We start from the raw sequence: 57,316 nt of genomic DNA, 5'->3' as shown, positions 1-57,316 counted from the left end.
AGACGAAACCGATGCGTTCGCGGCGCAGTTTGGTGAGCTTGGTGTCGCTCAGTTTTCCAAGATCCGTCTTTCCGATGAACACGTGCCCGGAGGTTGGGGTGTCTAGTCCTGCCAGCAGGTGCATGAGGGTGGACTTGCCGGAGCCGGAGGCCCCCATGATTGCAGTGAACTCCCCGGAGCGGATCTCAAAGTCCACACCGGCTAGGGCCTCGACGAGGGTGTCGCCGCTGCCGTAGTTCTTTCTCAAGGCGACCGCCCGAGCTGCAATCGTCACGGTACAACCCTACCCACGTTGTCCAGCAGTTTTCCCGCTGCCTTCGTTGACTGGTCGAAGATGTGTGTTTAATCAGTAGTGGTAGTAGGGACTGTGGAAACTGTGGAAAACCTGTTTCTGCCCTTGTCAGCATGAGAGAGCGGCCTGTGGACACTCTGGTGGGAAACTGCAAATTACAAGGATGTCAGCTGTGGAGATCCTGGTTATGAAAGTTGTCCACAGCTCTTTCCACAGAGTTGAAAGCCGGGTTGTCCACAGCCCTGTGGAAGAGCGGGCTCAGGCCTGTTTGATCTTGTTGGTCAGTTCGGTGACCTGGGTGTAGAGCGCCCGGTCCTCGCCTATTCGATCCGAGATGCGGCGCACGGAGTTCAGCACCGTGGAGTGGTCGCGCCCGCCGAAGGCGGAGCCAATCTTAGGCAGTGACAGATCGGTCAGTTCGCGGCAGAGGTAGATGGCGATGTGGCGGGGCATGGCGATGCTGGCCACGCGGCTGGGTCCGGTCAACTCGTCGATGGCGATGCCGAAGTAGTCGCTGGTGGCTTTGATGATCGTTACGACGTCGACCCGTACCTCGCCTTCGGGAATCAGATCCTCCATCACCTGGTTGGCGAGTTCGAGCGTGATCTCCTCACGGTTGAGGCTGGCGAGCGCGGCCACGCGGGTCAGCGCGCCTTCCAGCTCACGGATGTTCGACGTGATACGGGCCGCGATCATTTCGAGCACCTGAGTGCCTGCGGTGAGCCGCTGCGAAGCTACTTTCTTGCGCAGGATCGCGATGCGGGTTTCCAGGTCAGGGGGCTGGATGTCGGTCAGCAATCCCCACTCGAATCGGGACCTCAGCCTGGGCTCCAGCGCTTCCAGCAGCTTCGGCGGACGATCGGAAGTCATCACGATCTGCTTCTGGGCGTTGTGGAGGGTGTTGAAAGTGTGGAAGAATTCCTCCTGCGTCTGGATCTTCGACGCCAGGAACTGGATGTCGTCGATGAGCAGCACGTCAACCTCCCGGTACGCGCTGCGGAACTCGGCGGTGCGGTTGGAGGAGATCGCGTTGATGAAATCGTTGGTGAGTTCCTCGGTAGAGACGTACTTGACGCGGAGTTTCTCGTAGTAGCTCTGCACGTAGTGGCCGATGGCGTGCAGCAGGTGCGTTTTGCCCAGGCCGGAAGCCCCGTAGATCAGCAGAGGGTTGTACGCCTTTCCAGGAGTTTCGGCGACGGCTGCGGCCGCGGCGTGGGCGAAGCGGTTGGATGAGCCCGCTACGAAGCTTTCGAACGTGTATCGGGGGTTCAGCTTCGTCTCCGTGGCCGCCTTGGTGCGGGTTGCCGGCTCGTTGTAGCGTTCGTCGACGATGAGGCTGGGTTGTACCGGCTCGGGTTCGGGCAGCGGAACTTGTTCCGGCGAAATCATCACCGCTAGGTGCGTTGGCCGATCAAAGCTGGCAGACAGGTATTGCTCGATCTGGTTGCGCAGGCGGGTCTCGATACGATCTCGGGTTCGCTGATCGCTGACGGCGAGCATCATGGTGGTGCCGTGCATCGCGATGGGCTTGGTGCGGTTGAGCCAGGCTTTGGTGGCGGCATCAGCGGTATCGACGAACTCTCTCCACAGGTTGTCCAGATCGACACTGTCAGACATGAACACCCCCGTCAGGTCTCAAGAGCTGCCGCCCGCCTTCAACATTTCCACAGAGTTTCCCACAGGTGCCTGTGGAAGAACGAAACTAATGGCTTGAGCCGTCCTTTGGCAACCTAAAACGCCGACGCTCCGGCGTGTCGACTGGACTACACCCGTGTAATTTGACAGGTAAGGTGTGTCGTTTGGTATTTCGGGCGTCGAGAGCGTATCGTTGCCGAGTCGCTGTCTCGGACAGCCCACGAACCCTGCCTTCGGGCAATGACGATTTGACCAACGGAGTACTGCCATGAGCAAGCGCACCTTCCAGCCCAGCAACCGTCGCCGTAGCCGCACCCACGGCTTCCGTGCCCGCATGCGCACCCGTGCAGGCCGCGCGATCCTGGCTGCGCGTCGCCGCAAGGGCCGCGTCGAGCTGTCGGCCTGATCCTGGCTTCGTGCTGCCACCTGACCAGCGGTTGAAGTCACCCGCCGATTTTCGCGGGTGTTTCCGCGAGGGCAAAGCGGCGGCCGCCCGGATGGTCGTTGTGCACGTGCGCCGGCCAGCAACGCAGAATCCACTCGAGGTGACCCGGGTGGGTTTTGTTGTGTCCAAGAAGGTGGGTAACGCGGTCCAGCGCAACCGGGTGAAACGGCGACTGCGCCACATTGCGCGAGAATTGCGGTCCCCATTTGTCGCTGATGTGGTGGTTCGAGCCCTGCCGGGGGCTGCGACTGCCGGCGCTGAGTTGTCTTCCGACGTGCGATCGGCCTGGTCGCGTGCCTTCCGCAAGGCCTGATCAAGCATGCTCAAGTTCCCACTGATCTGGTTTGTGAAAGGGTGGCGCAGGTTCATCTCGCCGCTCTACGGCGACGTTTGCAAGTTCCACCCCACCTGCTCCGCCTACGGGTTGCGTGCCCTGGAGGAGCATGGCGCGATCAGGGGTTCCTGGCTCATCGTGACGAGAATCTCCCGTTGCCATCCGTGGTCGCTGGGCGGCGTCGACTACGTGCCGGGTACGCCTGAAAGACAATCTTGGGAGGCTAATCGGGTCTCCACCAACCGCGAGGTGATTAAGTGATCGAATTGCTCCTTCCCCTGGGCATCGGGGATTCCCTGTACGGTGCGCTGTCCACCATGATGCAGCCGCTGTACTGGGTGGTTTCCGGCCTGTTGGTGATGTTCCACTGGATCTGGGGCGTCTGGCTTGCCCTGCCGCCGGGCGTCGCCTGGACCCTGGCCATTGTCTCGTTGACTGTTGTGGTGCGCACAGCGATGATCCCGCTGTTCGTCAAGCAGATCAACAGCACGCGCAACATGCAGCTGATGCAGCCCAAGGTGCAGGAACTGCAGAAGAAGTACGGCCATGACCGGGAGAAGCTCGGTCAGGAGACAATGAAGATGTACCGCGAAGAGGGCGTGAACCCGGCGGCGTCCTGTTTGCCGCTGCTGGTGCAGATGCCGATCTTCATCGCGCTGTTTCGGGTGCTGGAAGGTGCCTCCAGCGGAAATGTTCGCGGCACTTGGCTGAGGGAGGCGCCCGAGCTGGTTAGTTCCCTGCAGGCGGCCAAGTTGTTCGGTGCCGGACTGGCGGAGAAGATCCTGCCGTTCACGCCCTTCGGCGCGAATCAGATTTTCGGTATCACCCTCGTGGTCCTCATGGTGGCGGCGCTCTTCGTCACGCAGATGCAGCTGATGCGCAAGAACATGCCGCCGGAGGCGCTGACCGGCCCGATGGCTCAGCAGCAGAAGATGCTGCTGTACGTCTTCCCCGTGATCTATGCCGTCTCCGCGATCGTGATTCCGATTGGTGTGCTGATCTACTGGCTGGCCTCCAACATTTGGACCATGGCCCAGCAGGGTCTCCTGATCCGCAACAATCCCGCTCCCAATACGCCGGCCTACCTCGACTGGGAGGAACGGATGCGGTCCAAGGGCAAGAATCCGCAGGAGATCATGCGCAACCGCCTGGAGAAGAGCCGCAAGCGCCGCTCGACGACGGTGCCGACGGCCCGCACGGTGCGCGGAGCGTCCGTTTCGGAGAGCGGTGAGAACGAGGATAAGACGGCCGATGCCGAACCGAAGGTGTCGCGTCAGGCCGTGGCCCGGAGCACCGTCCGCGTTGACGCGAACGGCAAGCGCACGGTCGTTCGGCAGCAGCCAAGGCAGCAGTCGCGAGCTGCGCGTAAGCAGAAGTGAAAGGAGTGATCTTGAGCGACAATGAATCCAGCCTCATGGCTGAAGGTGATCTGGTAGCCGACTACCTGGAGGAGTTGCTCGACATCGCCGATTTGGATGGCGACATCGAGAACACCATCGCCGACGGGCGGGCGCTCGTAGCGATCGACACCGACTCTGATTTGCTGGTGGGTAAGAACGGCGAAGTGCTCGACGCGCTGCAGGAGCTGTCGCGGCTCGTCGTGATGACGGAGACGGGGCATCGTTCCCGGTTGATGGTCGACATCGGCGGGTATCGGGGTAAGCGGAGAGCTGAGTTGGTGGCGATGGCCAAGGACGCGATTGCGGAGGTTCAGGAGACTGGGGATCCTGTTCGATTGATTCCGTTGAACGCTTACGAGCGCAAGATCATCCACGACGAGGTGGCGGCTGCAGGCCTGGTCAGTGAGTCGGAGGGTGAACCGCCGAACCGTCGGGTAGTGGTGCAGCGGGCATGACGGAGGATTTCCAGGCTGAGGGCGCGGCTGAGGCCGCGCTCTTGTCTTTGTACCCGTTTGCCCATGAAAAGCTAAAGCTATATGTCGATATACTCGCAAAACGAGGCATTGACTGGGGGTTGCTGGGGCCCAGAGAAGGCGCACGGCTCTGGAGCCGCCACGTCGGGAACTCTCTGGCCCTGGCCGACCTGTTCTCGCAAGGCCTTTGGGTGGCGGACGTCGGTAGCGGAGCTGGGCTGCCAGGCATTCCCATTGCGCTAGGCCGACCGGATCTTCGGCTGGTGCTGATCGAGCCACTGCAGCGGCGATTCGAGTTCCTCAGGATTACACTGGCTGAGCTGGGGCTCCAGGAACGGGTCAGCGTCGTCCGCTGTCGGGCCGAGGACTACCAAGCTGCGGATGAGTGGAAATTCGGCGAACTGCCGGAGCGGTTCGACGTCGTGACCTGCAGGGCGGTCGCCCCCTTGGGCAAGCTCGTCGGTTGGACGAAAAATCTCTTTTACCCGGATGGCAAGTTGGTTGCCCTGAAGGGGCAATCTGCGGAGGAAGAGATGGCCAAGGCCGCCGGCGTCCTGCGGAAGCTGAAACTGCGAGCCGAGGTGGTGGAGCTATCCCCCGGACCTGGCCTGCCCGGAACGAGAGCTATCCAGGTGATCCGGGAAGGGTGACGAGTGTGATGCTGGTAGCGCGGTGGTCGTTCCACGTGGAACGACCACCGCGCTATTTCCGCTAATTGTCGGCTGCAAAGGGTAAGATCACCTTTGAAAAGTGATTGGAGACCCGGTGGCCATTTTCTTCCGTAAGCGACGGCAGCCAAAGCCTCAGAACGATGAGGAGTTCTGGAAGGATCACGAAAGCGTTCCACGTGAAACGGGCGTTCCCTTGCCGCCGGGACCGCGTCGGGCTGCCTATGACCTGCCCGAGGACTACGACTATAACTCGGAGTACGGAGACGAACTGCAGCCGGAAGAGTTCCGCAGGCCAACCCTTCCGCGCCCGGAAAGTCCGCGGGTCTTCGTCGTCGCCAACCAGAAGGGCGGTGTTGGGAAGACGACTACGACAGTCAACATTGCGATGGCGCTGGCGCTAGGTGGGTTGAATGTGCTGGTGATCGACAACGATCCTCAGGCCAACGCATCCACGGCGCTAGGAATCGATCATCCCTCGGGGACAATGGGCACCTACGAAGTGCTGGTTGAAGGTGATCCAATCGTCGCACATGCGCAGCCCTCACCGCACTCCCCGAACCTGCATGTGTTGCCCGCAGTGATCGATCTGGCGGCTGCAGAGATGGAGTTGGCAGACGTCCAGGGTCGAGAGGCGCGGCTCAAGCGCGCTCTCGAACAGTACATCGAGCAGAGCGGCGTCGATTATGTCTTCATCGACTGCCCACCATCCTTGGGTATGCTGACTCTGAACGCGCTGGTGGCAGCGACGGAGATCCTGGTGCCGATCCAGACGGAGTACTACGCTCTCGAAGGTGTGACCGCGTTGATGAACACCATCGATCGAGTCAAAGCGGGGCTGAACGATCAGCTGCAGGTATCTAATATCCTGTTGACGATGTTTGACCGGCGGACGAACCTGTCTCGCGACGTCGCGACCGAGGTGCGTACGCATTTCCCGAAGCAGACGTTGCACGTGGAAATCCCCCGCTCCGTCCGTATCGCAGAAGCTCCTTCGTTCGGCCAGACGGTGCTGACCTATCAGCCGCGCTCCGAAGGCGCCGTCGCCTATGCGCAGGTCGCTGAGGAAATTGCTCGACAAGTCGAGAGTAAGGACTAAAGATGGCTAATCCCAAACCCTCCAGGCTGGGTAAAGGGCTAGACGGACTGTTGGCACGTACCGATGAATCCGGAACCAAGTCTCCGACGCTGCAGGACATCCCGCTGCGAAACATTCGGCCCAATCCCAAACAGCCCCGGCAGAACTTCGACGAGGACGAACTCGCCGAGCTAGCGGAGTCGATCAAGGCCTTTGGGCTGTTGCAACCCGTTGTGGTGCGCCCGAACGGGGGAAGCTACGAGCTGATCATGGGTGAACGGCGGCTCCGCGCGTCGGAGCTGGCGGGACTGCAGGCCATCCCCGCTATAGTTCGCCCCACGGAGGACAATGCGCTGCTGCGCGACGCGTTGCTGGAGAACCTGCACCGATCGGACCTGAACCCCATTGAGGAGGCGATGGCCTACCAGCAGTTGCTGGAGGAGTTTGGCTGCACCAAAGAGGAGCTTTCCACGAGGATCAGACGCTCCCGTCCGCAGATCTCGAACACGCTGCGGCTGCTCAACCTGCCCACCGCCGTGCAGGTCAAGGTGGCCGCTGGTGTGCTGAGCGCTGGACACGCTAAGGCCCTGCTGGGCTTGCTGAGCCCCGACGAGCAGCGAGCGTTGGCGGAGCGAATCATCGTCGAGGGGTTGTCGGTGCGCACCACAGAGGAGATCGTCGCTTTGGGCGCCGGCAGACGTCGATCGTCTAGCCCTCGGGGACCACGCCAGCCTTCGGAGCGGGAACGTGAGTTGGCCGGACAACTGAGTGATCATTTCGATACCCGGGTGAAGGTGGATATTGGGCGCAACAAAGGTAAGATCACCATCGAGTTCGCTACCGGCGAGGACTTGGAGCGAATTATGGCGATCATCGAAGGCAAGACCATCTCGTACTGAGTGCCAAAGTCTTTCTCTAGATAAAGAGGTATATCGATAAATGGCTGAAGTAGTTACTTCCGAGGATTTCGACGTGATCGACCCCGAGGACATCCCGGGTATCCGAACAGGGTTGAAGCTGTACCAGGTGATGGCGTGGGTGGTCGGCATACTCCTGGTGCTGCTCACCTGCGTCGCGATGCCGCTCAAGTACATCTGGCATCAGGATGCGATGGTGATGTACGTCGGCATCGCCCACGGCTGGCTGTACGCGCTGCTGCTCGTCAGCGTGGTGAACCTGGGGCTCAAGATCAAGTGGAGCTGGAAGTGGTACCTGGGTATCGCCGCCGCTGGCACCGTTCCGTTTCTCAGCTTCTTCGCCGAGCGCAGGGCAACCAAGCACGTGACGGCCAGGCTAGCAGAGATCCACCACTGACCGGAGCCACCCCCGTAAGGCGCGAGAGGCCCACGTTGGCAGACGTGGGCCTCAGTTATGCTCGGGAAATGGCGAAGGGATCGACGGGCACACCCGCAACGCGACTGCTGGATGAGGAGGGCTGCGACTACAGCATCCATCGCTACCAGCACAACCCGCGATCCGAGAGCTACGGCCTGGAGGCAGCGCAGGCCCTCGGGGTTACGGAGGATGACGTCTACAAGACGCTCGTCGTGGAAACGGACCGGGGCTTCGCCGTGGCTGTACTGCCAGTGAGCCACCAGCTCAGCCTGAAAGCATTCGCGGCAGCGGCGGGGGCTAAGCGGGCCAAGCTCGCGGAGTTGTCCGACGTGGTGCGCCTGACCGGCTACGTCGCAGGCGGCGTGAGCCCGATCGGTCAGCGGCGGGCGCTACCCACCGTCGTCGACGACTCTGCGAGGAATAAGACGGGCATCTACGTCAGCGGCGGGCGCCGGGGCCTGGACATTCGGCTTAAACCGGGCGACCTCGTCGAGCTGTTGCAGGCCAGGTATGCGCGACTGACAGCAACATAGCATTAAGTCGACAAAACGACTAAGCCGGAAATCGGCTGGTGCTCACTCGACGAGGCCTTCCCCGTCGCCTCCGACCGTGCGCATCTTCTCCTCGCGCCGACGAAGCCGCTCGGCGCGCATCTCCTCCTGAACCTTAAACTGGCGGGCAGTGAAGATGCCGAAAGCTACGGATGCCGCAGCGAACACCCACCACTGCAAAGCATAGCCCTGGTGCATGTACGTGCCCTCCTGCTTCGGCAACTCCACCCGTGCCGGCAGCAGCCCGTGGGCCCGGGACTGCTCCTCGTCGAGGGTGATGTACCCAGAGATCAGCGGACTGGGCCACTCCTGCGCCAGCTGCTGCAGCCGCACAGAGCCCTGCGGGCGGTCCACTTCGTGATCCGAGGCCGAGAAGATCCCCGCGACCAGCTGCGGGCCGACAGGAGGGGCAACCGCATGCGCCCCCGGCGCCACCTGGCCGCGCACCACAGCGACGTGGCGGCCATCGGAAAGCCGCAAGGCTGTCACGACGCGGGGCTCACCAGAGCCGACCACCGACTGGTACCCCGGCAAAAACTCACCCTCGGCCCTCACCCGCCGACCGAAAACGTCGTCGATGCTGCCGTCGGCATGCACGGCGGGAGCCAGCTCAACGGGCGGCAGCTGGGCGCGCTGCTGAGCCACGTCGGCAACTGAAAGCTGAAAACGGCCCATCTGCCACACGCCGAGCACCACCATGACGGTCGCCACCACGAAACCGAGGACGACGGCCAGGGATTGCTTGGCTCGCAGCGTCATCGCGCAACCTCGATCAGGCGGGCGAACACGTCTCCGATGGTGCGCCCGGCGGCCTCGAAGGCGAGGGGGGCCAGAGAGGTCTCTGTCATGCCGGGGGCGACGTTGCCCTCGATGAAGACCGGCGTGCCATCCGGGCGCACGATGACGTCAATGCGCGACCAGTGCCTGAGGCCCAAGGCCTGATGCGCTGCCACCGCCAGCTCGGCCACGCGCGCGCTGACGTCGGCTGTCAGTACCGCAGGGGTCACAAAGCGGGTCATGCCAGCCGTGTAGCGCGCCTCATAGTCGTACATCCCGCTCGACGCGCGAATCTCGACTGCTGGTAGGGCCACCGGGCCGCCGCCCTCATCGAGCACTGTGACTGCCACCTCCGTGCCAGGCACGAACTCTTCCACAACTGCCGTTGGGCCATAGGCGAACGCGCTGACGAGCGCACTCGGCAGCTCATCCGCCGACTGTACGAGGGAGACCCCTAGCGCCGAGCCGGAATTGGCGGGTTTCACCACCAGCGGGAAGCCTAAGTGCCGAGCTAGGCCTGACATGATTGGGGCTGCTCCAAGCTCACGGAAGATATCCTGGGGAAGTGCCACCTGACGCGGCGTCGCGATGCCCGCGGCCGCCACCGTCGGGCTGGCGATGGACTTGTCGAAGGTGAGCCGCGACGAACTGCCGGTAGCGCCGACGAACGGCACCCCGAGGGCCTGCAACACCGAACGCAGCGCGCCGTCCTCGCCCAGCCCACCGTGCAGCATGGGCACGACGACGGCGTCGGGATGCTGCTCGATGAACGGCAGTAGCTCAGCCGTCACGTCGGTTTCCACGACATCGTAACCGACTTCCCTCAGCGCCGCGCTCACGCGCCTGCCCGATCGCAAAGATATGTCTCGCTCGTGTGACAAGCCGCCGGCTATCACGATGATGGTCATCGGAAACTCCTTGTCAACTCTGGTTCGGTGACGGTCCCGGGCCGCGGAAGCGTCGAGGAGGCTTGGCCGGGGTGCCAAAGATCGACTGCACCTCCAGCTCGTTGCGCACCACTGAGGCAAGCCTAGTCACGCCCTCCCGGATGCGCTCCGCAGGGGGGAAACAGTACGACAGGCGGATGTTACTGGCCCCCTGTCCGTCGGCGTAGAACGCGGCACCTGGGACGTAGGCCACGCGTGCGTTCACCCCGCGCGGCAGCATAGCGGTGGCATCGATCCCCTCGGGCAGGGTTAGCCAGACGAAGAAACCTCCCTTGGGACGGGTCCAAACCACTCCCTCAGGCATGTCATCGGCGAGCTGCTCAAGCATCGCGTCGCGTCGCCTGCGATACATCTCCCGGAACTGCCCGATCTGCTGCCGCCAGTCGCAGTTGGCTAGGTAGTCCGCGATGGCGAATTGCGAGAATACGGGCGGGCACAGAGTGGCCGACTCCTGTGCCAGAACGAGCTTCTCGCGCACCCCGTGCGGTGCGAGCACCCAGCCCACCCGGAAACCCGGCGCCAGGATCTTGGAAAACGACCCCAGGTAGATCACCTCGGTGTCCAGCGAGCGCATCGCGGGCAGCGGGTCGCCCTCCAGCGTCAGCAGCCCGTAGGGGTTATCCTCCACCACCATCACGCCCAGCTCGTGACACGTCGCCACCACCTCGGTTCGTCGTGCCAGTGGTTGCGTGAGCCCGGAGGGGTTGGAGAAGTTGGGAATCGTGTACAGAAACTTGACGCGTTTGCCAGCGGAGCGCAGCCTCGCGATGGCCTCGCTCAGCGCCGCCGGATCGATGCCATTCTCGTCGCTGGCGACGTGCACCACCTCGGTCTGGTAGCTCAGGAACGTCCCCAGAGCGCCCACGTAGCTGGGGGATTCCGCCAGGATCACGTCGCCGGGATTGCAGAACACCCGGGTGACCAGATCCAGGCCCTGCTGCGAACCCGCCGTCACGACGATGTCGTCAGCTCCGGCGACGATCCCCTCCAGCGCCATCACGTCGAGGATCCGCTCCCGGATGGGCAACTCGCCCTGCCCGGAGCCGTACTGCATCGCTTGCACGCCACGCTCGCGGATCAGCCGGGCCACGTTGTCTGCGATCGTGCCTAGGTCCAGGTCCTGAATGTTCGGCATCCCGCCGGCAAGTGACACAATCTCCGGCCGATTCGCAACCGCGAACAACGCCCGAACGGCGGAGACGCGCATGCCGTTAGTGCGATCCGCATAATTATCGACAAACCGATCCAGCCGGGTGTCGTGCCGTTCAATACTCACCCGAGGCAGTTTACGCCTCCGCTCGGGTTAACCGGGCAGGCTGTTCAACACCTTGAGCAGTCGATCCTGGGGCATGTCCGTCTCGGCATAGATGATCCACCCGGTCTGGTCCTTCAACCGGCCGCAGGCGGCGAACAGGAAGTCAGTCGACTTGCCGCATTGGGTTGATTCATCCACCGAGAGCGCGTCGACAATTCCACCATCGCGGAGGAAGTCCTCCATCTCACGCTCCGGGCTGGACACCACGAGCAGGAAGCTGTCCTTGCCGTCGGTGAAGTTGGCGTTCGTGACGGTCTTACCCGCCACTGCACTCGCCGACGGCTCGGCGTGGCTCTGCAGAGCGAACCCTTCGATCTGTTTCGGCACGGTGGGGGCCTGTGTCGCTGATGTGTTTTGGGCAGCCCCCGGTGCGCCGAGCACTCGGCCCAACCAGAAAGCTCCGCCGATGATCAACACAGCGAACAGCACCGCGCAGATCGTCACGAGCGTGGGTACCGGGGGTTTGGATGAGTGGTTCATGTCACACCAGCGACTCGATGACCTTCTTCAGCGCGTTTTTCGTCTTGCCGCCGGTGATCGACTTCACAACCCGGCCTCCTTGGAAAAATTGCAGCGTGGGGAGTCCCATCACGCCCTGGTCGGCGGCGAGACCAGGCTGATCGTTCGTGTCCACGCCGACGAACTTAACATCGGGATACTCGCTCGCCAATTCCGCAAGGATCGGGGCGAGCTGCTTGCACGGGCCGCACCAGTCGGCCCAGAAGTCCACGACCACGAGCCCTGAGTGCAGCAGCACTTCGTCGGCGAAAGTTTCCTGAGTGATTGCCTTCATCCGTTACTCCAATCAGTCAGCGAGGGCTGCGATGTACTTTTCAGCGTCCAGCGCGGCCTTGCAGCCGCTGCCCGCAGCGGTGATGGCCTGCCTGTACCGATTATCGACCAAGTCGCCACAGGCGAACACCCCGGGCAGGTTGGTCTCAGTGCTGTGCGGCTCGACGACGACGTAACCGGCCGGGTCGACGGTCACCTGATCCGCCACGAGGTTCGACCGGGGGTCATGCCCGATCGCGATGAACACACCGGACAACTCCAACTGGCGAGTCTCACCAGTGACGGTGTCCTCCAGAGTCACGCTCTCCACCGCGTTCTCGCCGTTGATCGCCGTGACCCGGGAGTTCCAGGCAAACTCAATCTTCGGATCGGCCTGGGCGCGGGCGACCATGATTTTGGAGGCACGCAGTTCGTCGCGGCGGTGGATCAGGGTCACCTTGGACGCAAAGCGTGTGAGGAACGTGGCCTCCTCGACGGCGGAGTCACCCCCGCCCACGACGGCGATGTGCTTGTCCCGGAAGAACGCGCCGTCGCAGGTAGCACACCAGCTCACGCCGCGCCCAGAGAGGCGGTCCTCGCCGGCCAGCCCCAGGCGACGATAACCCGAGCCCATGGCGAGCACTACGGAATGCGCACGGTATTCGGTGCCCTCGGAGTCACGGACAACCTTGACCTCACCGGTCAGGTCGACCGCAGAGACGTCATCGGTGATCAGTTCGGCGCCGAATCGTTCAGCCTGGGCACGCATGTTCTGCATGAGGTCCGGGCCCATGATGCCCTCCGGGAAACCGGGGAAGTTCTCGACATCGGTGGTGTTCATCAGCGCCCCGCCAGAGTCGAGCGCGCCCTCGAACACCAGTGGCTTGAGGTTGGCGCGTGCGGCGTAAATGGCCGCAGTGTAGCCAGCCGGGCCGGACCCGATGATGATGATTTCGCGAACGGTGGACATGAAACCCCTAGTAAAGTGATTGACAGGCTGATTTGCCACCTATCCTAGACAGAGTTCGCAAGTCCCGGCCGAATCGCACGTCAACGGGCTAGCATCTAGGACATGAGTGAAATCTCGAAGGAAGATCTGGAAGCAGCCCTCGCGCTGCGGATGGAACAAGGCAGTTCGGTTGATCCAGCCCTGGTTGATTCGCTCGCGTCGCGTATCGAGCAGGTGGTGCGGGAGCGTGCCGAGACGGAAGTCGTCAACCTGCGCCGCCAGGTCAACGCCGACAGGTTTGCGCGCCTTGGCCAGCTCATCGTCGCCTGCGCGTCGCTGCTCCTGGGCCTACCCATCACCGCAATCCTCTCAGAGAATCCGGGTTTGAGCGGCGTGATCGTGGCATGGGTGGGAATTGTTCTGGTCAACATCGCGTTCGCCCTGGGGGCGAGGAAGAAGTAGCAGCATGTCTCGAATCTCGACAGTACATTCCGGTGCCTCGATGCACCCCGGCAAGCTCGAACTGCTGATGGGTTGGCTGCCGCAGCAGCCGTGGTTCGACGGCAATGCTGCGGACGCGCGCATCGTCGGGAACTTCCGGTTCGAGGATCCGGAGGGTGAGGTGGGCCTCGATTCCCTGCTTGTGGAGGCCGACGGCGCCGTGTACTACGTGCCAGTCACTTGGCGTTCTGCACCGCTGCCGAGTTGGGCGCACCTGATCGGGCAGACGCAGCACACAGCACTGGGCACCCGGTACTGCTACGACGCCAGCACCGACCCGGTCTTCCTCGCGGAACTCAGCCGGGTGATTGCGGAGGGCGACACCCAATCCGAGGTGCACGGCACCGACGGAAGCATCCGGGCCGCCACCGTCGAGGTGCGAGGGAACGGGGCCACGCCGTCGAAGGACCTTCGGATTGTCCACAAGCTGGGAACGTACTACCCAGGGGACGGCCAGCTTGTCGCTGAGTGGAGCCTCGACGGCGTAGCCCGCAGCGACGTGTTGGCTGCGGGCTGACGCCGGGCGACGCGGCCGCGCCCCTAGTAGGCGAAGACCTCGTCCACTTCGGCCACGGGCACGTCCTCGATGCTCTGCCAGCGCCACTTGGGCTGGTTGTCGCGATCGACCAGGAGTGCGCGGACCCCTTCCGCGAAGTCAACCGGCACCATTCGGTTGGCGACCGCCAGGTCCTGGCCGAACACCTCAGGCAGCTGTAGGCCTTGGGCCCGCCGGAGCGCGCGGAGCGTGACGTGGACGGAGAACGGGCTGCGCTGGCGCAGTTCGACTGCTGCGGCGCGAGCCTGTGGCGCGGGGCTCTCCTCCAGACGACGGACGATCTCGACGGGGTCGTCGCCGATGTAGCACTCCTCGATCCACTCGGCCTCGGGTGAGAAGAGAGGGGCGGGCAGCTCACCGTCGGTTGACTCGTCGGCCAGCCCCAAGCGGATGGCGTCGCCGCCGGTGAAGCTTGCGCCGGTGAGGGCGAGGTGGGTACCTACCGCGCCAGCCCGCGAGAGCTGGTAGAGAACTCCGCAGTCTGGGAACAGCCCGATTTTGGTCTCCGGCATCGCCAGACGGGAGGTGGCATCGACCAGGCGCCGGTGCGCATGCCCGGTGAGGCCGAGACCGCCGCCCATGGTGATACCGCGCATGTGTCCGGTCACCGGAGCCGGGGAACCAGCCAGTAGCATGTCCAGCGCATATTCCAGTTCCAGGAATCTCAGCCAGGCCTCGCCAGCCAGAAGACGGTCGCGCAGTTCGCGCACGTCGGCTCCTGCGCAGAAGCCGCGCTCCCCATCGCCGGACAACTCGATCGAGCTGACTTGTTCGTAGTGGAGCCAGTCATTGACCGTGTCGTAGATGGCTTGGCACATCTCAAGGTTCAGTGCGTTGATTGCGCTCGGACGAGCGAGGACGATGCTGCCGACACCGTCGACGATGTTGCTACGGATCTGCTCAGACATGATCAGACATCCTACCTCTTGCGGCTTGGGAACCTGTCTTGCGGGTGTTGTGCCCCCAAATTAGGGAGGCCGGACGCCTAGGGGGGGTGGATGCGTCCGGCCTCGGCCACGCGTTTCCAGGTCGTGATGGGGGGGACTTACGAACCTTCCAACTGCGCGACGATCTAAATGTAGCGAATAGGAGGGGCAATCGCCAAAAGTTTCCGCCAATTTTTAGGGTTTTTTAAGCAAAGTTCTTAGGGGGGCGGTGTTTGCGCTTGTCGCACGGGTTGAGGGTTTCCAGCCGGGGACGGTCTCTGCGCCGAGCTGCGCACAACCGGCACCAGATGTACTGGGAACCTCGGGCGGGCTGGGTGGGTTGGGAGGACGAGACCTCTGGCGTTCGTCCCAGTCATGGTGCGGTTGCGATGGTTGGGGCCTGTCATGACCGAAGGGCGTCGCCCAATCATTGTCTGACACTATTATGAATTGTTCTTAATTTTGAGCTTAGGGATGGTTAACGGTATCAGAACTTTTCTTGTGGGGGATGTTCTTGGGTTTCTGAATACGAAAATGCAGCATTGGGTTATCCAGGTGTAATTGCTCGCCGCTAATTTCATTAAGGCAAACTATATGAAACCGTAAGTGACGGGCAGATCGGGGGTGGGCGTTTGCCCACCTCAGAGCCTGATTGTTCTTCTGTCGCGAAACCGTAGCCGCTGGATCAGCAGAAGATGAGCGGGCCGATGCGCACATCATTCCTGTTCTCGGCCAAAAACTCTCTCAGATCCCGGCTCTGGATTGAACGGACGCTCAGTTAGCTGTCAAAGTAGTTGAGGAATCAGCATTTTTGCGAGACGGCTAGAGCAGTCCGGAAACTTCAGGATTCAACAACTTGCTCACTTTGTTCTTCGCCTCCGCTGCCGAGGCGCACGACAGGGCTGCGCCCAACAATCGCTCGCAGTCGGCCCGAGAATGCAGGCTGAGCGCCGTTCGCACCGCAGGCATACGGCTGGCCGCCATCGACAGCGACGTCACCCCCGCCCCCACGGCTAACAGAGCCAACACCGGGTTGCCTCCAGCGATACCACACAACCCAATCGGACGATTCACGTCAACGTTCGCGTCTCCCACATACTTGAGCAGCCGCCAGAGCGACGGGTGCCATCCGTCGTGCAAGTGTGCAAGGCTCACAGACTGCCGATCCGCTGCCATCAAGTACTGCACCAAATCATTCGACCCGACCGACACGAAGTCGGCAGCAGCCAGCGTCGCTTCCGGCAGCAGCGCCAGTCCCGGAACCTCCAGCATCACGCCCGCGTTCGCCAACCCACAGTCATGGGCGAAATCGACGAACCACTCGACCTCCTCCACCGTCGCCGCCATCGGGGCCATCGTCCATACCTCGGCTGTGCTGGCCTGTGCTGCCTCCGAGATAGCGCACAGTTGCGTGCGCAACAATCGTGGATCCGATCGATACTGACGAACTCCCCGTCTGCCCAGCGCCGGATTCTCCTCGCGCGGCGTGGGGACAAAGCGCAAAGGCTTGTCGGAGCCCGCATCCAGGGTGCGGACTACCACCTTCCGGCTGCCCATCGCGTCAAACACCCGCTGGTAGACCTCGCGCTGCTCCTTCACGCTCGGGGCGGTTGCCCGATTCAGGAACAAGAACTCCGTACGCAGCAGCCCGATTCCCTCCACATCTGCATCCGTTAGCCGAAGCAGATCATCGGCGTTGCCGATGTTAGCCAGCAACTCCACCCGATGTCCGTCAAGGGTCTGGCCAGGCCCAGACGACCGCGCCAGCAACTCCTGGCGACGCCGCAACTGCTCCCGGCTACCCTCCCAACGGCTGGACTTGGGCTCCATCAGCACTTCCCCGGTGGCCGCGTTCACCGCCACCACCGTCGGGGCTGCCGCCAGGATGCCAATGCAGCCCACCACCATCGGGATACCCCGCTGCGCCGCCAACACGGCCGTGTGCGACGTCGGACTGCCCTCTTCCGTGATGATTGCCAACACCAACTCCCGATCCAGCAGCGACATGTCAGCGGGGGAGATGTCCCGGGCCACCAGGATTGCCGGGGCCGTGAACTCCGGCACCCCGGGCAGCGGAAGCCCGGCCAGGTAGGCCAACGCGCGCCGGTGCACGTCACGCAGGTCGGGCACCCGCTCGGCCATGTAGCTGCCCAATGAGCCCAGCAGGCGTGCGAAGTGATCAAAAGCCGACCGCAGCGCGGCCATCGGGGAAGCCGCCGTCCGATAATCGGCGCGAATCTTCGCGATGAGCGCCGGGTCGGCAGCCAAAGCCCCGGCTGCGCGCAAGACCTCCGCAGAATCGTCATCCAAGGTCTCCGCGCGTCGATCGAAGTCCCTGGCCACCACCTCAAGTGCCACGAGCAGATCGTCAAGATCGACCCGCTTGCCGGAAAGCCGTTCCGTCACGAGGGTCTCATCAATGTCGAAGGAAGCGACGACCACTTTGCCTTGCGCAAACCCGGGGCTCGCCCCGATGCCGGTTAGAGTCATGGCGACACTGTACCGGCCGCCCTCCCCACCTCATCTCGCGGAGTTGACGCCCTCCGGTTGTACTCTGGAGTGAGCAAACACCCCACGAATCACCAGAAAGACCGAGATGTCCACCGACAGTTCACAGGCCAGCTATCCCCCGCCACCGGATGATTTCGTCCCCCCGCAGCCGATGGCGGACCCCTACGGGCAGTCTCAGTCGCTCTACCCGCAGCCGGCCCCGGCTTCCACCTACCCCGATCCGATGTATGTGCAACAGGCGCCGATGCCTGCGCCCATGCACGCGCCGATGCCTCCCGTCGGTTTCCAGTACCAGAAGCCTGAACATCCTCAGGCCACGACAGTACTGGTCCTTGGCCTTGCGGGATTGATGTTTCCGCTGTGCTCCTTCGTCGCCTGGTTCATGGGTGCCAAAGCCAAGAACGAGATCAGGATGGGGGCCCCTTACGAATGGAAAGGGTCAATCGCGATCGGCTACTGGACAGGCGTGATCGTCTCCGTGCTGAGCATCGCCATCGTCGCTATGTGGATATTCATGGTCCTGCTCCTCGCCATAGTCCTGGGCGCGGTCTGAGCCTTGCGTGATACCACCCTTCAAGCACCCTGTACGCTGGCCCCTCAGACAGGCATAATTGTCTCGGCTCGGCGCGGAACACGCTGAGCTTCTGATCAGGACTCGCTAGAGAGGTTCACATGTCGCAGTACCAGAATCCGCATGGCGGATACGGCCAGCAGCCCGGTGGCCCCGGCTACGGCTACCAGCCACAGCCGCAGATGGGCTACGGTGCCCCCCAGATGGAACACCCGCAGAGCCAGACCGTCTTCATCCTCGGCATCGCGGGCATCTTCGTCCCCGTCTGCTCCTGGATCGCTTGGTACTTGGGTTCCCAGGCGCGCAAGGAGATCGAGAGCGGCGCCCCCTATCCGTGGACCGGGAACATCAAGACCGGCTACCTGCTGGGCAAGGTGTTCAGCATCATCGGCATCGTCGTGCTCGCGCTGTACATCATCTTCATGATTCTCCTCTTCACCGTCTTCGCGGCCAGCGCAGGCTCCTTGTCGTAAGCCCTGCCCGAGAGCGAGCGACGGGGCCTCCTCCTCGGTTCAGCGGACGAACACCGGCTGATCCTTGGTGGAGGCCCTTTCGTCGTAGCGGTAACCGAGCTCCGCAAAATCGACGATGCTACCCACCGAGCGCACCCGGGAACGAACCAGCCAGCCAGCAAAAGCGCCCCGCGCCCGCTTCGCGTGGAAGCTGACCACCCGTCGGGCCCCCTTGGACTCCTCCTCGAACCGCGGGGAGATCACGCGCAACCCCAGCACATCGTCGTGGATCACCTTGGCGTACTCGGCGGAAGCCAGATTCACCAGAACGTCCGGACCCGGTGAGGCCGACACATCCCGGCGGAGCATCTCGGTCACCGACGTGCCCCACCAGTCGTAGAGCGTACGCCCGCGCGACGTGACCAGCTTGGTGCCCATCTCCAGCCGATGGGGCTGAACGAGATCCAGCGGGCGCAGCAGCCCATACATGCCCGAGAGAATCCGAACGGTCTTCTGCGCATCGGTCAGATCCCGCGCATCGAAGGAGTGGGGCGCCATGCCTTGGTAGACGTCGCCCGCGAACGCGAACATCGCCGGACGCGAATTCTCCGGAGTGTGCTCCGGCGCGTACGCTCGGAACCGCTCGACATTCAGCGTCGCCAACTCCTCCGAGATACTCATCAGCTGGCGCAACTCAGCCGCCGACTTCGTGCGCAGCACCTCGACCACACCGTCAGTGGCGTCGAGCAGGCGCGCAATGGTGTGCTTCTTGGTGGGCAACGCCGTGTCGAAATCGAGCGATTTTGCGGGGGAGAGCACGCACAGCATCAGCGGCCCCTCAGCCGACGGAGTTAGACGAGATGCCCGGGGCGCCGTCGTGGATGATCTTGCCCGGATTCAGATTGTTGCCCGGGTCGACTCCCTCGAACAGCTTGCGCTGGATGAACACCCCGGCGGGCGAGATGTCCTGCTCCAGCCACGGGCTGTGCTCCTCGCCCACCCCGTGGTGATGCGAGACGGTGCCATGGTGGTCCATGAAGGACTGCTGGATGGCGCGCTTGCAGGCGTCGTAGCTGGCCTCCGCGGTTTCCGTGCTGTCGTTCACGACGAAGGTGAAGTACTGACAAGCGCCCGCGTGGTAGGAGTGGCTCAAGTGGCAGAACACGGTACCCTGCTTACCGGTCGTGCTGAGCGCCTCGAAGAAGGCCTCGCGGGTGCGGTCGTAGATCTCCACCGCCTTCGACCACGGGGTGCTCGTCTCGGAGACGTCGCAGATCAGGCCACGGTCCAGCATGAAATCGCGGATGTAGGGGGTGTCGTACTTCTTCTGGTCGTACATGGCCCCAGGCCCCGAGCCCACCCCGAAACCGCCATGCTTGCGAACAATCTTGCCCACCAGACCCTTGGTGTAGCGAACATGGTTGGCGGAGCCCTCGAAACCGATGAAGCTCATCGCGATCTGCTCCAGATCCCACTTCTTGAACTCCATCATCTTCTTGATGGCGTTGCTGCCCAACTTCGAGGTGAGCGACGTCGACTCCTTGCCGTTAGCCATGATGTACTGCGTCTCGATCGCGTCGGACACCCGCGCCATCATCACCTCGGCGTCGGACTCCACGATCTCCTGGCAGGCCTTCAACCCCGCGTAGTAGTCCGGGAAGAAATACGCCTGGATTTCGCGCACCTCCGGGATGCGGTGCACCTGCATCCACGCTTCGGTGATGATACCCAGACGCCCCTCCGAGCCGATCACCATCTCCCTGACGCTCGGGCCGGACGACGTTGACGGCAGCGGGCGCAGGTCGAGAACCTGGCCGGGCATCACCATGCGCAGCCCGCGCGTCATGTCCGCGATGTCCCCGTACTTGTCGGACTGCATGCCCGACGATCGGGTGGCGATCCAGCCGCCCAGCGTCGACCACACGAACGAATCCGGGTGGTGGCCCATCGTCCAGCCCCGCGCCTGCAACTGCTCCTCCATATGCGGGCCGTAGACCCCGGCCTGGATTCGCGCGAGACCGGCGTCCTCGTCGATCTCCAACACCTGATCGAGGCGGCCCATGTTGACGCTCACCACCACCCGCGTCTCCCCAGGCACCGCTTCCAACGATCCGACGATGTTGGAGCCCCCGCCGAACGGGATCAGCACCCCGTTGGCGGCGACGACAGCAGCCATGAGGCGCACCACGTCCTCCTCGTCGCCCGGGTAGACCACGACGTCGGGTACGCGTCCCAGCTTCCCCGCGCGCACGCGCATCAGATCGCGCACCCCCTTGCCGTAGCAGTGCACGACGCGGGTCTCGTCGTCGGTCACGACGTAGCGCTCCCCCAGGATCGCCACCAGCTCATTGCGCAACTGAGCGCTGAGTTGGCTGGCGGGCACGTCGAGCGTGGCGAAGTCCCGCACCGGCTGAATGGGCGCATCGATGTCGAGGCCGACCATGCGTTTGACGAAAGGCCCAAACTTGGGGCGTCCCTCGGCGGAATAGCCGAGGCCTTCCTCACCCCATCCCCACCACTTCTGCTGCTTTACGCCTTCGATCATTGTTTCTCCTCGCGCTTCGCTCGGTGTTTGGCCTCGTCAGCCAGGGTTTCGGCCTCGGAACGCTGATGCGAGCTCAGCATCGCGTTGCGAGCGTATTCGGCCAGGGTCTTCCGGCCGTAGGCCATCGCCGCTGTGTCATGCAATTCTAGGAGTTGGCGACGCATCCTTTCGGAGAAGGTGTGCGCTATCTCACCCGAGCGCGGCTGCATAGGGCGCCCGAAGACGACGTGCACCTCAGGCCTCCCCTTGGGCAGGTTCTTCTGCGACGTCGGCCACGCCTCGTGCGCCCCAAGCAGAGCCACAGGGACGGCAGGGCAACCGTTGGAGATGCACAGCGCGGCCACCCCCGGCTTGAAGGGGCCCATGGCGCCTGTTCGGGAGCGGGTTCCCTCGGGGAATAGGAGCAGTGGCACCCCGTCGGACAGCAGCGCCGCGGACATGCCCCGCTTGCCCTTCCCGCCCTTGCCGCGGTCAACCGGGTAGCCGTTGAGGAACAGCGACATCGGGCCGGCCTTCCACCACTTGTCGTAGAAGTAGTCGCCGGCCGCCCCAACCGCCACGTTCTTCCCCAGCTTGGAGGGCAGGGACGTCAGGATGAGCGGTGCGTCGAAGTGCGACGAGTGGTTGCCGAAAACAATGAACGGCATCTGCAGGCCGTCGAGGTTGGACAGGCCGTGGATCCGGACGCGCAGGATGCGCTGCAAAGCAGGCTTTAGCAGCAGCATCTGGGCGGCCTGCCGAGAGGCTGCGCCGGTCTTCAGCGAGTACCGCTTGCGCGGGAGATCCAGATCCTTGGCCATCTTCCCTACTTCTTTCGGGACGCGACGAGGCGCCGCGAGAACCAGCGGAGAAAAGACTTCGGCCCGAGCTTCGCCACCTGCATGGCGATCTTCCAGCGCAGGCTCGGGATGCTGACCGGCTTGCCCTTCTCCGCGTCGCGCAGGCCTTGACGGACCAGCGTGTTGATGTCGATCCAGACGACGTTCGGGAGGCTGTGCGCCTTAATGCCGGCGCGGGAATGGAACTCCGTCTTCACCCAGCCGGGGCAGAGCGCGGTGACGGTGACGCCCGTGCCGTGGAGCTCGCAGCCCAGGGACTCGGAATAGTTGTAGCACCACGCCTTCACGGCGGAGTAGTTGCCGGTGAAGATGGCGCTGGCCGAGGAGGCGACGTTGATGATCCGGCCTGAGCCCCGGGCGCGCATCGCGCGGCCCGCGGCGCTGCCCAGGATCAGCACGGCCAGGCACATCACGTCGAGGGCGCGCGCGTGCTCGTCGACGTGCGCGGGGTTGAGCACCGTCGAGTGGAGGCCGAAGCCGGCGTTATTGATGAACATGTCGAGCGGGCGCGCAGGATCCTCAATCAACTCAGCGACGCGCTCCACGTCGGCCCGGATTGCGAGATCGGCGGAGTAGGTCTCGACGTCGACACCAAAAGTTCGCGACAGCTCGGCCGCGATCTTGGCCAGCCGCTCCTCATCGCGGGCGACAAGAACGAGGTCGGTTCCTCGGGCCGCCAACTCCCGCGCGAACGCATAGCCGATGCCAGAAGTGCCGCCGGTGATCATCGCTTTTGCCATACGGAACACGCTACCGTGTCGCGCAATAAATGGCGCTCTCCCGCGCTCCAAGAACTCACTCGGATGATTGTCTGTGGTCCCGGTCTCGGGCACCTACCGCAGCCGACGTTCGGCTGCGGAACAACGAGACCGTTCACGCGACGGTGCGCGTGCAGCGCGGAACAGCCCACGTGCGACCCGACCCGGCATGACCGACCCCGGCGGACATGCCTGCGGACGCCGAGTAACTCGGGTCGCTGATGAACATGCCCTGGAGGGTTTCCGGGAGGCGCCAATCGGTGTCGTCGGCACCGGCATACAGTGCGGCCAAGACCTCGGCCGGACGTCCCCCCGGTCCACGCATTCCAGCTCCGCCACTCCTCCAGCGTGCTGGGCGTGGGGGGAAGAGTGAGTTGCGCTCAGCGGTCAGGTACGTAACCAGCCCCCGACGAGAATCGATGCCAGCACCGCCAGAAACGTGCCAGCAAAGACCAGCGACCTCAACGGGAGCCGGGCCACGTGCGCTGCTCTCCCGCCGCCGATCTGACGAGCCAGCGACACCTCCGAGCCAGTCCCTCAGCAATACCACCTGCTCCTGGTCAAGGGGCGCGAACCGGCCGCGCCCCTTCGAAGGATCAAATCAGCCGACGAGATCGGCCACCTGCTGAGCCATCGCCAACTCCTCGTTGGTGGGCAGCACAATAACCTTCACCGTGGAGTCCTCCGTCGAGATCACGTTCGGCTCCGGCGAGCGCAGCTGGTTGGCCGCCTCATCCATGCGGAACCCGATGCCCGTCAGTCGGCGCAACACCTCGGCGCGGAAGTCCGACGAGTTCTCACCCACGCCCGCCGTGAACACCAGCGCATCCGCACCGCCTAGCAGCGCCAGATAGGCCCCGATGTACTTCACCACGCGACGGCAGTAGATGTGGAACGCGAGCGTCGCCCGCTCGTCGCCCGCCTCGACCGCCGCCGACACGTCGCGCATGTCGGTCATGCCGCACAGCCCCATCATCCCCGAAGCCTTGTTGAGGATGGCGTCCACCTCATCCGGGGAGTAGCCCTGATGGCAGAGGAAGGTGAAGATGCCCGGATCGATATCGCCCGAGCGGGTGCCCATCACTAGGCCCTCAAGCGGGGTCAGCCCCATCGACGTGTCGATCGGGCGGCCGCCGTCGATGGCCGAGATCGACGCACCGTTGCCGATGTGTGCGGTGATGATCTTGAGCTCCTCAACCGGCTTGCCCAGGAACTCGGCCGCCTTCCGCGCCACGTACTGGTGCGAGGTCCCGTGGAAGCCGTAGCGGCGAATCCCGAACTTGCGCGCCACCTCCTGATCCAGCGCGTACGTGTAGGCCTCGGCGGGCAGCGTGGCGAAGAAAGCCGTGTCGAAGATGCCGACGTGGGGCACGTCCGGCAGCACCTTCTTGGCCCCCTCGACGCCCGCGATCCCCGGAGGATTGTGCAGCGGGGCCAGCGGAATCAGCCCCCGCATCCGCTCGATCACCTCGTCCGTGATCACCACCGGCTCAACGAACTCCTCACCGCCGTGCACGGTGCGGTGGCCGACCGCGGAAACGTCCGCCAGGCTCGGCCCATGCTGCTCGAAGAGCCGAACGACGGCGGCCACGCCTACCGTGTGATCCGGCAAGGGCAGCTCCTCGTGGAACGTCTCGCCGCCGACCTTGTGATCGATCGTCGAGACATCCTGGCCGATGCGCTGCACGATGCCGACCGCCTCAGGGGTGCCCACAGCTGGGTCGATCAACTGGTACTTGATGGAGGACGACCCGCAGTTCAGCAGGAGGATGGAAGCCATTGGCTCAACTTGCCTTTCGATCAGAGATTCTGGGACTGGATGGCGGTCAACGAGATCGTGGACACGATGTCGTCCACGAGAGCCCCACGGGACAGGTCGTTCACGGCCTTGTTGAGACCCTGAAGCAGAGGCCCGACGGCGACGGCGCCCGAATGCCGCTGAACCGCCTTGTAGGTGTTGTTTCCGGTGTTCAGATCCGGGAAGACGAACACCGTCGCCCGGCCGGCCACCTCGCTGCCGGGCATCTTCTTCGCCGCCACCACGTGATCGACGGCGGCGTCGAACTGCATCGGGCCATCCACCTTGACGTGCGGGGCGCGCTCGCGCACCAGCTCGGTCGCCTCCCGCACCTTGTCCACGTCGGTGCCGGAGCCGGAGGTGCCCGTCGAGTACGACAGCATCGCAACTCGCGGCTCAATGCCGAAGGTGGCCGCCGTCTGCGCCGAGCTGATCGCGATGTCCGCGAGTTGGTCCGGCGTCGGATCCGGGTTCACCGCGCAGTCCGCGTAAACCAGGACCCGATCCGACATGCACATCAAGAAAGCACCGGAGACGACGCTCACGCCCGGGCGGGTCTTGATGAACTCCAACGAAGGCCGGATGGTGTTCGCAGTGGTGTTCACGGCACCGGAAACCATGCCGTCGGCCATGCCCATGTGCACCATCATCGTGCCGAAGTAGCTGAGATCCGCGAGCTTCTCCCGCGCGGTCTCGATGGAAACACCCTTGTGGGCGCGCAGCCTGGCGTATTCCGTCGCGAACTTCTCCAACAGTTCGGGATCCTGCGGGTTCACCACCTCGGCGGCGGACAGGTTCAAGCCCAACGCGGACGCCCGCCGGGTGATCTGGCCAGCATCGCCCAACAGGATGATCTCCGCGACGCCGCGCGCCAGCACGATAGCCGCGGCCTCCAGGATCCGGTCGTCGGTGGACTCCGGCAACACGATCCGTCGACGATGTGCGCGCGCCATCTGCGTCAGCTGATGCTCGAACATCGTCGGGGTGCGCAACTCGGTGCGCGGCAGGTCGATCGCGGCCAGCAGCTGCTCCCGATCGACGTAGGAGGCGAACAGGTTGCGGGCCGTCTCGATCTTGCGCGACGACGACGTGGAGAAGCTGTGCACCTCCTTCAACTTCGCCGCGGTGGAGAAGGTGTCCTTGCTTGTGATGGCGATCGGCAGGTCGATGTTGGCGCTGGCGAACAGCTTGTGAATCGACTGGGGGATCTCGAAACCGCCGGTCAGGATCAGCGACGACAGCGGCCCGTACTCGGGGGAGCGGTGCGCCATGATGAGCCCCGGCACCAGCTCCAGCCGGTCGGCGGGCAGAATCACGGTGGCTTCGCGCTGCAGGTGCGGCAACAGGTTCGGCAGCGTCATTGCGCCGACGATGGTGTCGAGGGCTTCCCCGCTCAGCAGGGACTCGTTTCCGCGCCAGAACTTCGCTTCGGCCGCCGCGAACTGCTGCGCCACCGTCGGCGCATTCAGCATGGCGCTGTAGGGCACCACAGCCACCGGCACGTCACGGATGGCGCGCAGCCGCTCGGCCACCTCCTCACGACCGGCGGGATCGGCGTTCGTGCCGATGATCGAGATCACGGTGTTGTGGCGGCTCTCGAACGCCTCGACGGCGGCCTCCGTCGCGCGCGCCACCTCGTCGGGGCTGAGACCCGCGGCCTTCGTCACCAGGATCACCGGCGCGTTCAGGTTGGCCGCGAAAGTGGCGTTGTGGCCCAACTCCTGGGCCGACTCAACATCCGTGTAATCGGAGCCGACGATGACCATCGCATCGTTCCTGGCAGACAGCTCGGCGTACTTCGCCACCAGGGTATCGATGGCGGCCGCCGGGTCTTGTGCATACTGCTCGTAGGTGACGCCCAACGCGGACTCCAGGGACTGCTTGCCGTTTCCGTGGCTGAGAAGGGCCTCCGCGACAACGTCGTGCTCCAGCGAGTGGACGAGCGGCCGGAACACGCCGACATTCTTCACTTTGCTAGCGAAGAGCTCGAGCACCCCGAGTGCGATTGCAGACTTGCTGACCTGCCGTTCGGCAGCCGAAATGTAAACGCTCTTGGTCACGCCAACACCCTACCGGATGTGATCTTGGCGAGAGCCCGAGGACCGCTCTCAAACAGCGGGGGAACCCGGAGACGCATCCTTGGTGCGGCCGCCGCGCGCCTCACATAGGTCACTGGCGAGGTCATCCATGCCAAGTGATCGTGCCCGAATAATGCCGGAGCGGTACGCGGTGCGCGCCACCATCGAGGCGGAGACCGGCGCGGTGAGCAACTGAAAGAAGATGGCGAGCACCGCGACGCTCACCGCCCACCAGGTGCGCACGCCCAGAGCAATCCCGAGCGCGATCAAGATCATGCCCAGCACCTGCGGCTTGGTGATGGCATGCAGCTTCGCCAGCACGTCCGGGAAACGAAGCAGCGAAACCGCGGCGCCGAAACAGAGCAAAGCCCCTGAGGCGACCAGCAAAGCCGCCACCAGATCGAGATAGCTCATCTCTTCTCCTTCGGTTCCGCAGGTTTGCGGTAGACGACTCGTTCGCCCACCATCCGACCGATCGCGACCGCGCTCGTGAAGCCCAACATCGACAGCGCCAGCACCGCCACCACCTCCGTGTCTTGCTGCCTCGCCACCGCCCAGACACCGACCGCGCCGATCAGAACAGCCACCAGCAGGTCGGCCCCAATACTGCGATCCAACTGGCTGGGACCGATCGCCATCTGCCACAGCGCGATCAGTCCCGACGCGGCCAGCAGCACCGCCGCGAGGCCCAAAACAATCGAAACAGCCAGAGTCATCGTCGATCCCCCTCGACAGAGTCGGCGTGTCGCCCGTGGTCGCCCGCCAACGCCTCCATTGCCTCCGCATCCCAGTCGGTGGCCACATGCTGACGAGGCCGGGCGAGTGAATCCTCGAAGGAAGCAACCTGCTGCTTCGAGCCGAAAGCCCGCAGCAGGCGACGCTCCACTGCATCAACCATCCGCTGTACGTCCTCCGGGGACTGGCGGTCCATCCCCACCACGTGCAGATAGATCCGACGAGGGTGCCGGACGATCTCGACCACCACCGTCCCCGGCACTAGCGACACCAGGGCGGCCACCCCCACCTGGTACAGGTCGTCGTCGGAATCCAGCTCCACGCGCACGATCCCAGGATGCAAATCAACCTTCCGGGCAAAGGCGTAGCGCACCATTCGGGCTGAAGAGACGACCAGATCTGTCAACAGTCCGACCATCAGCAGAACGATCCCGACCGGGCGAGGCCGGCCTCCCCAGTGCATCGGCGGAAGCGGGAACAACACCCCGATCATCCAACCCAGCAGCGCCCCGGACAGCAGAATGAACGGGCTCAGGCTGGTCCACAGCAACGCCCACAGCGCCGCGCTTAGCGTCAGCACCGTCGGGCGGATGCGGAACCTGCTGGCCGTGTATCGGGCGGCCACCCGCTGCCGTCGTGAAATCATCTGACCCCCCCGGGGAAAACGGCACGCACATAGTTCTCGGAGCGAACCGAATCTGCCGCGCGCTCGGAGTAGCTGTACAGCGGACCAGCGAACACCGTCAGCGCCAGACTGAACGCGATCAGTGCGCTCGTCGCGAAAGCCATCAGCGGCGGCATCACTCGCTGGTCGTCGTCTCCGGCATCACCGTCGTAGTCATCATCCAGCCGGGCCTGGATGGTGGACGGAGCAACACCCCAGAAGGCTCGGTTCCACACCTTGGCCATCGCCATCAGCGTCAGCAGCGATGTGGCCAGGCCGCCCGCCATCACCACCCAAACCAGCCAGCCGCCGTGCTGCGCGCCCGCGTCGAGTAGGCCGATCTTGCCGAGGAACCCGGAAAGCGGCGGGATACCGCCCAAGTTCATCGCGGGCACGAAGAACAACACAGCCAGGAGGGGCGCTACCTTCAGCAGCCCGCCCAAACCGTCCAGCTTCGACGTGCCACCGTGGCGCTCGATCAGCCCGGTGACCAGGAACAGCGCGGCCTGGATCGTGATGTGATGCGCGGTGTAATAGATGGTGGCGGACAGGCCGGCGTGGCTGGCCAGCGAGATCCCAAAGACCATGTATCCCAGGTGCGAAACCAGCGTGAACGACAGCATGCGCTTGATCTCCACCTGGGCCAGAGCGCCCAGGATGCCCAGCACCATCGTGCACAGCGCCGCCACCATCAGCAGATCCGACAGTGGAGATTTTGGGAAAAGAAGCGTCTGGGTACGGATGATGGCGTAGATACCCACCTTCGTGAGCAGCCCGGCGAACACTGCCGTCACTGGGGCAGGGGCCGTGGGATAGGAGTCCGGCAGCCAGCTAAACAGTGGGAATACGGCGGCCTTGATGCCGAAGGTCACCAGCAGCATCGCCTGCAGCAGCAGCTGCACTGGCTCGGAAAGCTCCGCCAGTCGGATCGACAGATGGGCTAGGTTGATCGTGCCGGTGGCGGCGTAGACTGCGGCGATCGACAGCAGGAAAAGCGTCGAGCTGAGCAGCGAGACGACGACGTACGTCGTGCCCGCCCGGATACGTTCCCGGGTGCCGCCCAGCGTCAGCAGCACGTAGGACGCGAACAGGAATATCTCGAACCCAACGAACATGTTGAACAGGTCACCGGCCAGGAACGCATTCGAGATGCCCGCCATCAGCAGCAGGAAGGTGGGGTGGAAGATCGACACCGGCGTCTCCCGCTTGATCTCGCCCGTGTCCTGGCCCGTCGAATAGATCAACACCGCCAACGCGACCACACTCGCCACGAGCAGCATCAGCGCGCTCAGCCGATCCGCCACCAGCGAGATGCCCAACGGCACCGGCCAGTCGCCGATCCACAGCGCCATCGCGCCCGACCGGTCGGTGTGCCACATGAACAGGCCTGCGATCACCAGGACCGCGCTGAGGCTCAGAATCGAGACCACCCGCTGGACTTTCGGGCGCCGTGGGAAGAGCAGGGTGATCGCGGCGCCGAAGAAAGTCAGCATCACCGGGGCGGGAATCAGGTTGATCATTCGCTCACCACATCCTCTCCGGTGTCGGTGAACCGGGACTCCTCGTAGGAGCCCGACTGCTCGTCGGCTGCCGCCAGCTCGCGAATCCGGGCGTCCTCGACGTCGTCGGCCACCTCGTCGTGCCCACTGAGCTGGAAGCTGCGATAGGCGAGCGCGAGTAGGAAGGCCGTGACCGCCATCGTGATGACGATTGCGGTCAGCACCATCGCCTGCGGCAGCGGGTCGGCCACCTCGTCGGCACCGAATAGATCCGACAGGGGTGGTTTCGCCGGCGAGCCGGAGGCCACCAGGAATACCATGTTCACGCCGTTCGACGTGATGATGATGCCCAGCAGGATCCGGGTCAGCGACCGCTCCAACAGCAGATAGACGCCGGCGGCGATCAATATTCCGGCGGTGATGGCCAGCGTGAGGTTGGCTGTCATCGTCGTTCACCTCCGGGCAGCGCCTTCGTCGAGTCTGCGAGCGGCGTCGGCGCAACGTCTTGCAGCTGGTGCACGTCGATGCCGGAACCCAGGCTGCGTGCCAGATCCAGGATCGTGCCCACTACGACCAGGTAGACGCCGATGTCGAACACCGTCGACGTCACCAGGTGCAGCTTCCCGAGGAAGAAGTACTCGGTACCGAACACGGTCAGGGTGTCCGGGCCCGGCAGGTCGAGGTAGTAGTCGTAGCTTTGGAAGATCGCGCCGCCGAAGAACACGGGGGCGATGCCCGTCAGGATCGCCAGCAGCAGGCCGGAGCCCAGCAGCCGACCGGCGTCGAATGGTGCTGCCTCGTCGAGTTCGTGTCGGCCGGCTGCCAGGTAACGGATCATCAGCGCCATGCCCGCCACCAGCCCACCGGCGAAGCCGCCGCCGGGCGAGTTGTGGCCCGCGAACAACAGGTAGAGGCTGAAAATGATCAGCATCCAGAACAGCACCCGGGTGACTACCTCAAACATCAACGAGCGTGCGTAGGGGCTCATCGTCTGCCCCGCGCGCAGCCACACGGCAGGCGAGGTATCGGCCTCTCGGACGCGGTTGTGGGCAGCCAGCGCTTCCTCGGTGCGCGTAACCCGGCCCGCGCGGGTCTGCAGGAAGATGAGGCTGGCCACCCCCGTCGCCGCGATCACCAGAACCGTGATCTCCCCGAACGTGTCCCACGCGCGAGTGTCCACCAAAGCCACGTTCACGATGTTGTGGCCGAAGCCGAAACTGTAGGTCGCCTCATGCCAGGCCTTGGAGATCGGCTCATGGAAACGTGAACCCGCCGCCACCAGCGCAATCAGGGTGGCGGTGGCGCCCACCGCGGTGGCCAACAGCACCCGCCACCAGCGCGACGAGTGCAGCGGCCGGTTGGTGAAGTACCGGGGCAGCTTGCGCACCACGAGCACGAAGACCACCAGCGACACCGTCTCCACCAGCAGTTGGGTGAGCGCTAGATCCGGCGCCCCCCACATCGCGAACAACACCACCAGGCCGTAGCCCGTTGCACCCGTGAGCAGCACCCCCCGCACCCGGCCGCGGGACTTGGCGGCCAGCAGGCCGGCGGCAGCGATCAGCACGCACACCACCAGCTGCGCCACCGAGTCGAACGCGCTCACGCGTGGCCAGAACCTGATGTCCAGCAGCGCATATAGGGCCAACACGCAGAAGGTGACGAGGATCGTGCCCAGGTAGATCGGCAGGGAGCCGCGCTGCACCCGCGCCGTCGTCTCCACAGCCAGCCGATCCAGGCCCCGGATCGAGCGATGGAATTGCTCCTCCATCGACGTGGTGACCGGGAACGTCGCCTGCACGCGAGCAATATCGTCGCGGAACACGAACAGTGCCACGCCGCAGCCGAGTGCGACGGCCGACATCGCCAACGGAGCCGTGAACCCATGCCACAAGCCGAAGCCGTGCGAGGGCTGCCCGAAGCTCATCGTCTCCGAATACGGCAGCAGCACCGCAGACAGCTGCTTCCCGACGAAACCACCCGCCAGCGACGCCAGCCCCAGCGCCACTGGGATGGCCGACATCCCGGCGGCGGGAGGGTGCCAGCTGGGCTCCGGAACGCCCCGCTTCGACGCGAACGCGCCCCACCACCAGCGCAGTGAATAAGCGACGGTGATCGCGGAGCCAAACACCAGGGCCGCCGCGAGCAGTGCGCCGGCGAGGGGGGTGACGCGATACTGGTCCCCGCTGATCAGGTAGACAATCGACTCGAACGCGGCCTCTTTCGTCACGAAGCCGATGAGCGGCGGAATGCCGGCCATCGACAGCGCTGCCAGGCCACCCACCACCGCCAGCACCGGGTGGCGACGGCCGATCCCGGTGAGCTTGGTCAGATCCCGGGTGCCCGCCGAATGGTCGATGATGCCCACCACCATGAACAGTGTCGATTTGAACAGTGCGTGCGAGATCACCATGCCCAGCCCAGCCAGCGCGCCGGCCTTCGTGCCCATGCCCACCAGCAGCACCATGAAACCCAGCTGCGAGACAGTGCCGTAGGCGAGCAGCAACTTCAGATCGGTTTGGCGCAGTGCCCGCCAGCCGCCGACGATCATCGTCGCCGAACCCAGGATCAGCACCGCGGGCAGCCAGTACGGCACGAATGCGAAGGCGGGCGCCAGCACGGCGACGAGGTACACGCCCGCCTTCACCATCGCGGCCGCGTGCAGGTAGGCGGAGATGGGCGTCGGGGCGGCCATCGCGCCCGGCAGCCAGAACTGGAACGGGATCAGCGCGGACTTACTCAACGCGCCCACGAGCATCATCAGCGCGCCTAGCCCGGCCAGCGTCGACGATGGCGGGTGCGCAACGATCTCGCTCAGCGAGTAGGTGCCCGCCTGGTAGCCCAGGGCGACGATGCCCAGCAGCATCGTCAGCCCGCCGGCCGTCGTGACGATCAGGGCGGTGCTGGCGGCGCCGCGGTTGGCGCGTCGGGTGGGGTCGTGTGCGATCAGCAGGTAGGAGAAGATCGTCGTCAGCTCCCAGAAGACGAACAGCACCACCAGATCGTCGGCGGTGACCAGGCCGATCATCGCGCCCGCGAAGGCGGCGAGGACGCCGCCGGAGAGGGTGGGCATTCGGTCGTCGAAGTACCAGCGGCAGTACAGCAGTACCAGGACCCCGATGATCGAGACGATCAGGCCCAGCACCCACTGCACCAGCCCCAGCTGCAGAGTGATGGACACATTCAGGCTGGGAATCCACTCCGTTTCCTCCCGCAACACGCGGCCCGCCAAGATCTCCGACGTCCGGCTCAACAGGAAAGCGGCGGTGGTGGCGGGGGGCAGCGCCAGGACGAAGAAGGCCCGGGTGCGCAGGGCTTTGGCGACGACGGGGGTGCAGGCAGCCAAGATTGCGTGGGCGGCGATCAAGGCAAGCAGCACGCAGCGTTCCTTCACTACTCGATGGGCGGGGAATAACCAACCCTATCTGCCCGGCCAAGGCACGGGAAGGGGCGGGTCACAGCTCGGGCGCGACGGTGGGGCGGCCCTCACAGGTATTTGGCGGCCTCGCGTCGGCTCAGCGCGCTGAGCTTGCGCTCATGTTCGGTGAGGAAGGCGCGCACCCAATCGGCGTCGCAGCGGGCGTACTGCCTGAGGGCCCAACCGATCGCCTTCCGGATGAAGAACTGGTCCCCGTGCAGGGAGCCGAGGAGGTTCTTGGCGATCACCCGGCCGAGCAGGTTGACGTCCGTGTCTGCCCCGCGTTGCAGCTGGCTCAAAATTGCCACCCTGCGCAGCCACATGTCCTCCCCTTCCGCCCAGGCCTCGATGACGGGGACGGTACGCTGTGCGTCGGCCGTGAGGATGGTCTCCAGCACGTGAGCCGTCTCGTCGACGAGGTCCCACCAGGCACCCGTCACCACCAGGTGGCGAACCAGCGGCAGCGCCGATGCGTCGAGGAACGGCCGGGCGGCAGGCGCGCGCAGGACCGCGAGCGCAGCGTAGCGTTCCTCCCGGTAGCGGGCGTTGTCCCACAGGTTCAGGGTGAAGGTAGACAGCTCTTCCAGGCTTGTGAACCGCATTTTGCGCACGACGCCCCGGGTGATTTTGCGCACCTGCGGCACGCCGACTCCGCGAAACGGCATCGCGGACTTCATGTAGGCCTGTTGACTGGCCGCCCGCTCTGGGTCGCCGGCGGCGGCGAGCAGTCGTCGGATTTCGCTCATCGGGCGTCCAGCTCCGCCACGAGCCGCTTGGGCGCGGTTTCGCGGAAGGATTCCTCCACCAGCTCGGCCAGCTCTGCCCAGTCGCTGTCCGCGTCCACGACGACTCCCACCCAGCCGTGCGGGCCGATGTACATCGGGATGTGGGCGCGCCCCGACTGGAGCAGGGCCAGCCGTTCCGCGTCGGGCAGGAGGACGCTCAGGGTGGGGCGACGCAGCACATGGCCGTCGAGCTTGTAGGGCATGCCCCAGTAGGCGAAGACCTTCTTTGTGAAGAAGGCGGGAATGCTGACGACCCGCTTCTCCCGCGCGCCGGGCAGAGCCAGCGCCAGTTCGCGTAGGCGGGCCAGGCCGGGGTCATCGTCGCTGTCCATGAACCCATTATCGCGTGCGGGATGCCTGGCTGGGGCCGTTGGGGGGAACTTTGGCGTGTGGGCCGGCGGGGCGGCGGCAAGAGGCGACTTGGGAGCGGCTGGTTGCCGGTCGGCGGTGGCCGATTGCTGGTGGGCTGGCCCGACGGCCGATGCCAGCTCAGGCATTTCTGAGTATTGATACTCAGAAATGCCTAGGTACTGGGGCTGAATAGCCTAAGTATTCGTACTCATCTTCGGCCGTAGGGCGGTGTTATCCGCCCGGAGAAGTGGCAGCGGGGCGCGAGATGCGCGTAGGTTCTGCTTAGAAATTCTCAGCAACCTCTAAGGTGTACTCGAACGGAGCCAGATGTCTGAGCTGATGGGTCCGGGGGCAGGCCAGCCCGTCCCCCGGCGGATGCAGGAGCCATCGTCGGCGAGCGGGCCGCAGCAGCCGGCGCGCATGGCGCCGCCCGCGGCCCCGACGCTTCCGGACCCCGTTAGGCACGTCGCCCCGACGCCGCCCCAGGCGGCCCGAGACAGCCGCCGGCATCTCGTCGCCTTCGGCGCGGGGGCGCTGGCCGTGCTCGGCGCGGCGGCCAGCGGATTCGGCTACCTGCTGAGCGGCGGATCCTCCGACGGAGAGGCCAAGAAGATCGACAACGCCGCCGGGGAAACCTTCCTGAAACCCGACGACCCCATCCTTAGTGCCCCGGAAACCGCCGAGCCAGCCTTCGCCCGGGAGACGCCCACTCCGGAGCCCAGCCCAACCCCCAGCGCGGAGCCCAGCGCTGCGCCCACCCCCGACTCCGACAGCCTCCCCGACCAGCCAGATCAGCAGCGCACCATCCGCCCGGAAAGGCGCGAGGGCAGCAGGAAATCCGGCGGCCGGGGCGAACCCAGAAAAGCCAACCGCAACCGCAGGGTGCTGCAGGACCCCAGCGACGACGACATGTCCGGCACCAACCCGGAACGGTCACGCGACACCGAACCCGAGAAGAACCGAGAAGCCGACAGCAGCCCGGCCGAGGTAGAGCCGTCGAAAGCCTTCCAGGCGCCCCCGCCCGGCGCGACGCTCACCGCCACCAGCCCGCTCGCCCCCCAGCTCCCGCTCAAAACCACCGCGGCCTGGCACCTGGCGCGCCGCGCCGGCATCGGAGTCAGCGCCGCCGACGTGGCGGACATCGAACGGCTCGGCATCCCCGGCTGGATCGACGCGCAACTCAAGCCCGAAACCATCGACGACTCCCACGTCGAGGCGGTGATCGCCAAGTTCTTCCCCTGGGCGAACGCCGCCACCGCCGACGTGGCCCGGCACACTAACCAGCTACACCGGATCGGGCCCCAGGTAACGAACTCGCTGTTGGCCAGAGCGCGCTTCACGAAGCGCATCCTCGCCGAGCAGGTCATCGACGTGATCGCCAACCACATCTACGTGCCCATCCCCAACAAGGCCATCGCATACAGTGCCGAATACGATCAGTTGCTGCGCAAACACGCGCTCGGCCGCTACGCCGACACCCTCCACGCGCTGATCACGCACCCGGCCCTCCTCGTCGAACTCGACAACCACGTCAACACCAAGGCCAACCCCAACGAGAACCTGGGCCGCGAACTCCTGGAGCTATACACCGTTGGCGTGGGCCACTACGACGAGGACGACGTCCGGCACAGCGCCCTGCTGCTCACCGGACACAGCCTCGACTGGCAGAAGTACCGCTACCTCTACCGGGCGAACCAGCACCACACCGGCCCGCTCCACATCATGGAGTTCGCCGACCCCAACGATGATCCGGCCGCCGGACCCGAGTTGCTCGGCCGCTATGTCGAATACCTGGCCAAACACCCCGGCACCGCCCGCAGGCTCGCGCACAGGTTCGCCGTGCGGTTCATCTCCGACGAGCCCAGCGAACACACCGTCAACGAACTCGCCGAAGCCTACCTGCGCGCCGACACCAGCGTCGCGGCGCTCGTGAAGGCCACCCTGACGCACCCCGACTTCATGGCAGCGGTGGGCCAGAAGTGGCGCCGCCCCATGGAACTCATCAGCTCAATCTCGCGTGCGGCCCAGGTGTACCGAGTGAAGCCCGAGGGGCGCCTCGGTGGCGGCGAAGAGTACAGCATCGGCACCTACGGCTGGCTCATCCAGCAAGCCCGCAACCTGCCGCGCGCCTGGCCCGTCGTCGACGGCTACCCCGACTCCGCGCACTACTGGAACTCGGCCGCCACCACGCTGCAGATGATCAACGCCACCCAAGACGCGGTGCTGGGCGACAAGAAGGAGTCCGGCCTCACGTCGTGGTCCACCGCACTCGGCATCAACGCCGGCGACGATGCGCCAACCGTCGCCAGACGCATCACCTGGCACCTCACCGGTTACGAATGGTCCGAGGCTCACCTGGGCAACATCGCGATGCTGCTGGCCGGCGGTGAAACCGCCACCGGGCAAGCCGTGCCCGCCAAGGACCTGGATTTCTGGGTCTCCCAAGCCGTCCGCGTCATTTTCGCCAGCCCCTACGCATCCCTGCGCTAGATAAACGGAGCCGCACCACGATGAAACCGAGAAAGACCCGTTTTATTCAGGGAACAGCTCTGCTGCACGAGGATATCGTCACCCCGATGCACCACCACAACGAATCCGACGACGAACTCGTGGTGCAGGTGGCCGACCGCAAGGTGTCCATGAGCTGCTGCGAAGCCGACGGCTTCGTCGCCGAGAACTTCGACCGCCCGGAGCTCTACGAGGTAGAGCACGCCGCCGACGGCCCGCGCGGCGTGAAACGGCGGCACGTGCTGGGCGGCATCGCGGCCGGATTCGGGGCGCTGCTGACGGAGTCGATGCTGCCGCGCTACTCGTTCGCCGAGCCGGGCGGGGACGGCCAGCTGCTCGTCGTGGTGTTCCTGCGCGGCGGCTTCGACGGGCTCTCCGCCGTCGCGCCCATCACCGACTCCGCGTACTACGCGGCCCGCCCGACGATCGGTGTGCGCCCGGAACACACCGTCGCGCTGGGCAGCGAGTGGGGCCTGAACCAGAACATGGCCAGCCTGCACGAGATCTGGCAGGCCGGGGAACTCGCCGTGCTCCAGGGCGCGGGCTCCCCGAACGTCACCCGCTCCCACTTCGAGGACCAGGCGCTCGTCGAGCGGGCCGCGCCCGCCAACGTGCGCAGCGGATGGCTGGGCCGCTACCTCCAGCACTCCGCGACGTCTAGCGGCATCTTCCGCGGCATCACCCTCGGCAACTCGACGGTGCTGTCGCTCAGCGCGGAGTCGGCGAACGCGCTTGCGGTGTCGAGCATCGCCGCGTTCGACCTGCGCACCTACGCCGGTGAACAGACCCGCAACAGCGTGCGGCGCGTCATCGAGGAGATGTACGGCTCGGTGGGCGGCGAAGTGCAGGAGCAGGCCGAGGTCACGTTCGACGCGGTGGACGAGCTGCGTCGAATCCGGCAGAGCGGGGAGACGGATGCGTCGTCCTACCCGAAGAGCAGGTGGGGAGCGGGGCTGGCCGAGATTGCGCGGATGGCGAAATCTGGGTTGGGTGTCGAGGTGGCCACCATCGACTTCGGCGGGTGGGACATGCATCGGCTGGTTGGGAAGGCCAGCGACGCCAAGGGGCAGTTCTCGCGGCTGGCCAGGGAACTCGCCGACGGGTTGGCGGCTCTCCGGCGTGACCTCGGCCCACTGTGGGCCAAAACCACCGTCGTCACCATGAGCGAATTCGGCCGCCGCGTGGCCGAGAACGGCGACGCGGGCCTGGATCACGGGCAGGGCAACACCATGTTCATACTGGGCGGCGGGGTGCGCGGCGGAAAGGTCTACGGTCAGGTGCCCACGCTGGAGAAAGGGAACCTCAGCTTGGGCGATGTACCCATCACCCTGGACTACCGGCAGGCATTGTCGGAGATCGTCGCGAAGCGGATGGGAGGAGCCCACAAGATCAGCGAGATCTTCCCCGGATTCACGCCAGGCAAAGCATTAGGAATTGTTTAAAAGCGTCCCTGCCCGGGGCCAGAGGAAGAGCGGTGGCGGTGCCGCCTTCTGGGGCAGCCTCCGGGCAGGGCAGGCCGGGTGGACACTCGGCCGACTGGAGGGACGTCGCCAGCTGCCCAGCTGAATCCACCGGTACACGTGGGGGTTGTGCCGGGTGGGCACGCTGGCGATGTCCTCCCCGAACCGACGGCGCTGCGGCTCGGCGTGCAAGGTTTTAGTACTGGCTGAGCCGCAGCCAGGCCAACAGGAACGCCTCCGCGTCCGGGCACCAGGTGCCGTCGAAGCGGCGGCCACCCTGCGTCATCGCCACCCGCAGACCCAGCAGCAGCTCGCCCGCGAACGGGGCCCCCGCCGAACGCAGCCACTGCGCGTCGCGCTCCAGCTGCTCAGCAGCCACGACGCTGGACCCGCCCCGGAGAACCCGCTCGCACCAGCGCTCCACCACCAGGCGTACCTTCGGCGGGGAGTCCGCCCAGCTGGTCACATCGTCGGGTGTGGGCGGCGGCGGTTTCCGCACGGCGGGCAACTGGCCCACCCAGGAGCGCTCGACGGTGTCCAACCCTGGCCACCAGAGGCCGCCCAGCTCGTCGGGCAACTCGATGACCCCTTCGCCCACGCGCATGCCCAGCAGCGTGTCGCCCGCGACGAGGCACGTCACCTGGGTGCCGACGGCGGCCCCGAACAGCTCTGTGCCGAGGCCAGCGCCGAGCCGAGCCGCCGTCGGAAGCAGGGTGAGACGCTCGCCGGCCACGACGATTCCCTCCCGGTCGCCGCCGACGATGGGCCCGGCCACCAGCCGGTGACCCTCCGGCAGCCTTTCCCAGCCCGACCAGGGGTTTTGCAGCACTGCCCGCACCTGGCGGCCCCCGCCCAGCTTGCGGTCGGCGCGCGCGGTGGCGGACGAGAGCAGGACGTGGTGCCTGCTGAGCGCCCGGAGGGGGGCGCTCAGCCCACCCCAGGGTTCGCTGGCCGCGTAGCGGCGGGTGATGTTCCTGCGCCCGCCGGGAAGCACCTGCTCCACCCGCCAGGTGGTGCCGTCGGCGTCGACGAAGTGCGCGGCGACGCCCGAGAAACCCGATCCGGTGAGCACGGGCTCCGCGTAGAGCGGGGCGAGGGAGAGGCCACCGATCTCGGTGTAGGCCTCGCGAATCCGGCCGATCAGCTCCCGGGCTTCGTCGCCGGGGGACAGCCGGGACAGCTGGTACAGGTTGACGACGGCGGCGGCGAAGCCGGGCGACTGGGGGTCGTCGGTGCCGAGCGCGCCCACGAAGCCGGTGAGCGCGCGATCCGCGACGTGCAGCGCCCGGGTGCGCAGCTGGTGCAGGTCGCCGGCCAGTTGCGCGCGGCGTGCCGCGTCGAGACGGTGGCTGCCGCCCAGCAGCACGTCCGCCAGGTGCCGCCAGGTGGTGTGGACCGTGGTGAGCTGGGCCTCGGTGATGGGCAGAGGATCCCGGGCCGCCGTGCTGCGGCGCAGCCGATCGAGCGCCGACGGCGTGCGGGCCCGGGCGGCCGGCTGCGGGGGCGGCGCGTGGACGTCGCCGGGCGGCGGGCCGGCCGCAATGGCTTCGGCGGCGGCCAGGGGCAGCAGCAGCGCCACCACCGCGCGGTGCGCGCAGGCGGGGGCGAGGAGGCAGTCGCAGGTGAGGTGCTCGTCGGCCGATGCCACCTCGACGTCCGCCAGGCGCACCGTGGCCTTCCCGAAGTCGACGGTGGGGCCCAGCGGCGGCGGTTCGGACAGCAGCGCGTCGACGCGTCGACGCACGCGCGGGACCAGCGCCTCCACCACCCGCGCCTGCAACCCTGGATCAATTTTCACCTCGATCCCTCCCGGATGACGGTGCCCACCCAGTGGGCCAGATCCAACGGGGAAAGCGCGGCCACGCGCATGCCCGCTCCGGCCACTTGCGCCGCCACCCCGACGTTGTACACGCCCCGGCCGCTGTCGCTCAGGGCCGCGCAGCCCAGCTGATGCACCCCGGAGGAACGCAGCTGCTCCACCTCGGCCAGCAGCGGGGCCACCGGGCCGTTCTCGTCGAAATCGCTGATCAGCACCAGCAGGGTGCGTGCGGGCACCTTGACTCGGGAGCGCGCCACGCGCAGCGCGGAGGCGATGTCGGTGCCGCCGCCCACCTTCACTTCCAGCAGCAGCTTCAGCGGATCCGAGACGTGCCCGGTGAAGTCGATCACGCTGGTGTCGAACGCCAGGAACTGCACGCTGAGGCACGGCGAGCCGGCCAGGATCGCTGCGGTCAAGGCAGAGAAGACAACCGACTCCGACATCGACCCGGAAACATCCACCAGCAGGATCAGATGCCAGTCCACCTGGCGCTCCATCGGGGAGCTGAACACCGGATGCACCGGCACCACCTGGGCGCGCCCGGCGAACTCCACGACGTGGCGCAGGTTGGCGCGCAGCGTGCGGGGCAGGTCGAGCCGTCCGGTGCGTCGGCGCGTTGGTCGGCCCGTGGCCAGGCCGGTGAGCGCGGGCTGCAGGCGGACGGCGAGTTGGGTACTCAGCTCAGCCACCAGCCGCGCCACCAGGGGGCGCAGCCTCGCCAGCCTGGCCTCGGACAGCGCCCCGGTGAGGGACAGCGCGGTGGTGAGCAGCTCGACCGAGGGGCGCACCTCGTCGGGGGACAACTGTTCGAGCAGGTCGCCCCGGCCCCCGGAAGCGGCCTCGGCAAAGATCTCCGTGACCTCCCCGGGGCCGAAGAGCGCCTCGATCTCCGACCTCCACTCGCGCACGCCCAACTGGGAGGGGCCGTCGCCCGCCGCGCGCTGCGCCGGGTCGAGGGCGTCCGCGTCGTCGCGGCCGTACAGCTCGTCGAGCGCCGACGCCATCCGCGCGCCCTGCTGCGACAAGCGGCTGCGTTCCCGGGCGAGCACCAGCCGCCAGCGCTCAGCCGGGGAGAAAGACACGTCGGCCAAGCCTAGCGCGGCCAGACGCTCCCTGGCCGCCACGTCGTGGCGCGCGGCGGCGATCGCATCGTCGGGGGACAGCGTAAGCGCCCGCGCCCGGCCCAGCTCGTGCGCGAGGCCGCCCAGCAGCTGCTCGCGGGCGCGCTCGCTCAGGCAGTCAAAGCCGCCGCGCAGTGCGGGCAGCAGCGCCACGAACTCCGCATCCGCGAGGCCATTCACACGCTCGACGAGCGCCAGCGTCGCGGGCGCGGTGTCAAACCGTGGCCCAGCAGCCGCCAGCAGCCCGACGATGCGCCGGCTGAGCGCCCGCCGGGCCTCCGGGGTGTGCGCCACCAGCCAGGAGGGGACGACGGCGTCGGCCTCGTCGAGCAGCACCCCCGCCGCCGCGCCCTGCATCAGCGGGGACCCCTCGGTGAGCATCCGGCGAAGCGCCGCCCGCAGGGTGAGGGGGCGCTCGCGGCCCAGGTCGCTGAACACGGCGAGGGCGAGCGCATCGTCGGGATTGTCCGAGCCGGCGATGCCGCCCAGCTCGCGCACCGCCGCTGCGGTCAGGGCGGAGCGCAGCTCGATGGCCTGCCGCGCCAGCCCCTCGGGCAGCAGCTCGGCGCCGGGCACGCGGCACTCGCCCACCTCGGCCAGCGCCGTGCCGAGGGCCACCGCGTCAGCGAACCCCACCGTGGCCACCAGCGGCGCGATCACCTGGAGGGCGCGCCGCACCCCGGGGCCGCTCGCGCAGCCGGCGGCGTCGAGGAGGAGGCGGGCCGCGTCGTCGGGGCCGCTGACGACGGTGGTGAGCAGTTGGCTGGTGGCCACCTGCTCCGGCGTCAGGCCGCGCGCGGCGGCCAGCTCGATGCTGGCGTCCGTGCTGGGCGACCACCTGCACGACCAGGTTGTGGCCAGGACCTTCGCCCCGCGCCAGGTGCCGGACTCGGCGCGCGACGCGTACACGATCCCGCCGACGCTCAACCGGGTGAGCAGCACGCTGCACGCCAGGTCGGTGGACCCGCGCAGCGGGGTGAGGCTCAGCTGCACGGGGGCGTCGGGGTCGATGTGCAGGGCGCGCAGCTCCTCCACTATCCGCGCCCGCAGCGGCGACTGCGGTGTGCCGGGGGCGACGCGCCCGCGTCGCCTGCCCACCAGCACCCGCTCCAGCGCCTCCGCCACCGCCCGGCCCCGGCCCAGCACCTCGCCCTGGGCCAGCACCGTCGTCGCGGCCTCGATCAACTCCCGCCGCGACGGAGCCGCCAGCCCCCGGAGGCTGGCGAGATCCAGGGCCATCCTGGCCGTCTCGGCCGCCTCAGCCGGCCCGGCGGGGAGGCCGACGGCGCGCAGCTCGCGCGCGATGCGGGTGACGAACGCCGTCGCCGCGGAGCGAATCCGGTGCGCGTCCAGGCGGGACTCGCACACCGCCTGCTGCCACGCCGGGTCGCGAATCCCGGACGGGTAGCCGGAACGGGAGTCGAGTTGCGCGAACGTGTACGGCACCAGGCAGGCCGCCACGTCGTCGGGGCCGGCGGGCTGCTCGACGGGTGGGGGATCGTCCTGGGCGCGGGGCTGGGCTTCGGGAGCCTCGGCGGCCGGGCCGGCCAGCGCAGCGGCATGGAAGGAGCCCACGACGGCGGCCACCCTCCTGCCCGAAAGTGCCTCGGCGGCGACGGCCCGCGCCATGTGCGCCTCACGCGCCGCGGTGAGGGGGTCGATGGCCGAGCCCACCCGCAGCGCCCAGCCGTGCGCCAGCGCCGCCACGCGCAGCTCCTCGGCGGACGCGCCGGGGGCGCGCGCCTCGACCAGCCGGTCCCAGATCTCCTGCGAGTCGTCGCTTCGCGCGAGCCCGCGCAGTGCCCGGACGCCCCGATCGTCGCCCGCGGGCCGCCCGCCCTCCGCGGGTTGCTCGTCCTCCGGGGACTGCTCGTCCTCCGGGGACTGCTCGTCCTCCGGGGGCTGCTCGGCGTACCCGGCGCGCTCGGCCACCGGGAGATCAATGCAGACCACGGGCACGTCGCGGCTTCGCGCCCAGCGCAGGGCGGACAGCTCGGGGGAGAAGTCGGCGAACGGGTAGAACGCGAGATTCGCCGCCCGGCTGAACGCCAAAGCCAGGGGAACTTCCGCCTCGGGATGAGTGAGCAAGTCGAGCCAGCCTGCGGCCTCCGTGGGCAGCTCGACGGCCAACACGTCCGGCGCGAAGTCGTCGAGCAGGCGCGGCACGGCGACGGCGAGCGCGGGCGAGTGGTGCCGCACGCCGATCAGGAACGGCTCGCGGCAGGCGACCAACTCGTCGACGGGATTCACTGCTCCAGCACGTGCCGTAGCTGCCACAGCTGCACCCAGGTGTGTCGGCCGTCGGCGGCGCGGCGCTGCACGACGGTGTCCCAGTAGGCCAACAGTCTGGCGCCGTCGTCGGCGTCGTCCTTGCGCACCGCGCCCAGCAACTGCCCGGGGATGAGACGTACCCCGTCGCTGGCATGCGGGAAGAACGCCCCGGCGAGCGCGATCGATCCCGAGATGGCGACAGCCTCCGCGGTGGAGAGCACGGTGGAGGGTTTCTCCACCGCCCAGCCCTCCTGGCTCATCCCGGAGCGCAGCTCCCGGAACGCGGTGACCAGGGTCTCCACCACCACCTGGTCGACGCGGGTTTCCGCCCCAGCCGCGGCGAGAGCCTGCTGGGTGCGCTGCTTGACGAGCTGGATCTCGGCGTCCGCGTCCGCGATGGGCTCGACGGCCTCGAAGTTGAATCGCCGCTTGAGCGCGGCGCTCATCTCGGAGACGCCCCGGTCGCGCAGGTTTGCGGTGGCGATCACGCAGAACCCGGGCCGTGCGGGCACCGCGTATTCGCCCAGCTCCGGCACGGCCAGCCGCCGCTCGGACAGCACGGAGACGAGGGCGTCTTGCACCTCGGGTAGGCAGCGGGTGATCTCCTCGACGCGCGCCACCCGGCCCGAGCGCATGGCGGCGAGGATCGGCGAGTCGACGAGCGCGTCCTCGCTTGGGCCGCGCGCCAGCAGGGCCGCGTAGTTCCAGCCGTAGCGCAGCTGGTCCTCCGTGGTGCCGGCGCTGCCCTGCACGGTCAGGCCGCTGGAGCCGCAGATCGCGGCGGCGAGCAACTCGGACAGCATCGACTTCGCGGTGCCCGGCTCGCCCACCAGCAGCAGCGCCCGCTCGCCCGCCAGGGTGATGACGCAACGCTCTACCAGCGCCACGTCGCCCACGAACTTACGGCTGATCTTGTGCTTGTCGGAGCCGCAGATGAAGGAAACCACGGCCGACGGCGTGAGTCGCCAACCCGGGGGGCGCGCCCCGGGCAGCGCAGCCAGCCGCGCCAACTCGTCGGCGAATCTGATCTCGGGCGGCGGCACTTGGTGCACGGGCTCCATCATCACTCCCTTAGTCGGCGGGCCTGCGGTGGCGCAGCGCCCGGCAGACAACCTATCCGACGCCGCCGACAGCTTTGCCGGTAGGGGATGGGTGGGGTGAGGGATGTGTTGCCGGTTCCGTTGTGGACTCGTTCGGCGCGGAAGCCAGTTATCGATTGGGTACGGCCTGTTCCTGGCGGATCCGGACAGCCCGGAGGATGCCGCGGTGCGGGAGCGCGCGGCAGGTTGGCGTCGAAGAGCTTTGACGTTTCGACTGAGCTGCCGGCCGCGCTGCGGGAGCGGGGAGCGGCGGACTTCCGCATGAAGGATGCCCAGGCGTTTTTTGGGGGGTGCACCCCGAAAACTGCCCGAACTCCCTACGCTCGCCGACGCCGGTACCGCTCGGTGCGCAACTCCTCGTAACCCGGGCGATCCCCGTCGGAGAAACGCTGCCAGGCGTCGGCGAACAGTTCCGCAAACGGCGTGAGCAGAATCAGGATGTTGTGCACCGGATGCACCCGAGGCTCGTCGCGCAGCTCGTAGAAGGGAGCCTTCCATACCTCCAGCGGCAAGTTCGGTTGAGAAGCCTCCATCCACCCGCCAGGCAGGAAGTAGGACCTCCCGGCCCGTGCCCGCTTTGCTTCGACGACCAGGCCTGCCGAGAGCAGCGGCCCAGCAGCCCGCACCCGATCGGCCTTGCGCCACCCATTCCACAGGTCGATGTTCCTGTCGGTCGGGTCGTGCAACGCCAGCAGCTGCAGCCAGTACCGAGCCGACTCCTCGGGCAAGTCGAGGGCCTCCGCGGCAGCCCGCACCACCGTCGGCGCCGACCGGAGAGGATCTTGCAACCAGCCCTCCTCGCCGTCGAGCTGACCCGCCACCGCGTCGAACAGGCCGGTGATGAGCGCGGCCCGCATCCGCACGTCAAGCGCCCAGCCCGTGCCCGGCAGGCTGTCGAGCAGCGCCTGCTCCCGCCGCCAGTCCGTGACCAGCCGCGGATCCCAAACGAGCAGATCCTTGTGCTTCTCCTCCGTGACTTGCCACGCCCCGACTCGCCAGCAGCTGCCCACGTGCAGGGGCTCGCCGTCCTTGCCGCGCGTCGGCAGACCCAGCAGCTGGCGCAGCTCGGGCCCCGGATACCACTCGTCGATCTCGTACGGGGCGCGTAGCGCCTTCTTGAGGTCCGCGAACCGCTGACGCAGCACCGCGGCCAGCGGCCCGCCGCACGGCACGTTCGCCACCGCCCAGAACCACATGGGCAGGCGGACGCTGCTGAGATCAGTGCCCTGGAACAGCGCGGACAGCGAGCTGGCACCCCCATAAGGGGTTGCGCGTTCTGCCTTGCCGATCAGCTCATCGGGTACGACGACGTGGTCGCCGAACGTCTTCCCGGAGTGGGCGATCATCGCCTCCACATCCAGGCCCTCCAGCACAGCACGAACCGGGTCTTGAACGCCCGCAGCTACCAGCTCAACCAGCTCGGAAACGCTGATCTCCCGCAGGAAGCCCCGCGCCATCGCAGCCTCCGCAACCTTCAACCCGAGCTGCTCGCGCACCTCCTTCGGCAGGAAGTTCCGCTCCCAGGAGTCGAGATTCGGCAGTCCGGCCAGCACCAGGGCCGCCGCCGCCGTCGACCAGCCGAGGCCCTCCGCCAGCCGAGCCACCTGGTGCTCATCCCACGCGGGCGCTCCCCGCTCCAGCAGCACCTCGAACGCTTTCCGCAGCTCGGCGGGATCCATCCCCGACGACCGGTGAAGCACCCGCACCGGCTGACCATTCAGCTTGGCGGGCGCCCCACCCGAGGGAGAGAAAGCGGTGTGCAGCTCGTGCTGATAGGACTCGACCACCAGCACGAAGCTGGGCCCGGAGGGGGTGTCGATGACCGCGCCGGGCTGGCGCGCATGCTCGGGTGTGCTGTCGGCGCTGTACACGCACGACTCCGGCAGGTAGAGGTCGGCGTCCAGCACTGCCCCGACGGCCGCTGCGAGCCCGCCGATCTCGTCGCGTGTGCGTCCGAGGCCGAGCGCCGCAGCGAGGAGAAGCTCCGGTTTGACCAGAGTCAGGCCAGCTCCGCGCCCGAATTGCAGGGCACTCGGGCTGGGTTCGGCCTTCGCCGCCCGGTCTTTCGTGAGCCGGGCCAGGCCCGGCAGCCGATTCAACCACCGTCCCCACCGTGGCTGCTTCTGCCCATCGGACAGGACGCGTTGCGCGAGCGCGCGCAAGTGGGACGGTTTGGTCTCGCAGGTGCGCCAACGGTCACCGTCGAACGCCCACCACACTGGGGACAGGTTGGGCTCCCAGTCACCGAACGATGTCGACTCCTCGTCAACCGAGTTCAGCAATTCATCCCCCGCCCGGATGATCGCCTTCACCTGCGCGGCCAGCCACACGATGGCCTCCAACAGCGCTGGCTCGTGGCTGCCGCAGAGCTGACGGGCGGCTTCGAGGGCCTCAGCGGAGTTGAGCACCACTCCAAACCCGGAGCACACGCCCGACACGATGGCGTGTAGCGAATCGTTCGCACAGGCCTTAGCGATCGTGGGGACGGCCGCCAGGAGGTCGGCCACCTGTCTTGCGGAGACCGCTCGCAGCCGGGCGCTCGCGGCCGGGTCGCGAGGCCGGAAGTGGTGCCAGCCCGCCGGTGGAATACGGCCCAGGAAATGATTGGCGCCGTCGGCGCCAGTGGTGGGCAGCAGCTCCGACCCGTCGGCCTCGCAAAGCCGCCCCGACAAGTCGAACAGCCAGTGGCCGCCGCCCGGGCGGGCGATCCGGCCCACCGATCGGAACTTGACCTGCGGATCCTGGCGGTAGCCGTCGGGCCCGACGAAGCAGAAACCCTCTTTCGGGTGCCGCAGCTCCACCCAGCCGCGCCAGCCGGAGCCCGCGGGCTGCAGCGAAGCCGGGCAGTGCTGGGCGGGGAACCACGACGTCGACCCGCCCACCCGCCAACCATCGCGCAGCAGCGGCTCGACCAGCTCGGCCAGCGCCGTCGGCAACGATCTGCGGCCAACCTTCCCGGTGGCGGGTGAGATCTCGTTCACCTCGTCCCCGTCGCAGGTCCAGAACCGCTCGCCGTCGGTGAGCAGCTGCGCCGTCCCTTCGAGATTGCTGGCGTCGCCCACCCGCACCAGCGACGAGGACACCAGACGGCCGCCCGGCACCTGGAAGGACTGCTGCCTGCTGCCGACGTGCCACGTGTTGGGTACGTCGAGGATCCGGCCGGGAGCGTTCGACCAAATCCCTTTGTGGGTCCAGTCGCGCTGGCGGGCCACGAAGTAGGTGTGGCCGTCAACCAGCAGATATGCCCAGCTGCGGCGGTCGTGCAGGGCGGGCATCGTGAAGGACGCCTCGGCGACGCGCTCATCGCGCTCCACCCAGATGATCCGCCCGTCGCGCGCCGCCCCGACGGCGGGCCACGAGCCGTGGAAACTCACCTCGCTCGGCTGGCCCAGCTCGGCCACCGCCTTCTCCAACGCCGGCCAGCTCAGCTCGGTCAGCAGGCCGCCGCGCAGCCCCGCCGCGAGTAGTCGGGCGGCATCCAGGCAGCTCGCCAGGGCGGCCACCTGTTGAGGGAAGGCCGCCCTGCCCTTCGGGACGAGGAAATGGTTCAGCCGGATCAGCTCCCGCGCGACCGCGACCGGCGAGGAGTCCGGAGTGATGCGCGGCTCGGCCCACTCCGCCAGGAGCGTGCGCGTGCCGTCGCTGCCCAACAGCCTGCCCAGGTGCTTCTCCACCGACGAGCCGACACCCGCCACCGCGTTCTCGCGCAGGGGACCGTCGGCCAGGTGCGTCAGGGGCGAGTCGTCGTCGCTTTCCGCCCACGAGTCGAACGACAGCCGAGTGCCGGGGCGGGTTTCGTCGAGGACCACCTCGGCCCCTGCCGCGAGCATCGCGTCCAGGAGGTTGACGTCCACCAAGGACACGTTGCGCGACAGGCTGATCCGTGTGCCGCGCAGCCCCGGCAGCCGCGCGATCAGCCGGCCGAGTTCCAGGGGATAGGGGTGCGACCAGGACCGCTGCAGTTGGCGCGTCATGCGCTCCACCCACCCGCGGGCATCATGCTGGCCGGAAAGCAGTTCGTCGGCCACCCCGCACTCGGCCAGGAGCGCCACCCAATCGTCGGCGTCCACGGACTCCGGCACAATGCCCAGCAGCGCCCGACGCATTCCGGCGTCCGCGCGGGTCAACGCGGAGAGCGGTTTGCGCACCCCATCCCAGAAGGCCTTGGGCGCGCGGGACAGCGCGGGGGATCCGAGCACCTCGCGCAGCAGCAGTTCCTCCGCCTCCCCGGCGCGACGACCGGCCGCCCGGGCGAGGCGACGCAGGTCTGCGCCCAACCCGGCGAACGGGGGCATCCCGCCGCGAATTCGGTCGATGTTCAGCTTCAGGTAGAACTCCAGCGCCTCCTCGGCAGGCATCCGTTTCGGCAGAGCCCTGGACTCGGCGGTGAGTTCCTTGCCGCTCAGCGCCCCGGCCAGCGCGAACTCCAGGAACACCTGCCGGTGGCGGGCATCGTCGATGGCGAGATTGTGTACCCGCTCAGCCTCCCGCGCCTTCGCGAAGAGCTGCGCGGCGTAGGCGCGGTTCCCGGCGTTCAGGAAGACGCGGGCTCCCTCTTCCAGGAAGGTGGGCAGGAAGTGTGGCGCGGAGCGGCCCAGCTTGTTGGCCAGCTCGACCAGCAGATCCTTCGTCGCCCCCGGCCGGCTGCGGGCCATCTTGGCCGCGCGCTTCAGGTCTGCCACCAGGTTGAGCGCGTGGCGGGCGTTCGCCGGGTCGTGGATGATCGGCCAGGCGGGGAAGCCGACGGCCTGGTGGCGAACGAACCCCACGTCGGTGTGTCGCCCGGCCTCGAAGCCGAGCGCGCCCAAGCTCAGGTCCTCCACCTCGGACAAGTTCCCCCGCACCACCCTGACGACGCTCCGGCCGGGCAGCGCGGGGTGCGTGTAGTGCCGGGCCTGGGCCACCACCGCGTCAGCCGTGCGGCTCAACCCGACACCACCGAGTGCGACGGCTTGCTCGTCACCTATCATCTCTCGTCCTCCTTCTCAACCGCACGACCGGCGAAGATGTGCGCGGCCATGCGCACCCCCTCCGAGTAGGCGAGCGGCCCCACCTCGTTGACCGGGACCACCACGTCGCCCACCGACCAGTGCAGTTCCCCGGTGTACGTCTCCTCCTCCGGGTAGCCGGAACCCACCCAGTAGCGTGCGACGACGAGCCTGCCGTCGTCGTGGCACGGGCAGACCGCGTAACCGCCCGACACCTTGAACCCGTTGGCTGCCGCCCGAGCCTGCGCGAACCGCAGCTGCTCGAACTTGCCGTCCGCCCAGTCGCTGAGCTCGCGGGCCTCGGGGTCGAGGTCCGCAGGCATCAGGTGCACCTCCCGAAACAGCTGATCAACGCTTTGCTGCACCCCCAGCTCGACGGCGAACTCGCGGATGTCGTTCAGGTCAGCCAGCAGCACCGGGTGTGGCAGGAGCACCTGCGGGGCGTCCAGGGTGAGCGTCTCCCCGTCGAGATCGACGATACCCACCCCCTGGGCGGTCACCGAGCGCAGGAAGCCGACGGCCTCACCGTCCGGGGTGGACACCACGAGGTCGGTGAGGAAGCGCCGCCACGAGTCGTCTACCCACACCTCCTTGAGCAGCTGCACCGGCACCGGCAGCGAGCGCAGCAGCCACAGCTCCACCTGTTCCTTCACCTCCGACTCGTGCGCGTGCAGGAAGCTGAGCAGCGAATCCAGCTCCTCCCAGGCCTGTGTCTTCTTCGCCGCCGCAGGCACCTTTGCCAGCGGCTTGCCTTTGGAGTTGCGTGCGACGATCCGGCCGTCGTCGATGGCCAGCTCGTGGCCTGTGCCGGTGGGGATCCAAGACATGCGCCCAACCTAGCCGACCCGTCGGACACTGTTTACCCCGGGACGCGTCGCCCGCACCCGCTCACCCCAGCCTGCGTAGCGCGGCCCCGAACGGCTTTCGCCTAGGCTGAGGAACATGACCCTGAAACTCGGCGGACACGCAGCATCCGCAAACCCTCTCGACGACGCGCTCGCCCTCGGCGCGGACGTGGCCCAATGCGTCCTGGGCGACCCGCAGAGCTGGAAGAAACCCACCTTCGACGTGCCCGGCTTCGCGCAGGCGGCCGAGGAGGCCGGCGTCGAGTTTTATGTGCACTCGCCGTTCATCATCAACGTCGCCTCCCTGAACAACCGCATCCGAATCCCGTCGCGGAAGGTGCTGCAGCAGCACGTGGATCTGGCGGCCGAGATCGGCGCCAAGGGGGTGGTCGTGCACGGCGGCCACGTGACCGCGAACGACGACCCGGCCGCCGGGTTCGCCAACTGGCGCAAGTGCGTCGACGGGCTGAGGCTGCCCGTGCCGATCCTCATCGAGAACACGGCGGGTGGCAACCACGCGATGGCCCGCTATCTGGACTCGCTGGCGCGGCTGTGGGGGGAGCTCGCGGGCAGCGAGAACTTCGACCGGGTGGGCTTCTGCCTCGACACCTGCCACGCGCACGCGGCCGGGCTCGACCTGGCGACGCTGGTCGATGATGTGCGCTCCATCACCGGGAGGATCGACCTCGTGCACCTGAACGACTCGCAGGGCGCTGCGGGCAGCGGCGTCGATCGGCACGCCAACCTGGGGCAGGGCACGATCGACCCCGGGCTGCTGGTGGACGTCGTGCGCGCGGCGGATGCCCCGACCGTGTTGGAAACGCCCGGCCGGGTGGTGGAACACGCGGCCGACCTGGAGTGGCTGCGTGCCAGACTCTGACCCGCTGCTCGTCGCTACCGACCTCGACGGCACGCTGCTGCGCGCGGACCACACGGTCAGCAGCCGCACCCGAGCCGTCGTCGCGGAGCTGGCTGCGCGGGGTATCCCGGTGGTGCCGGTGACCGCCCGGCAGCCCAAGGGCTTGCGCCCGATCGCGTCGGCTGTGGGGCTTACTGGCCCCGCGATCTGCGGCAATGGGGCGATCGGTATGCACCTGGCGGCGAACGAGATCTGGTTTGCTCGCCCGCTGGCCGCCGACGACGCCCGCGCCCTGGCGCTGCGGCTGAGGGGACGCGACCCGAGTCTGCTGTTCGCCTCCGTCGGGCCGGCGGGGGAGTGGTTCCGGGCGGAGCCGGAGTACGCGGTTGAGGCGAAGTTCGCGGATCATCACCGCACCCGAAACGAAATGGAGCTGGGGGATTTGTCCTTTGTGGTGCTGGACGATTGCGCCAAGTTGATTGTGCGCCGCCCCGGCGTGGCGCCCGAGCAGCTGATTCGGGAGTTTCGCGACGAGTTCGCGGCGGTGGAGGCGACGACCTCCGGCGCCCCGTTCGTCGAGATCATGGGCGCGGGTGTGACGAAGGCCAGCGCGCTGGAGCTGCTGTGCGGGCGGCTCGGCGTCGCGCGCGAGCGGGTGTGGGCCTTCGGCGACGCCCCCAACGACGTGGACATGCTGCGCTGGGCCGGGCGCGGGTTCGCCGTGGCCAACGCCAGCGCCGAAGCCCGGGCGGCGGCCGATGAACTGGTGGGTTCCAACGAAAACGACGGTGTAGCTTCGGCCATTTCGGCACTGCTTGGTTTGTGACGAAGCAGTAACCTACGGTTGGGTAGGGTCACGCGCAGGAGGAGATATGCCCAAGCCGATCAAGATCATGTTTCAGGACACGGGCATGCGCCAGCACGTCATCGTGCGCTTCCGCAAGGTTGTCGCCGAGCTTCCGGAACGCGTCGCCACCCGAATCCGGATCGGCGACGAGTGGGTCACCCAGACCTATTCCCAGCTGTTGGAGAAGGTGAACTCCGTCGCGCAGGGGCTGATCGATCTTGGTATTGATGCCGGCGACCGCGTGGGCCTGTTCGCGAACAACTGCCCGCAGTGGACGGAAGCCGATTTCGGGATCAATACGGCGCGTGCCATCGTCGTGCCGCTCTACGCCACCTCGACGCCCGAACAGATCGCGCACATCGTCGCCGATTCCGGGATGAAGGCGATCATCGTCGGTGGGGAAAGCGAGGCCAGGCGGGTGCTGCAGGCGCGCGAGTTCGCCGAGATGCCCCGGATCATTTCCTTCACCGACTTCGAATCCATCCCCGACGATGTCATGCGCTACGCGGATCTTCTCACCCCGCCCACGCCCGCGGTGGAGGAGCGCTACGCGGGCGCGCAGGACGACGACCTGTCCGCCATCGTCTACACCTCCGGCACCACCGGCAGCCCCAAGGGCGCGATGCTCACGCACCTCGGCCTGAGCGCGCAGTGCGACGCCCTGGAAAGCTTTTTCGACGTCGACTCTGGCGACGACTCGCTCGCCTTCTTGCCGCTCAGCCACGCGCTGGAGCGCGCCTGGACCATTTTCGTGCTTACCCACGGCTGCCTGAACACCTACGTGGAGAACCCGCGCACGGTTGCCGAGCAGATGGTGCTCGCCCAGCCGTCGATGCTGGTGTCGGTGCCGAAGCTGTACGAGACGGTGTTCGCCACCGTGCACCAGAAGGTGGCGGCGTCGCCGGTGAAGCGCGCCATCCTCACGTGGGCGCTCAAGATTGGCCGCCACAACCAGTACGCGTTCCGCTCGGGGCGGCAGCCGGGGGCCTGGCTTCGGGCGCAGCGCTCGCTGGCCGACAAGCTCATCTTCAAGAACGTGCGCGCCGCGATGGGCGGGCCCAAGACGGTGCTGGCCTGCGGCGGCGCCCCGCTTCGGCCGGAGATCGAGGAGTTCTTCTCCGCCGTCGGGCTCCCGGTGCGCACCGGGTACGGGCTCACCGAGGCGTCCCCGCTGGTCACCTTCAACGCCCCCAACGAGTTCAAGCTCGGCACTGTCGGGCGCGTCATCGTCGGCGGAGAACTCCGCGTGGGCGAGCTGGGCGAGCTCCTCTACCGCGGCCCCAACGTGATGAAGGGCTACTGGAACCAGCCGGAGGCGACGGCGCAGGTGATCGACGCCGACGGGTGGCTGCACACCGGCGACGTGGGCTACATCGACAACGAGCGGTTCGTCACCATCACCGATCGGCTCAAAGACATCATCGTCACCCTCGGCGGGAAGAACGTCGCCCCGCAGCCGATCGAGGGCCTCATCCTCGCCGACCCGCTGTTCGAGCACGCCGTGCTCATCGGCGACACCCGGCCCTTTGTGACGCTGCTCGTCAAACCCTCCGCGCCCGCCGTCGAGGAGCTGGCGAAGCGGTTGCAGTGGCCGGGGGAGCTGAAGGACTGGCTGGAGAGCAACGAACTGCTTGCGGAGTTGCGCCGTCGTGTCGAGGAGCTCACCGCCCGGCTGCCCAGCCAGGAGCGTCCGAAGGAGACGGAGGTGCTCTCCGACGAGTTCACCATGGACAATGGGCTGCTCACCCCGACGCTGAAGGTGCGCCGCCGCGAGGTGGAGCGGCGGTTCAAGAAGCGCATCGACGAGATGTACGAGCGGTTGGAGGCCCTGCGTCGTGCCTGACCCGAAGCCGGCCAGGAAGAAACGTTCCGGTCCCGCCCGCCCCTGGTGGGCCACCTGGTGGGCGGCGGCCGCATGGTTCGTGCTGACCCTGCTCGCGGTGTCGCCGGCGGTGCTGTACTGGCTCGCCTACATCTTCCTCGTCATCGACAACCAGGCCGGCCTCGATATCCAGGTCGAGTCGGGTATCCCGCCGATGCCGCTGCGGGTGCTGGCGTTGGTGGCGACGGTGGCCGCGCTCGCGCTGCCGGTGCTGATGGTGCGCTGGTCGCGCAAAATCTGGCTGGGTTACACGATGCTGGGCGGCATCGTCGCGCTCGTCATCGCACTGATCGGCCTGAGCCTCTACTGACGTCCCGGGTGCGCCTCAATCCTGCCCCGGCCGGGCGACGAACCAGGCCGCCTGGTAAGGCAGGATGTCGATGGTGGCGGGCGCGAAGTTGTAGTCGTGGCCGCCCAGCACCTCCCGGGCCCAGCGGCCGAAGCGGTCGGTGAACACCGCGTGGTCAAGCGGCACCACGTCGGGGCTGAAGTTGTACACCTGCAGCAGCAGCCCCATCGGGTGGCGGCGCTCCAGCACCAACACCCGCCGGTCGGGGCTCGGCACAACCTCGCTCGGGAAGCTGGCGTGCAGCTGCGGCAGGCGCGCCCGGGTGGCGAAGATGTGCCGGAGCGCCGCGTTGATCCGCGACGCCGGCGCGGCCGGGTCGTCGGCCAGGCGCTCGACCAGCGCCCAGTCCATGCGCGGCCGGTGCGCCCACCGGTTGTCCATCGCGTGCGCCGGCTCGTTCGCGTAATCGTAGTCGTTGAGCAGGCCCAGCTCGTCGCCCATGTAGAGCAGCGGGATGCCCCCGAATCCGGCGATCGCGGCGTGCAGCAGCGCCACCCGCGCGACGGCGGCCTCCACCAGCCGCTCATCGCCCGCACCCAGCGCCGACTCCAGGCCCGCCAGCGAGGCCAGGGTGCCGCTGATGCGGCGGTCGCCCGTCGCCGGGTTGGCCTGAAACACCAGCCCGCGGGCAAACGACCCGGTCGCGCCCGAGTAGAACTCCGACAGGTAGGCGCGGTGCAGGTAGCCGTCGGCCCCGACGGCGGCCGCGTCATCGTCGGAGATCGCCCACCCGATGTCGTCGTGGCAGCGCGCGTAGGTGGCCCACGTCGTCGACGCGGGCTTCGGCGGCACCGCGCTCAGGGCCTGCTCGGCCATCCGCACGTCGCGGGTGGCGAGGCAGTTCCACAGCTGAACCATGAACAGGTTGTGGTAGGCCATGTCGGACACCAGGCCGTAATGCTCCCGGTATCCCAGGTAGGCCAGCAGCTCGTGTGGCGCGACGATGGCCTCCGCCTTGAACGCCACGGCGGGTGCCGCGACGCGCAGGCAGGCCCGCAGCACCTGGGTGAGGTCGTGCACCTCGGGCTGATTCTGGCAGGAGGTGCCCATGCGTTTCCAGATGAAGGCGATCGCGTCCAGGCGGAACACCTCCACGCCCTGGTTTGCGAGCCAGCAGATCAGCTCCACGAACTCGCACAGCACGTCGGGGTTCGCCCAGTTGAGGTCCCACTGGTAGTCGTTGAAGGTGGTCCACACCCAGCTGCCCGACTCGTCGTCGAACGTGAAGTTTCCTGGCGCGAAGTCGGGGAAGACCTCCGGCAGGTGCTGCTCGTACAGTTCCGGGAGGGTGCGGTCGGGGAACATCAGGAAGTAGTCGCGGTAGCGGGGCTCGCCGGCTCGGGCGCGGCGGGCCCAGTCGTGCTCCCGCGCGACGTGGTTGAGCACCAGGTCCATCACCAGGGAGATGCCGTGCTCGCGCAGCCGGGCGGTCAGCGCCGCCAGGTCGTCGACGGTGCCCAGGTCGGGGCGGATCGCCCGATAGTCCGCGACGGCGTAGCCGCCGTCGTTCGCGCCCGGGCGGGGTTGCAGGAACGGCATGAGGTGCAGGTATCTGACCCCGAGCCCGTCGAGGTAGTCGAGCCGGTCAGCGACCCCGGCCAGGCTGCCCGCGAACCGCTCGGTGTAGGCGACGTAGCCCAGCATCTCCGGGCGTTGCAGCCAGTCCGGGTTCAGCAGCCGCTCCTCGTCCAGGGTTTTCAGGCTTTCGGGGCGGGCCGCGAGGGCGGAGGCCACGAGGTCGCGCAGCCGGGCGAGCACATCGTCGGCGCGCTCGCCGTATACGCGTTGCAGGCTGGGCCGCATCGTCGGGGAGTAGCGGCGCCAGCGGAGGTCGAAGCTGGTGGGGGCGGGCTGGTGCATGGCGTGGTCCTGTCTGGGTTTCCCGTGTTTCTGCACGGTAGCGCATCTGGACCTCCGCCGGGGCGGTAATGCGTAGTTGGCTAGGAGCGTCTCGGGTTTGTTTGCTTGTCGGGCGTGCGCTGTTTGGCGGGCGGGGATTCTCGGGGAGCGTGCGGTTTTTGGTCTGGTTTCCGCCGGGTTGGCCTCGGCGAGTGCCATACTCGTTGTGGTCCGTGTTGCGGCGGTGGCGATGCGGTTGATCGTCGTCGACGGGGGCTGCGTCGCGGCCTTGGGGCGCGGCGGTCGGTTTTGGTTTAGACAAGGATTGGAGACCAGGGATGTCGATTCTGGACGCAATTGCTGGCGGGTTGCCTCAACTAGTGGAGTGGATCAAGCAGCACAAGCAGGGTGCTCCCGGCGAAGGGGCGGATGAATACAAGAAGTTGGCGGATCTGCTTGATCGGATCGAGCGGGAGAAGGAGCGGATCAAGGCTGAGGATGAGAAGAAGGGCCTGAACTGGTGGGACAAGATCAAGGTCACCTTCAGTGATATTGCTGACTGGGGGAAGGCTAAGGGGGAGTATGAGCGCAAGGTGGCGGAGATTAAGCAGCGCGCCGACGATGGCATGGTGAAGCTGCGTAAGGAGTGTGAGCGGGTCCTGGAGGAGCAGGACGTGCCCGACGACCTCAAGGAAAAGGGCGACCAGTGGAGGGAGGCCGCGAGGCTGGCGCGCGGGGTCTACGAGTCGGCGCCGCAGCGGGAGGTGATCGCGGGTTGGGCGGGCCCGGCCTACGAGGAGTATCAGAAGATGGCGAAGGTGCAGACCGCGGCGTGCTCGGAGTGGAGCCAGATGGTCAAGAAGATGGCGGAGAGCTTTGAATACGCTTATGAGATCAATGTGGTGGTGCAGACCGCGGTCTACGAACAGCTGAACAAGATCCTGGATCCGTTGACCTGCACGCCGGGGGAGCGGGAGTTCTTCGCGCCGACGGCGGAGTTCGGCAACCGGCTGCACGCGTACGCGGAGTGGATTCCCGGGGTGATCGAGCAGGCCGAGGCGGCGGGCGAGTCGTTGGACGAGTTCCTGCGGGGCCTGCGGAGCTCGCCTCAGCTGTTGGCGGGCGAGTGGCCGCAGGGCACGGCCAAGTCCGGCACGCAGCCGGCCGATCTCGGCCCGGGACCCAAGGGTGAGATGCATGTTGAGACCAAGGGCATCGAGGTGGACGGCGACGGCGCGGTGCGCTAGGCGCGCCTGTCGGGCGTGAAGGGGTTTGGTTGATGCGTAGGGTTTCGGGGTTGTGGTTGGGTGTCGTCGGCGGGTTGTTGGCGGTGTTGGTGGGGTTGCTGGTGGTGGTTGTGCTGCGGCCGGTTTCTCCCGATTCGTCGGCTCTTGGTCAGGGTTCGTCGTCGGCTCCGCGGTCTTCGATTGTGTTGCCGTCGCCGAGTGTGTCGGATGCTTGGCGGTCTTGG

52 protein-coding genes and 1 pseudogene (1 of these 53 cut by a window edge) are annotated in these 57,316 nt (G+C 66.7%); 22 read left to right on the top strand and 31 right to left on the bottom strand.

Annotated features, from left to right (window positions below; translation table 11 throughout):
* Together EII42_RS13505 and dnaA are read right to left on the bottom strand one after the other, a co-directional pair.
* Positions 1-274, bottom strand: a pseudogene (locus EII42_RS13505) (ABC transporter ATP-binding protein); its annotated part reaches 446 nt to the left of the window's first position; the annotation flags it as partial.
* A gap of 276 nt (positions 275-550) precedes the next feature.
* Positions 551-1,909 (bottom strand): chromosomal replication initiator protein DnaA, encoded by a 1,359-nt coding sequence (gene dnaA / locus EII42_RS08680; protein ID WP_125171724.1) that lies wholly within the window; start codon positions 1,907-1,909, stop codon positions 551-553.
* Between the two features lie 286 nt (positions 1,910-2,195).
* On the opposite strand from dnaA, the gene rpmH reads away from it, so the two are divergent.
* From rpmH to ybaK, 10 genes are all read left to right on the top strand, one after another.
* The gene (gene rpmH, locus EII42_RS08675) at positions 2,196-2,333 is read left to right on the top strand and encodes a 50S ribosomal protein L34 (RefSeq protein ID WP_125171723.1); all 138 of its coding nucleotides are present in this window, start codon (positions 2,196-2,198) and stop codon (positions 2,331-2,333) included.
* The gene (gene rnpA, locus EII42_RS08670) at positions 2,272-2,685 is read left to right on the top strand and encodes a ribonuclease P protein component (RefSeq protein WP_370318109.1); all 414 of its coding nucleotides are present in this window, start codon (positions 2,272-2,274) and stop codon (positions 2,683-2,685) included. The genes rpmH and rnpA overlap by 62 nt, the downstream gene beginning before the upstream one ends.
* Positions 2,686-2,691: 6 nt before the next feature.
* Positions 2,692-2,967 (top strand): membrane protein insertion efficiency factor YidD, encoded by a 276-nt coding sequence (gene yidD / locus EII42_RS08665; RefSeq protein ID WP_125171721.1) that lies wholly within the window; start codon positions 2,692-2,694, stop codon positions 2,965-2,967.
* A complete protein-coding gene (gene yidC, locus EII42_RS08660) occupies positions 2,964-4,085 on the top strand; it encodes a membrane protein insertase YidC (RefSeq protein ID WP_125171720.1) in 1,122 nt (373 codons plus the stop codon). The genes yidD and yidC overlap by 4 nt, the downstream gene beginning before the upstream one ends.
* Before the next feature lie 35 nt (positions 4,086-4,120).
* On the top strand, positions 4,121-4,561 hold the full coding sequence (locus tag EII42_RS08655; RefSeq protein WP_125171737.1) for a R3H domain-containing nucleic acid-binding protein: 441 nt from the start codon (positions 4,121-4,123) through the stop codon (positions 4,559-4,561).
* A complete protein-coding gene (gene rsmG, locus EII42_RS08650; RefSeq protein ID WP_125171719.1) occupies positions 4,558-5,229 on the top strand; it encodes a 16S rRNA (guanine(527)-N(7))-methyltransferase RsmG in 672 nt (223 codons plus the stop codon). Before EII42_RS08655 ends, rsmG begins: the two co-directional genes overlap by 4 nt.
* 115 nt (positions 5,230-5,344) lie before the next feature.
* Positions 5,345-6,346 carry a ParA family protein gene (locus tag EII42_RS08645; protein ID WP_125171718.1) on the top strand — a complete coding sequence of 334 codons (1,002 nt, stop codon included), beginning with the start codon at positions 5,345-5,347 and terminating at the stop codon, positions 6,344-6,346.
* A gap of 2 nt (positions 6,347-6,348) precedes the next feature.
* Positions 6,349-7,224 carry a ParB/RepB/Spo0J family partition protein gene (locus EII42_RS08640; RefSeq protein ID WP_125171717.1) on the top strand — a complete coding sequence of 292 codons (876 nt, stop codon included), beginning with the start codon at positions 6,349-6,351 and terminating at the stop codon, positions 7,222-7,224.
* Positions 7,225-7,264: 40 nt separating this feature from the next.
* Entirely contained in the window at positions 7,265-7,639 is a 375-nt protein-coding gene (locus EII42_RS08635; protein WP_125171716.1) for a DUF3817 domain-containing protein, read from the top strand.
* A gap of 68 nt (positions 7,640-7,707) precedes the next feature.
* A complete protein-coding gene (ybaK, locus tag EII42_RS08630; RefSeq protein ID WP_125171715.1) occupies positions 7,708-8,193 on the top strand; it encodes a Cys-tRNA(Pro) deacylase in 486 nt (161 codons plus the stop codon).
* 42 nt (positions 8,194-8,235) lie between these two features.
* Here the strand turns inward: ybaK and EII42_RS08625 are convergent, their stop codons facing one another.
* The 6 genes from EII42_RS08625 to trxB are packed head-to-tail and all read right to left on the bottom strand — an operon-like array spanning position 8,236 to position 12,991.
* Entirely contained in the window at positions 8,236-8,970 is a 735-nt protein-coding gene (locus tag EII42_RS08625) for an SURF1 family protein (protein ID WP_125171714.1), read from the bottom strand.
* The gene (locus tag EII42_RS08620) at positions 8,967-9,896 is read right to left on the bottom strand and encodes a D-alanine--D-alanine ligase (RefSeq protein ID WP_125171713.1); all 930 of its coding nucleotides are present in this window, start codon (positions 9,894-9,896) and stop codon (positions 8,967-8,969) included. Before EII42_RS08620 ends, EII42_RS08625 begins: the two co-directional genes overlap by 4 nt.
* Before the next feature lie 13 nt (positions 9,897-9,909).
* The gene (locus tag EII42_RS08615) at positions 9,910-11,211 is read right to left on the bottom strand and encodes a PLP-dependent aminotransferase family protein (protein ID WP_370318108.1); all 1,302 of its coding nucleotides are present in this window, start codon (positions 11,209-11,211) and stop codon (positions 9,910-9,912) included.
* Positions 11,212-11,238: 27 nt separating this feature from the next.
* Entirely contained in the window at positions 11,239-11,730 is a 492-nt protein-coding gene (locus EII42_RS08610) for a hypothetical protein (RefSeq protein WP_125171712.1), read from the bottom strand.
* A 1-nt stretch (position 11,731) separates the two neighbouring features.
* Positions 11,732-12,043, bottom strand: coding sequence for a thioredoxin (gene trxA / locus EII42_RS08605; RefSeq protein WP_125171711.1), 312 nt, complete (start codon positions 12,041-12,043; stop codon positions 11,732-11,734).
* A gap of 12 nt (positions 12,044-12,055) precedes the next feature.
* Positions 12,056-12,991, bottom strand: coding sequence for a thioredoxin-disulfide reductase (trxB, locus tag EII42_RS08600; RefSeq protein ID WP_125171710.1), 936 nt, complete (start codon positions 12,989-12,991; stop codon positions 12,056-12,058).
* A gap of 102 nt (positions 12,992-13,093) precedes the next feature.
* On the opposite strand from trxB, the gene EII42_RS08595 reads away from it, so the two are divergent.
* Positions 13,094-13,432, top strand: a complete 339-nt coding sequence (locus EII42_RS08595) for a hypothetical protein (RefSeq protein ID WP_125171709.1) — start codon at positions 13,094-13,096, stop codon at positions 13,430-13,432.
* Between the two features lie 4 nt (positions 13,433-13,436).
* On the top strand, positions 13,437-13,988 hold the full coding sequence (locus EII42_RS08590) for a hypothetical protein (protein ID WP_125171708.1): 552 nt from the start codon (positions 13,437-13,439) through the stop codon (positions 13,986-13,988).
* A gap of 23 nt (positions 13,989-14,011) precedes the next feature.
* On the opposite strand, the gene EII42_RS08585 is transcribed toward EII42_RS08590, so the two are convergent.
* Together EII42_RS08585 and EII42_RS08580 are read right to left on the bottom strand one after the other, a co-directional pair.
* Positions 14,012-14,935, bottom strand: a complete 924-nt coding sequence (locus tag EII42_RS08585) for an enoyl-CoA hydratase/isomerase family protein (RefSeq protein WP_125171707.1) — start codon at positions 14,933-14,935, stop codon at positions 14,012-14,014.
* Between the two features lie 840 nt (positions 14,936-15,775).
* Complete coding sequence (locus EII42_RS08580) at positions 15,776-17,443, bottom strand: phosphoenolpyruvate--protein phosphotransferase (protein WP_125171706.1); 1,668 nt, start codon at positions 17,441-17,443, stop codon at positions 15,776-15,778.
* A 106-nt stretch (positions 17,444-17,549) separates the two neighbouring features.
* Between EII42_RS08580 and EII42_RS08575 the strand changes: the two genes are divergently transcribed.
* Positions 17,550-18,017 carry a hypothetical protein gene (locus EII42_RS08575; protein ID WP_125171705.1) on the top strand — a complete coding sequence of 156 codons (468 nt, stop codon included), beginning with the start codon at positions 17,550-17,552 and terminating at the stop codon, positions 18,015-18,017.
* 119 nt (positions 18,018-18,136) lie between these two features.
* Positions 18,137-18,508 carry a hypothetical protein gene (locus EII42_RS08570; protein ID WP_125171704.1) on the top strand — a complete coding sequence of 124 codons (372 nt, stop codon included), beginning with the start codon at positions 18,137-18,139 and terminating at the stop codon, positions 18,506-18,508.
* A 39-nt stretch (positions 18,509-18,547) separates the two neighbouring features.
* On the opposite strand, the gene yaaA is transcribed toward EII42_RS08570, so the two are convergent.
* The 15 genes from yaaA to EII42_RS08495 form a co-directional block, all read right to left on the bottom strand.
* Positions 18,548-19,315, bottom strand: a complete 768-nt coding sequence (gene yaaA / locus EII42_RS08565; RefSeq protein WP_125171703.1) for a peroxide stress protein YaaA — start codon at positions 19,313-19,315, stop codon at positions 18,548-18,550.
* 10 nt (positions 19,316-19,325) lie between these two features.
* Complete coding sequence (locus EII42_RS08560; protein WP_125171702.1) at positions 19,326-21,032, bottom strand: FAD-binding oxidoreductase; 1,707 nt, start codon at positions 21,030-21,032, stop codon at positions 19,326-19,328.
* Positions 21,029-21,832: a 1-acyl-sn-glycerol-3-phosphate acyltransferase gene (locus EII42_RS08555; RefSeq protein WP_125171701.1), complete on the bottom strand. Its 804-nt coding sequence runs from the start codon at positions 21,830-21,832 to the stop codon at positions 21,029-21,031. The genes EII42_RS08560 and EII42_RS08555 overlap by 4 nt, the downstream gene beginning before the upstream one ends.
* A gap of 5 nt (positions 21,833-21,837) precedes the next feature.
* Complete coding sequence (locus EII42_RS08550; protein ID WP_125171700.1) at positions 21,838-22,611, bottom strand: SDR family oxidoreductase; 774 nt, start codon at positions 22,609-22,611, stop codon at positions 21,838-21,840.
* 133 nt (positions 22,612-22,744) lie between these two features.
* Entirely contained in the window at positions 22,745-22,954 is a 210-nt protein-coding gene (locus tag EII42_RS08545; RefSeq protein ID WP_125171699.1) for a hypothetical protein, read from the bottom strand.
* A 276-nt stretch (positions 22,955-23,230) separates the two neighbouring features.
* Entirely contained in the window at positions 23,231-24,409 is a 1,179-nt protein-coding gene (locus EII42_RS08540) for an acetate/propionate family kinase (RefSeq protein ID WP_125171698.1), read from the bottom strand.
* A 20-nt stretch (positions 24,410-24,429) separates the two neighbouring features.
* Positions 24,430-26,487, bottom strand: a complete 2,058-nt coding sequence (gene pta, locus EII42_RS08535) for a phosphate acetyltransferase (RefSeq protein WP_125171697.1) — start codon at positions 26,485-26,487, stop codon at positions 24,430-24,432.
* Positions 26,488-26,535: 48 nt separating this feature from the next.
* Positions 26,536-26,919 carry a monovalent cation/H(+) antiporter subunit G gene (gene mnhG / locus EII42_RS08530; protein WP_125171696.1) on the bottom strand — a complete coding sequence of 128 codons (384 nt, stop codon included), beginning with the start codon at positions 26,917-26,919 and terminating at the stop codon, positions 26,536-26,538.
* Positions 26,916-27,221 carry a monovalent cation/H+ antiporter complex subunit F gene (locus EII42_RS08525; RefSeq protein ID WP_125171695.1) on the bottom strand — a complete coding sequence of 102 codons (306 nt, stop codon included), beginning with the start codon at positions 27,219-27,221 and terminating at the stop codon, positions 26,916-26,918. The genes mnhG and EII42_RS08525 overlap by 4 nt, the downstream gene beginning before the upstream one ends.
* Positions 27,218-27,886 carry a Na+/H+ antiporter subunit E gene (locus EII42_RS08520; protein ID WP_125171694.1) on the bottom strand — a complete coding sequence of 223 codons (669 nt, stop codon included), beginning with the start codon at positions 27,884-27,886 and terminating at the stop codon, positions 27,218-27,220. Before EII42_RS08520 ends, EII42_RS08525 begins: the two co-directional genes overlap by 4 nt.
* Complete coding sequence (locus EII42_RS08515; protein ID WP_125171735.1) at positions 27,883-29,424, bottom strand: Na+/H+ antiporter subunit D; 1,542 nt, start codon at positions 29,422-29,424, stop codon at positions 27,883-27,885. The genes EII42_RS08520 and EII42_RS08515 overlap by 4 nt, the downstream gene beginning before the upstream one ends.
* Complete coding sequence (locus tag EII42_RS08510) at positions 29,421-29,849, bottom strand: Na(+)/H(+) antiporter subunit C (protein WP_199729841.1); 429 nt, start codon at positions 29,847-29,849, stop codon at positions 29,421-29,423. The genes EII42_RS08515 and EII42_RS08510 overlap by 4 nt, the downstream gene beginning before the upstream one ends.
* On the bottom strand, positions 29,846-32,782 hold the full coding sequence (locus EII42_RS08505) for a Na+/H+ antiporter subunit A (RefSeq protein WP_199729840.1): 2,937 nt from the start codon (positions 32,780-32,782) through the stop codon (positions 29,846-29,848). Before EII42_RS08505 ends, EII42_RS08510 begins: the two co-directional genes overlap by 4 nt.
* Before the next feature lie 107 nt (positions 32,783-32,889).
* Positions 32,890-33,567, bottom strand: a complete 678-nt coding sequence (locus tag EII42_RS08500) for a DNA alkylation repair protein (RefSeq protein ID WP_125171693.1) — start codon at positions 33,565-33,567, stop codon at positions 32,890-32,892.
* Complete coding sequence (locus EII42_RS08495) at positions 33,564-33,938, bottom strand: MmcQ/YjbR family DNA-binding protein (protein WP_125171692.1); 375 nt, start codon at positions 33,936-33,938, stop codon at positions 33,564-33,566. The genes EII42_RS08500 and EII42_RS08495 overlap by 4 nt, the downstream gene beginning before the upstream one ends.
* A 346-nt stretch (positions 33,939-34,284) precedes the next feature.
* On the opposite strand from EII42_RS08495, the gene EII42_RS08490 reads away from it, so the two are divergent.
* Together EII42_RS08490 and EII42_RS08485 are read left to right on the top strand one after the other, a co-directional pair.
* Positions 34,285-36,447, top strand: coding sequence for a DUF1800 family protein (locus EII42_RS08490; protein WP_125171691.1), 2,163 nt, complete (start codon positions 34,285-34,287; stop codon positions 36,445-36,447).
* Between the two features lie 20 nt (positions 36,448-36,467).
* Positions 36,468-37,907 (top strand): DUF1501 domain-containing protein, encoded by a 1,440-nt coding sequence (locus tag EII42_RS08485; RefSeq protein WP_125171690.1) that lies wholly within the window; start codon positions 36,468-36,470, stop codon positions 37,905-37,907.
* A gap of 214 nt (positions 37,908-38,121) precedes the next feature.
* Here the strand turns inward: EII42_RS08485 and EII42_RS08480 are convergent, their stop codons facing one another.
* From EII42_RS08480 to EII42_RS08460, 5 genes are all read right to left on the bottom strand, one after another.
* The gene (locus tag EII42_RS08480) at positions 38,122-39,723 is read right to left on the bottom strand and encodes a hypothetical protein (RefSeq protein WP_125171689.1); all 1,602 of its coding nucleotides are present in this window, start codon (positions 39,721-39,723) and stop codon (positions 38,122-38,124) included.
* Positions 39,720-43,142, bottom strand: a complete 3,423-nt coding sequence (locus tag EII42_RS08475) for a DUF5682 family protein (RefSeq protein ID WP_233558329.1) — start codon at positions 43,140-43,142, stop codon at positions 39,720-39,722. Before EII42_RS08475 ends, EII42_RS08480 begins: the two co-directional genes overlap by 4 nt.
* Positions 43,112-44,200 carry an AAA family ATPase gene (locus tag EII42_RS08470; RefSeq protein WP_233558328.1) on the bottom strand — a complete coding sequence of 363 codons (1,089 nt, stop codon included), beginning with the start codon at positions 44,198-44,200 and terminating at the stop codon, positions 43,112-43,114. Before EII42_RS08470 ends, EII42_RS08475 begins: the two co-directional genes overlap by 31 nt.
* 353 nt (positions 44,201-44,553) lie before the next feature.
* Positions 44,554-49,206, bottom strand: coding sequence for a hypothetical protein (locus EII42_RS08465; protein WP_125171688.1), 4,653 nt, complete (start codon positions 49,204-49,206; stop codon positions 44,554-44,556).
* Positions 49,203-50,051, bottom strand: a complete 849-nt coding sequence (locus tag EII42_RS08460; protein WP_125171687.1) for a DUF4132 domain-containing protein — start codon at positions 50,049-50,051, stop codon at positions 49,203-49,205. Before EII42_RS08460 ends, EII42_RS08465 begins: the two co-directional genes overlap by 4 nt.
* Before the next feature lie 115 nt (positions 50,052-50,166).
* Here EII42_RS08460 and EII42_RS08455 point away from each other — a divergent pair, with 115 nt between their 5' ends.
* From EII42_RS08455 to EII42_RS08440, 4 genes are read left to right on the top strand one after another with little or no spacing between them, the layout of a single operon-like run.
* On the top strand, positions 50,167-50,949 hold the full coding sequence (locus EII42_RS08455; protein WP_125171686.1) for a deoxyribonuclease IV: 783 nt from the start codon (positions 50,167-50,169) through the stop codon (positions 50,947-50,949).
* Complete coding sequence (locus EII42_RS08450) at positions 50,936-51,754, top strand: HAD family hydrolase (protein ID WP_199729839.1); 819 nt, start codon at positions 50,936-50,938, stop codon at positions 51,752-51,754. Before EII42_RS08455 ends, EII42_RS08450 begins: the two co-directional genes overlap by 14 nt.
* Positions 51,755-51,800: 46 nt before the next feature.
* A complete protein-coding gene (locus EII42_RS08445; protein WP_233558327.1) occupies positions 51,801-53,618 on the top strand; it encodes a long-chain fatty acid--CoA ligase in 1,818 nt (605 codons plus the stop codon).
* Positions 53,611-53,967 (top strand): hypothetical protein, encoded by a 357-nt coding sequence (locus tag EII42_RS08440; RefSeq protein WP_125171684.1) that lies wholly within the window; start codon positions 53,611-53,613, stop codon positions 53,965-53,967. Before EII42_RS08445 ends, EII42_RS08440 begins: the two co-directional genes overlap by 8 nt.
* Before the next feature lie 15 nt (positions 53,968-53,982).
* On the opposite strand, the gene EII42_RS08435 is transcribed toward EII42_RS08440, so the two are convergent.
* Positions 53,983-55,866 carry an amylosucrase gene (locus tag EII42_RS08435; RefSeq protein ID WP_125171683.1) on the bottom strand — a complete coding sequence of 628 codons (1,884 nt, stop codon included), beginning with the start codon at positions 55,864-55,866 and terminating at the stop codon, positions 53,983-53,985.
* 317 nt (positions 55,867-56,183) lie between these two features.
* Here EII42_RS08435 and EII42_RS08430 point away from each other — a divergent pair, with 317 nt between their 5' ends.
* Positions 56,184-57,092, top strand: a complete 909-nt coding sequence (locus EII42_RS08430; RefSeq protein WP_125171682.1) for a hypothetical protein — start codon at positions 56,184-56,186, stop codon at positions 57,090-57,092.
* Positions 57,093-57,124: 32 nt separating this feature from the next.
* Positions 57,125-57,316: hypothetical protein (locus tag EII42_RS08425; RefSeq protein ID WP_148098041.1), on the top strand; the 192-nt coding region annotated here is incomplete at its 3' end.

Origin of the sequence: Tessaracoccus sp. OH4464_COT-324 (assembly GCF_003932855.1) — a bacterium.
Classification (GTDB): Bacteria; Actinomycetota; Actinomycetes; order Propionibacteriales; family Propionibacteriaceae; genus Arachnia.
This window is presented reverse-complemented; position numbering and strand designations above follow the sequence as displayed.

Coding starts and splice junctions, on each gene's coding strand:
- dnaA (WP_125171724.1), bottom strand. CDS start 1,909: ATGTCTGACAGTGTCGATCTGGACAACCTGTGGAGAGAGTTCGTCGAT.
- rpmH (WP_125171723.1), top strand. CDS start 2,196: ATGAGCAAGCGCACCTTCCAGCCCAGCAACCGTCGCCGTAGCCGCACC.
- yidD (WP_125171721.1), top strand. CDS start 2,692: ATGCTCAAGTTCCCACTGATCTGGTTTGTGAAAGGGTGGCGCAGGTTC.
- EII42_RS08655 (WP_125171737.1), top strand. CDS start 4,121: ATGGCTGAAGGTGATCTGGTAGCCGACTACCTGGAGGAGTTGCTCGAC.
- rsmG (WP_125171719.1), top strand. CDS start 4,558: ATGACGGAGGATTTCCAGGCTGAGGGCGCGGCTGAGGCCGCGCTCTTG.
- EII42_RS08640 (WP_125171717.1), top strand. CDS start 6,349: ATGGCTAATCCCAAACCCTCCAGGCTGGGTAAAGGGCTAGACGGACTG.
- EII42_RS08635 (WP_125171716.1), top strand. CDS start 7,265: ATGGCTGAAGTAGTTACTTCCGAGGATTTCGACGTGATCGACCCCGAG.
- ybaK (WP_125171715.1), top strand. CDS start 7,708: ATGGCGAAGGGATCGACGGGCACACCCGCAACGCGACTGCTGGATGAG.
- EII42_RS08625 (WP_125171714.1), bottom strand. CDS start 8,970: ATGACGCTGCGAGCCAAGCAATCCCTGGCCGTCGTCCTCGGTTTCGTG.
- EII42_RS08620 (WP_125171713.1), bottom strand. CDS start 9,896: ATGACCATCATCGTGATAGCCGGCGGCTTGTCACACGAGCGAGACATA.
- EII42_RS08610 (WP_125171712.1), bottom strand. CDS start 11,730: ATGAACCACTCATCCAAACCCCCGGTACCCACGCTCGTGACGATCTGC.
- trxA (WP_125171711.1), bottom strand. CDS start 12,043: ATGAAGGCAATCACTCAGGAAACTTTCGCCGACGAAGTGCTGCTGCAC.
- trxB (WP_125171710.1), bottom strand. CDS start 12,991: ATGTCCACCGTTCGCGAAATCATCATCATCGGGTCCGGCCCGGCTGGC.
- EII42_RS08595 (WP_125171709.1), top strand. CDS start 13,094: ATGAGTGAAATCTCGAAGGAAGATCTGGAAGCAGCCCTCGCGCTGCGG.
- EII42_RS08590 (WP_125171708.1), top strand. CDS start 13,437: ATGTCTCGAATCTCGACAGTACATTCCGGTGCCTCGATGCACCCCGGC.
- EII42_RS08585 (WP_125171707.1), bottom strand. CDS start 14,935: ATGTCTGAGCAGATCCGTAGCAACATCGTCGACGGTGTCGGCAGCATC.
- EII42_RS08580 (WP_125171706.1), bottom strand. CDS start 17,443: ATGACTCTAACCGGCATCGGGGCGAGCCCCGGGTTTGCGCAAGGCAAA.
- EII42_RS08575 (WP_125171705.1), top strand. CDS start 17,550: ATGTCCACCGACAGTTCACAGGCCAGCTATCCCCCGCCACCGGATGAT.
- EII42_RS08570 (WP_125171704.1), top strand. CDS start 18,137: ATGTCGCAGTACCAGAATCCGCATGGCGGATACGGCCAGCAGCCCGGT.
- yaaA (WP_125171703.1), bottom strand. CDS start 19,315: ATGCTGTGCGTGCTCTCCCCCGCAAAATCGCTCGATTTCGACACGGCG.
- EII42_RS08560 (WP_125171702.1), bottom strand. CDS start 21,032: ATGATCGAAGGCGTAAAGCAGCAGAAGTGGTGGGGATGGGGTGAGGAA.
- EII42_RS08555 (WP_125171701.1), bottom strand. CDS start 21,832: ATGGCCAAGGATCTGGATCTCCCGCGCAAGCGGTACTCGCTGAAGACC.
- EII42_RS08550 (WP_125171700.1), bottom strand. CDS start 22,611: ATGGCAAAAGCGATGATCACCGGCGGCACTTCTGGCATCGGCTATGCG.
- EII42_RS08545 (WP_125171699.1), bottom strand. CDS start 22,954: ATGCGTGGACCGGGGGGACGTCCGGCCGAGGTCTTGGCCGCACTGTAT.
- EII42_RS08540 (WP_125171698.1), bottom strand. CDS start 24,409: ATGGCTTCCATCCTCCTGCTGAACTGCGGGTCGTCCTCCATCAAGTAC.
- mnhG (WP_125171696.1), bottom strand. CDS start 26,919: ATGAGCTATCTCGATCTGGTGGCGGCTTTGCTGGTCGCCTCAGGGGCT.
- EII42_RS08525 (WP_125171695.1), bottom strand. CDS start 27,221: ATGACTCTGGCTGTTTCGATTGTTTTGGGCCTCGCGGCGGTGCTGCTG.
- EII42_RS08520 (WP_125171694.1), bottom strand. CDS start 27,886: ATGATTTCACGACGGCAGCGGGTGGCCGCCCGATACACGGCCAGCAGG.
- EII42_RS08515 (WP_125171735.1), bottom strand. CDS start 29,424: ATGATCAACCTGATTCCCGCCCCGGTGATGCTGACTTTCTTCGGCGCC.
- EII42_RS08510 (WP_199729841.1), bottom strand. CDS start 29,849: ATGACAGCCAACCTCACGCTGGCCATCACCGCCGGAATATTGATCGCC.
- EII42_RS08500 (WP_125171693.1), bottom strand. CDS start 33,567: ATGAGCGAAATCCGACGACTGCTCGCCGCCGCCGGCGACCCAGAGCGG.
- EII42_RS08495 (WP_125171692.1), bottom strand. CDS start 33,938: ATGGACAGCGACGATGACCCCGGCCTGGCCCGCCTACGCGAACTGGCG.
- EII42_RS08490 (WP_125171691.1), top strand. CDS start 34,285: ATGTCTGAGCTGATGGGTCCGGGGGCAGGCCAGCCCGTCCCCCGGCGG.
- EII42_RS08485 (WP_125171690.1), top strand. CDS start 36,468: ATGAAACCGAGAAAGACCCGTTTTATTCAGGGAACAGCTCTGCTGCAC.
- EII42_RS08470 (WP_233558328.1), bottom strand. CDS start 44,200: ATGATGGAGCCCGTGCACCAAGTGCCGCCGCCCGAGATCAGATTCGCC.
- EII42_RS08465 (WP_125171688.1), bottom strand. CDS start 49,206: ATGATAGGTGACGAGCAAGCCGTCGCACTCGGTGGTGTCGGGTTGAGC.
- EII42_RS08460 (WP_125171687.1), bottom strand. CDS start 50,051: ATGTCTTGGATCCCCACCGGCACAGGCCACGAGCTGGCCATCGACGAC.
- EII42_RS08455 (WP_125171686.1), top strand. CDS start 50,167: ATGACCCTGAAACTCGGCGGACACGCAGCATCCGCAAACCCTCTCGAC.
- EII42_RS08445 (WP_233558327.1), top strand. CDS start 51,801: ATGCCCAAGCCGATCAAGATCATGTTTCAGGACACGGGCATGCGCCAG.
- EII42_RS08435 (WP_125171683.1), bottom strand. CDS start 55,866: ATGCACCAGCCCGCCCCCACCAGCTTCGACCTCCGCTGGCGCCGCTAC.
- EII42_RS08430 (WP_125171682.1), top strand. CDS start 56,184: ATGTCGATTCTGGACGCAATTGCTGGCGGGTTGCCTCAACTAGTGGAG.